This is a genomic window from Alteromonas sp. ABM1_013 (assembly GCF_056160505.1).
The window spans coordinates 1-57671 of the sequence record NZ_JBSWXH010000006.1 but is presented as its reverse complement, the minus strand read 5'-3'; the positions used below and the strand labels follow the sequence as shown (position 1 = coordinate 57671).

Below are 57671 nucleotides of genomic sequence, written 5' to 3'. Positions count from 1 at the left end.
CGACGTGGAAACCGCCGCGCCCACATAGCCCAGGGTAGCTAGTATTAGACCACCAGCTATAAGCGATGGGCCAGTTAACCCTTTGGCTTTTTTAAATGCGATAGACCCTAGCGCAACACCGATATTCGCAGCGGCACCAATCCCCCCAATGACACCTGGTGACACCTCGGCTGATAGCGCTAATATCTCTCCTAATTTAACGATGATGGTATAGAAGATTACACCAACAAATAACGTTGTTATAAGTATCGGAAGAATGTCGCGCCACGGCGTTCTCACGCCGGATGCGGTATTTTTAGAAGACGCGGAAGGTTCAAACAAAACCCGGTGGACTAAGAGGGCTATGGGTAGAGCGAGAAAATACAATAAGAAAGGGCCTCTTGAGCCTAACAGCTCTCCCAAAATACCGCCAAAGGCAATAAGTACTATTGCACTAATACTGACACTGGCAATTTGTATTGTTACCCATCGCTGACGTGCTTTACCCGTGTAGTAATCTGCAATGAGTGCTGTTGCGACCGTCATAATGGCAGCCTCTGCCATACCTAACACCACGCGAGATAAAATGATATGGAACAAATTAGTGAGGAAGAAGGGTGCAAGTCCAATGAATGCATAGATGATTAGCGCGGTAAGCAACACTGGCTTTCGGCCAACTCTATCGGATAGCCATCCGGCTATGGGAGAGAACAGTGCTACACAAAGCGCGGGGATCGTCATTGCCATTGGTACTAAAAATTCAGCGCCTTCTATGTAGGCAAATTCTTTCATAAATAGCGGCAAAACCGGTACTAAAGAAATGATTGCCATAGTGGGCATAATGGCTGCTAAAACTAAAATCACACCATGTTTAGACGCCGCTACGCCTTGTTTATCTAAAGCAGTCATACAAGTACCCCTTCTGGTTTTTATTGTCTCTACCGCTTATCTCACTTGATAGTAATTTGCATAGGATTCGAAGGATAATTGTTCGCCTCGATATACAGGTATTGGCAATGGCGATACTTACCGTATGCGCTCATAAAAGGCCCTTGTGACATATTCATGAGTGAGCTTTTCACTGATGCGTGCTGGTCTAAGCTATGCGTTCTCTCTCCGACCCGCCGCTAGCTAGATTTACTTTTTATCGCAAGGCAAATGTTTTAAGGAATAAGAGGTAGCAAATAGTTAGGTATTGAAAGATTACAAAAATAGCTACAGCCGGATTAGAAGGCTGTAGCAGATTTTTTTACAGAGAGATCCCTTTGAATGCGCTGGCGCTGCCTTGCAGAGCCAGCCTAGTGGTGGCTAGTACATTAATGTGATAACTTCACTTTCTGCCCAGCCATAGCGTACCGCTTTGATGAAAAGCTTATTGTGCGCACTATCTGGTACAAAGCTTTTATCATAAACTTGCCATACTTTGTTGTCATAGCTATAGCCTATGGATGCACCTTCTGTTCTAGGGGCTATGAAAACTTTACCTGTGATCTCATCAATCTCGGCAACGGCAGGAAGGGTTGTTTGCTGCGCGTCATGACGATTTCCGCTATCTTGAATTAATACGCTCTCTTCAATTAAGTTGTAGTCACTACCAAGATTACGCCAGTTATCCAACTGCTCTCTGAAACGCGACAGGACATGGGCGTAATCAGGATTGCTCGCTAAGTTAACAAGCTGCTCGGCATCTTTTGATAAATCATAAAGCTCCTCTGGCACCTTGCTGTCGAACCATTTTTTCTGCTGGGCTGTAAGCGTGTTGCTCGCTTTAGCATTGTTCAACGCTTTAACTGATGAGAGTACGTTTCTGAATTTAATTTCAGCGCCATTTGGTTGGGTAGCGTAGTTGCGTACGTACTGATATTTTTCGTCTAACACATAGTAAGAGCGAAGATCGACAGCGTCCATTCTGGCACGATCAGCAAAAATATAGTGCCGTTTGACCGGTGCGTCATCAGACAAATCAACCCCCTGCATATAGGGTAACCTTTCGATGCCTGCAAAACCCAACAGGGTTGGCGCTATGTCTTCAAAAGACACTAACCTGTCTATTGTTTGGCCACTTCCTGGCATCCAATCAGGTTTATATTTTTCAGGAATGTGCATAATCATTGGCACTTTGATACCTGATACTAACCCTTCGCGCTTACTGCGAGGCAACGCATCACCATGGTCGGTGGTAAATATAAAGATGGTGTTGTCCCACAGTTTATCTTTCTTCAAATTCTCGATGACAGCCCCAACTTGTTGGTCCATCACCTCGATATTCTCATAAAACCTCGCGATTTCCTGCCGCGTTTCTTTTGTATCGACTAAATAAGGAGGCACCGTAATTTTATCTAAGTCGGGTGTACTGAATTGGTAGTTTGCGCGGATCCCTTCACTGATTTGGTTCATTTGCTGTAAATGAGGTGGCGTATTTTCTGGTATGAACAGCGCTGACTCGTGTGTAATAAAAGGGTTTAAGTTTAGGAAAAACGGTTTACCCTGCAGGTCATGTGTTCTCCATGCCGAAGGCACTAACGAGTCTTCAGGGTTGCGAACATTTCCGTTAGCACTCCAAATAGTAAAAGGCCCCACGCCAACGGCACCTTTGGCAAATTGGTAGTCGGTCTTGATATCGTTGTAAGTAAAGTAGCCATTTTTACGAAGAATTTCAGGATAGGCTTTGACCTGTGCAGGCGGAACACCAAAATACTCTCTGTCTGCAGTACGCATATGCTGTAGGCCTACTCTGTGTGGCGGAGCACCAGTGATGAGCCCCGCTCTAGATGGTGCGCAAACACCAGCCATGGTATACACATTGTTGAACATTACGCCTTCGTTAGCCAAGCTGTCTAAGTTTGGCGTACGTGCAACGTCGTCACCATAGGCACCAATACGCGCGCTTAAATCTTCTGCCACAACAAGAACGATATTCGGCTTTTCGCTGTCTCGTTGCTTATCAAATTCAGCGCTCATTACCTGTGACGTATTCGCCGCTAATAATGCTATCGCTATAATTTTTCTTAACATCGCAATCTCCTTTAAAGCGGCTGGTAGATGGGGCTTTCCAACTCAAGGGGCTGGGTTGAAAAAATGTTTTTAGATGAAGAAGCAAGATGCACGTCATACAACCCGGCCTCGGCGTACCAAGCGTTTTTTTCTGTATTAAACGACATGAGATCTTCTGCGGTTAAGGTAAACACTACATCTTCTGACGCCTTGGGCGCTAACAGCGTTGTTTTAGCGAAATGCTTCAACTGCTTTTTAATTAAGGATTGTGGGCCTTGTGGTGCACCAATATAAAGCTGAACGACGTCTTTGGCTGGCACCTCCCCGGTATTAGTAACCGTTACCTTAACTTTCACCTCATCTGAAAAAGATGTACTGCTTAAAGACACGTTTTGATAGCTAAAGTTAGCGTATGACAGGCCAAAGCCAAAAGGAAATGCTACCGCTTCGTTCGCCGCATCAAAGTATCTGTAGCCTACTCGTGTCCCCTCTTGATAAACAACTTTAGATGGTTGAGAGCCGGTTATGCCATTTGGTTCTGCTTCTTTATCGGTGACAAAACCAGGAAAGCCTTTATCTGATGGGTAATCTTCAAGCTTAAGTGGCCATGTTGATGCAAGCTTGCCTGACGGGCTTACTTCACCAGTAAGTATATCAGCCACTGCATTACCCGCTTCTTGTCCAGGTAGATGAGTAAGCAATATGGCGTCAGCTTTTTCTTTCCAGCTCTGCGTCTCGATTACACCGCCAACATTTAAAAGAACGATAAAAGGTTTGTTTTTGGCCGAGAAAGCCCGTGATAGCTTAGTCAAAAGAGCCTGTTCATGTTCTGTAAGATAAAAGTCTTCACGCTCTCTATCTACGAACTCTCCTGAATTGCGACCTAAAGTAAAGATGGCAACATCGTGGGTTTGTGCAAGCGCTTCAGCTAGTGTTGTTGATATGTCTAATTCACCTAATGCAGGGCTTGGCATCATGTCCGCTAAAGGATGGTGGGATACAGGCAAATTGGCAGTTTCAGTTGCGATGTGTTTATCGTAACGTAATGATAATTCCTCGCTTAAATGTATTCCTGCGTTCTTAAGCCCTTGCGCTATTGAAATACTGTAAGCTTCATGAACATCGCCACTGCCAGTGCCGCCAATCGCTGTTTGATACGAACTATTTCCAAGCAACGCAACTGAAGCACCAGCCTGTAAAGGTAGTGCCTGGTGTTCATTTTTAAGCAGTACCATCCCTTCTGTAGCGATTTCGCGAGCGAGTTTGGCATGTTCTTGAAGGGGTGGTTTGTTGGTGACCGTGCTTTTCTTAAACGAGTGGGTTTTGACAATTAGATTCAAAATATTGCTAACGTTACGATCTAAAACAGACTCTTCTAGTGCACCGTTCTCAACGGCACCTTTGATGATAGCATTTTGATGATCCATACCTGGCATCAGTAAATCGTTGCCCGCCGACATTTGCTTTACGGGATTATCGCCACCAAACCAATCCGTCATCACAACGCCGTCGAACCCCCACTGGTGACGAAGGGTGTCCGTTAAAATAGCACTGCTTTCGGATGTATATTCGCCATTAACTTTGTTGTACGAAGACATTAACGCCCATGGTGCGCTCTCTTTCACGGCAATTTCAAACCCTTTTAAATAGATTTCCCTAAACGTTTTTTCATCTACTTCTACATCAATTTGATCACGATTCCATTCGTGGTTGTTAGCAACAAAGTGCTTTAGCGTTGCACCTACCCCTTGGTCTTGCAGGCCTTCAACATAAGCAGCAGACATCATTCCACTTACAACGGGATCTTCAGAAAAATACTCAAAGTTCCGCCCTCCCATTGCATGCCGGTGTATATTCAATGCAGGCGCTAGCATCACATCAATGCCGTACGCTTTGGCCTCATTACCTACCGCTTGCCCAAATTTTTGAACAAGAGGAAGGTTCCAGCTTGAACCGATTAAGGTGGCGATAGGAAAAGCAGTGGCGTAAAAGGTTGCTTCATGGTCATCTCTAGTGGGCGAGATACGCAAACCTGCAGGTCCGTCGGCAAAAACGATAGAAGGAATACCTAGTCGCTCTATCGCATAAGTTGTTCCTGCGGCGCCAGGCACTTTATCTTTAGTTACACCGACTTGTGGCCCACCGGTTTCCATGGCCATGCCGGTTCCTCGAACAAGCATTACCTTTTCATCTAGCGTCATTGCTTTAACAATGTCTTCCACTGGCGCGTGGCCAAGTTTAAGCTCGTCTGACGTATTAGCTGAAGAAAAAGTGGGTACGGAAAGAAAAACCATCAAAACAGAGCATCTTTTTATAAACTTCATATGAATTTTTTCCATGCAGTATGCGCGCTTTTGCCCTGTTTGCCAGGCCACGTAAATCGCAACATCGTCGAAAAATTTTAAAACAAAATTAACAAATTATGCTAAAAGAATCACAAAGTGAGAAATAGTTGATAATTTGGATATATAACTATCGTTAAAAACGATAGTTACAGGATATCGAATTTTTTGGGTCTTTAATGAGTGAAAAGTGCGCTAGGCGCAGGCCTAGCGCTTTATATTATTAGAACTCTTGAGATACTCTTATACCAATGGTACGCATTGAGTTAAGTCCCCATGTCTGTACAGTTGAGGCTAACCCTTCATTGTTTTCACCTGCATCGAAGCCGATAGAAACAGGATACTTTTCATCAGTACAGTTGTTGCAGAAAACAGAGACGTTTAAACCATCGTAGGTAGAGATACCGGCACTCAAATTTAAAGTTGTTATTGCATCAAGCTCCCTCTGAGGCGAACCAATTCCATAAGACGTTTCCGAGCGGTAGTATACGTTTGCATTCACAAAACCATACATGTTGTCGGTCAACTCTTGTTCATAGTTTGCTTGCAGCGTTGAAGTAATATCAGGTGCCATTGGAAGCGTGTAACCCGAGGCATCAAAGAACGCATCGTCAGGACCACAAACTTCAGAATCCGGCGTACACGATGCACCTTCAAAGTTATCAAACGTTGCGTCTAGTAATGACGTGTCCCATTGGAGCGTGAGGTTTTCAGTTGCCATGGCCTTTAATGAAATTTCAGCACCTCGGGACGTTACGCTTGCCGCATTTTGAATAATGAACGCTTGAGCGTCTAGATTAAACGACTGCGCTTGGTAGTTATCAAAATCAGTATTAAACACAGACACGTTCAAGATAACCTTGTTATCTAGCAGTCTGCTCTTTACACCGGCCTCGAACGTGGTCGATATTTCATCTTCAACTGCAAATGGAATATCAGGGTTACCTTGGTTATCTGTATTAAATCCAGGTGCTTTATAGCCTTGCCCAATCGATGCGTACAGCATGACCTTATTGGTGTACTCATAGTTAGCGCCCAGCTTCCAACTGACGTTGGTATTATCAACTGATTCTTGGAATCGACCACGCGGGCCACCTATCCCTACAAAGTAATTACGCTGCATTTGTAAAACGTCTGTTGAAATGTCGTCTTGCGTAACGCGAGCACCTGCGACAGCCGTAAATTTATCGGTCAAGTAAAAGTCGAACTGGCCAAAAACAGCATAGCTTTCCTGTTTTAGCTCAGTATCGCTGTCGTTCCCTAAGAAAACGTCATTGCTATACGGGCATTCTGGCGGCGGTCCAGAAATCTCTGCGCCAACGCAAAATGGGAACCCAACTGCAACAAATGGAGGAGGGCCTTCAACGTCTAAGCTGTTGGTCATATCAGAGGTAGAATTAAAGTAGAAAAGTCCAACCTGCCCTGAATAATCGTCATTTTTTGGGAATACGAGTCGCACTTCGTTTGAATATTGCTCGTAGTCGTTGGTATTTGGGTTATCAACAATGTCTCTTCTAGATGCAAAGTCATTGTGCAAATTAGTATCGCTTTCGAAGTAACGCCACGCAGCAATATTAATGAGCTCTATACCGCTATCAAACTCATACGCCAACTCAACTTGCGCTCCACCTGTCTCTACGTCGCTAAACATTGCACCATCTGAATTGTTGGTCATATTTTCAGGGCCTGGAACAATATTGTCTGGCTCAAAAAAGTCCAATAACTCACTGTTTGGATCTACGGTTCGATAGGTTCGGCTGTAGCGCTCAGCCGTGCCTTCGTTTTCGTTGTAATCGGCAATCGCGTATAAAGAAAAGGGGCCATCTTCATAAAGGTACTTAACTTTAATCCCCGATTTATCCTGACCTAAGTCTGTTCTTACATCGTCATTAGGAAACACGTTTTCGATAAGCGGATCTTGAGACGATTTGAGCAGATTTACACGAAGCGCTGAATTATCTGAAACAGGAACATTTACCGTCCCTCTGATAATGTGCCCTTTGGCATCTGTGGGCGTGGTATCTCTGTAGTTATATTCTAATGAGACATTACCTGAGAATTCATCAAACTCAGGCCTTCTTGTTGTAATGTTTACCAAACCTGCGGATGCGTTTTTACCAAATAACAAGCCTTGAGGACCGTTAAGCACTTCAACAGAGGCAATGTCGTTGAATGGTTGGCCAGCAAGCGCATTTCGCCCTAAGCTTACGCCGTCAATTGCCAACGCCACACTCGGGTCAATGGTTTCTGCAAACACTTGAGTGCCAATACCGCGAATGGCAAAGGTGTTGTCTTGCCCTAGTTGTAATGTAGGCGCCAGCGTTGAAAGTTGAGTGATTTCATTGATGCTTTGTTTTTGTAAATCGTCAGAAGATAATGTTTGTACACTTACCGGTACTTTTTGAATATCTTGCGAAGTACGCTGTGCTTTAACCATAATAACTTCAAAGCCTTCAGAATCCTTGGCTTCGGTTTCAGCGTTCTGCGCAACGGCTGATTGAGCAAAAACAGCTGCTATAAGGGTTACCAGCGCTGACTGTTTAAATTTTGATGTGCTTTTCATGTGTCCCTCTTCTCAGTAGTCATTCGAGAGTGTTATTTGTGCCGCGTTATTAAAGTGCGTTATGTGCTAGCTAGTTTCACAAAGCGGTCTTTGAATCTAGCCACCCAACGGTTTACAAGAATTTAACCAAATAGAAACGTTTGAACACTCCGATTTCGTGATACCCACCTATCGCAAACTATGATACTTAGCAAAACGTTTAACACCTGAGCTCTAAACGCAGCTAAACCCGTGGACTTCGTTCCTTTATTGAGCCGAGTAAACATCGAAAAAAATAGCGGCAACAACGTCTATCGAGTATAGAGATATTTAGTATCTGTAATTTCGATTTTTACCTTACCGCGGCTTTTTCTAGGATTGGTGGTTACTGAAATGTTAAAAGTAATTTGTTTCATGACCAGCGATGAAATACACGCCGTAGGTTAAATTCGCTGCAGGTAGCTCAGCGCTTGATTGGGACACGCATTACTTTTCCATATCTTACTTCACCTCGACATGATCACATTACATCTCGCTTGAACCATCAGACGACTGTGAAGTTTCGCAATAGTGTGAGCCGCTAAGGCGGCGCACTTTTTTTGGAGAGCATAAATTGAAGCGCACATTGAAGGTTTTTATCACGGTTTGCAGTGTACTTACTCTTTTTGTCCAGGCCTTGGCAACTGAAAGCGAGCATGGCCAGAAGCGAAACATTGTATTTGTATTAGTTGATGATCTTCGATATGACGGAATGGGCTTCATTCAGCCTACGCTCCAAACCCCCAATATTGATGATTTGGCATCAACCGGCGTGCACTTCACAAATGCATTGGTGACTTCGTCTTTGTGCTCACCTAGCCGTGCATCAATTTTGACAGGCATGTCTACTCGCAATCATAAGATCGTTGATAATAATAATTCTAGCGAAGAGGGGTTAACCTTTTTCCCTCAGTATTTACAAGACGCGGGCTACCAAACGGGCTTTTTTGGGAAATGGCATATGGGGTCTCACTCAGATATGCCCCGTAAAGGCTTCGATAAATGGGTAAGTTTCACCGGTCAGGGCACCTATTATCCGCAAGACCGGGTACCTCCACCATTACGCAACAAAGGGATTGTAAACCAGCTAAATGTGGATGGTGTTCACGTTGATCAAAAAGGCTATATCACAGATGAGTTAACCGACTATGCACTTGAGTGGCTAGATAACGATATCGACCAAACACAGCCATTTTTACTTTATCTAAGCCATAAAGCAGTGCATTCAGATGCAACGCCTGCCGCTCGCCACAAGGACCAGTACAAGGATGTCGAATTTACATTGCCTGAAAGCGCAAAGGTGACAAAAGAAGATGCTAAAAACAAGCCTATGTGGGTTCATAATCAAAGAAATAGCTGGCATGGCGCCGAATTTTTCTATGCCAGTGACAGAAAAATGCGTGACTACTTAAAAAATTATTACGCAACGTTGTCAGCGGTAGACGATGGTTTAGGCGAAATTATTAGCTATCTGAAAAAGAAAAATCTCTTTGATAATACTATGGTCGTTTTCTACAGCGATAACGGCTTTATGATTGGGGAACACGGCCTAATTGATAAAAGAAATGCTTATGAAAGCTCTATAAAGGTACCGCTTGTTATAAGTGCTCCCGGTCTACTTCCTGAAGGAGAGAGCAACCATACATTAGTACGAAACCTTGATTTAGCCCCAACATTTCTAGACCTTGCTGGTATAGCGGCACCAAGTCACTTCGAAGGGAAAAGCTTCTTACCCGTTGCCACTGGTGCGGTAAAGGAAGAGGAGTGGGATGCCCCTGACTTTGTGTACGAGTATTACTGGGAATATTCATTTCCTATGACCCCAACCACATTCTCAATACGACGAGGCGACCTCAAATACATTCAGTACCACGGCGTTTGGGACATAGAAGAACTGTATGATTTAAGTACTGACCCCGATGAGCGGAAAAACTTAATTCGCCATCCTGATTACGCAGAAAAGCTGCTTCCTCTTCGCAAAGCGCTTTATCAATCTTTATTTCCAGCAACAGGGGCAAAGCCTTCTGTTCCTTTTAACGCTCGCCTTTCAGAGGGGTTGAACTTACGTAAAAAAGAGGGTTTAGAAGCAGCTCCCTTTCCCGATTGGTGGAAAGTAGAACCTAATAGATTTGATAAATACAACGGCTTATTCCCTGATACTCCTTTGAAGATAGAAAAGGAAAGAAAAGGTGAGCTTTACTTTCCCTTCATGGAAAGTCTGAATAAAAACAACTAGGAGAAAGTTTGTGCAACAAGCAAACACTAACGAAAACCGATTCACTATTATTCTGGTCAGCTTGGTAGCGACTATTGGCGGTTTTTTATTTGGTTTCGACAGTGGCGTGATTAATGGGACCATCGACGGACTGCAATCTGCGTTTAATGCCGATGATGTAGGCACAGGTTTTAACGTTGCATCAATGCTATTAGGTTGTGCCATTGGCGCTTTTTTTGCGGGGAAATTAGCAGATATTTTTGGTAGGAAAAGCCTGCTGATTGTCGCAGCAGTTTTTTTTATTATCTCAGCGTTAGGCTCGGGGCTCGCTAGTAGCTCGATTGAATTTGTTATATACCGCGTACTTGGAGGGATAGCTGTAGGGGCAGCTTCCGTCATGTCACCGGCTTATATTGCAGAAATTGCACCAGCTAGATACAGGGGCGCTTTGGCGACTATTCAACAAGTTGCCATTATTACTGGTCTCTTCTCGGCATTTGTTAGCAACTATGCATTGGCGCTATCGGCAGGCAAATCAACTGGCATATTGTGGGCAGAATTTGAAGCCTGGCGTTGGATGTTTTGGGTAGAACTTGCCCCAGCAAGCTTGTTTTTTTTCGCACTGTTCTTTATACCAGAAAGCCCAAGATATTTAGTTTTCTCTGGAAAAGAAGAAAAAGCCAAAAGCGTGTTAAGTGCGCTTTTTGGAGAACAGCAGGCCAATCTTATATACCACGAGATATCTGACTCGCTGCAAGCTGATCATAAGCCTTCAATGCGAGACATTTTCGACACATCAACGAACAAAGTTAGGCCTGTTGTATGGGTAGGTATTGGTCTAGCCGTTTTACAACAGCTTGTTGGTATAAATGTGGTGTTTTATTACGGTGCCGTATTGTGGCAAGCCGTTGGGTTTACAGAGTCAGATGCATTACTAATAAATATACTCAGTGCAGGGCTGAGTATCTTTGCTTGTATTATTACCATTACCTTGATCGATAAATGGGGCCGAAAGCCCATACTCACTGTCGGCTCTGTCGGTATGGCAACAGCACTAGCGTTAATGGTTATCGCATTTCAAAGCGGACAATTTATAGAAGGACAGCTTCAGCTGCCGGATCATATGGGAACACTCGCTCTAGTGGCGGCTAATGTTTACGTTTTCTTCTTTAACTTATCGTGGGGGCCCGTGATGTGGGTAATGTTAGGTGAAATGTTTCCTAATCAAGTAAGAGGGTCTGGTTTAGCTATAAGTGGCCTTGCACAGTGGAGCGCCAACTTCCTCATTACAATAACCTTCCCAATATTGCTTTTAGCAATTGGTTTGGTTGGTGCTTATAGTCTTTACGCACTTGCTGCATTTTTATCTGTTTTCTTTGTCGTGAAGTTCGTGAAAGAGACGAAAGGCAAATCACTTGAAGCAATGTAACAGCAACACCAAAAGTGACGCTATTGTCATCAACTCTCGTCAAGCAGGAAAATGGTTCACGATGGAGGTCAAAATTGACCGCTAAAAATCTCGAGCTCTATGTAGAAAATAGCTTTGACGAGTTCGAAGCTTTCTTTCATGGCGAAGCACTGACCGTTCGTAGTCAGCTACACGGGTGGAAGGTACTACCTCATCGTCACAAGGCGCTTTGCCAAATTTTTGTTATCACGACCGGCGGTTGCAGAGTTCAACTCGATGACAGAAATACGATAGTGACCGCTCCCTGCGCGCTTTTTATACCTGAAAATGTTGTTCATGGGTTTGATTGGGACGTGGGGTCGAAAGGGCATGTGTTATCTGTTGTTTCACCCGTGGTAAAACAAATAGCACAGAATGTAGATTCCTTGGGTTTCATTGACGATGCATTGATAGGGAGGTTAGACGGAAAGTACATTCATGATATCGTCTATTTGTGCCAAAAGCTGGAAGACGAAGCCCGTAACGTCTTCGCTTGTAGCGGGGCTATGACAATAGCGTTACTTCAACAACTTTTAATTATTCTCGGTAGGGTTGAGCCATCAACAAGTCAACCTGTGATTAAGCCGTCTAGATCTGAACACAAGGTCCGCTTTTACGAGATGCTGATTAAGAAGTATGGTTGCGAACAACACCAAGTAAAATGGTACGCGAATAAGATAGGAGTAAGTAGCGCTCATCTTAATGTAATTTGCAGGCAGTATTCTCAATCAAGCGCTTCAGAATTGATTTACAGATATTTATTGGATGAGGCGAAAAGGCTTTTGATTTTTTCGAATATCAACATCTCTACCGTAGCAGAGCGGCTGGGTTTTCAAGACCAAGCACATTTCACTAAATTCTTTAAGAAAGCGACTCACTATACACCTTCTAGTTTCCGCAAAAACCACAAATAAAATGGCCCGCCCTAGAGGATTCGAACCTCTGACCTCGGCCTCCAAGGAGGCGACCTTACGAAATTAAACAGACCTATTGATTGGTTCTCTTAGTAAGTACGGCCTGATGAAGTATACTCAAATCCACATTTTCCGATCGTATAAAACATTATATTTTATGATTAAAGACATAAAACATCATATATGACTATTTAATTGACACATTTTATTAAGTAGCCATACTTAAATAATTACGTCACTAATGGCTATATTTGGTGTTTTATGGGCAAAGTTGAATACACGAAAAAACTGCTTGGTAACCTCGTAAAGCAAGCGAGAGCCGCTTCTATGGATCAAGAAGAGTTAGCGCTTAGAACCGGTACTAGCAAAAATACTGTTAGCAGGTTAGAGCGAGGAAAAGGCATAAATTCGGATACGTTGCTTAAAATATTAAATCAACTCGAAGTGCTTGACCCACTTATTGAAACCATAGAAAAGGAATACGAGTTAGTAAGCAATAATCCTTTGAGAAAAAGCTCTCTCGTAGAAAAGGAACTGCCTAATGACTTCTAGAGCTTATGTCTTTATTGATGGACTCGAAAATAGTCCGGTTATATGTGGCGTTGTTGAGTTAGACCCAAAGACTAATATCGGGAAGTTTCGATATGGACAAAGCTACCTCCAAAGGGATGATGCATTCCCTCTAGATCCAATCCACCTTCCCCTACTTAGCGAACAGTTTATTACTAGAGTAAATAAGGGGATGTTTGGCGCTATCTTAGATGCTGGAGCAGATAGCTGGGGTAAAAAGCTTATTTTGTCGCTGCACTCAACTAAGCCTAACAATGACCTAGAACTCGTTCTGGCTGGTTCTGGGATGGGTGTTGGCGCACTTACTTTTAGCTTATCTAGAAGTGCAAGTAAGCCAAAGAAGAATAAGAATACGCTTGGCGATATCCCCATGCTTTTGCAAGGAAAGAGGGCAATTCTTAAAAATGAAGACATTCCTCAGGAAGTCAAAAAAGCGTTTGAATACGGCTCCAGTATGGGTGGTGCCCGCCCCAAAACACTGATTGAAGACAAGGGGATAAATTACTTAGCGAAATTCAATCGCCCAGATGATTTATACAACGTATGTTTAGTAGAACATGCAACAATGACGATGCTAAAAGAGCTAAACGTTAGAGTTGCAGACACGTCTATAGTTAATAGCCAACAAGAAGACATACTATTAGTAGAGCGATTCGACTGTAACGCTGATAGACCAACACACCATTTCTTAAGTGCTAACTCCCTAATTAACCAAGAAAAGTTGACGAATCAGACACTAGCTGAGAATTATAGTTATGGTGCTTTGGCAGAGTTTATAATGAAGCATGGAGCAGAGCCGAGAGATGCCCATGAACTGTACACACGCATGGTTTTTAATATCCTAATGGGTAACACTGATGACCACTCCAGAAATCATGCTTTTTTATATTCTTTCTCAGATAGAAACTGGCGCTTATCTCCAGCCTACGACGTATTACCGATAAACAATTCTCGCCAACATGGAATTGGAATAGGGGTTAACGGCAGAGAAGGAACGCTTGAAAATGCACTGTCTCAATCTAAAAGGTTTGGACTTACTCAAGCAAAAGCCAAAACAATCATTGCTAGTGTGCGAGCGTTAACTGATGAATGGATATCTTATTTTACCATGGCTGGTGTATCCGATTCTGATATAGAAATGCTTAAGGGGATCATTCCTTCATAGGTCATCAGAAAATAAAATGGCCCGCCCTAGAGGATTCGAACCTCTGACCTCGGCCTCCGGAGGGCCGCGCTCTATCCAGCTGAGCTAAGGGCGGTTTGTAGAACCAGTGAGATAATCACTGAGCGTTTACAACAATGAACTACATCACTACACGTATGCTGCAAACGGGGCGTAATAATACTGAGGCCACGGGCTGGCTTCAACTCATTTATTAAAATCTCTTTAGATGGCTTGGCAGAAGTGTTAAAAATCCTTACTTTTTATGGGTAATTGGCCTCAAATAGTTGTTCAGCCCCAATTAACCGTTATAATCTGGCCAGTTATATTTTAAACAAATTCATCATTGCCTGGAGACAGATGTGAAATTAAAGACTTGGTTAACTGTTGCTGCTACTGCGCTAACTGTTTTTGCAGCACAAGCACAAGAAATGAGTAACGATGAAATTGCCGATCGCATTAAGCCGGTAGGTCAGGTACATGTTGCAGGTGCAGCGGCAGAAGGTAGCGCTGGCGCAGCTGGCGGTGCAAAGTCTGGCGAAGACGTTTACAACTCTGCGTGTGTTGCTTGCCACTCTGCAGGTGTTCTGGGCGCTCCTAAAGTTCACGTTGCAGCAGACTGGCAGCCTCGTTTGGACGAGCGCGGTCTTGATGGTGTATGGCAAAACGCTTTGAACGGTATCAACGCTATGCCTCCTCGCGGTACTTGTGGCAACTGTTCTGATGACGAAATTAAAGCCGCTATTGAGTACATGATTGAAGGTATCTAATACCTGCACGATCACAACAACTTGATGGAAAAAGTAGCGTTTTACCCTCTAATCGGGTAAGTTAACCGGTTGGGAAACGTTACTTTTTTTACTGGCGAGCGGAATGTCACAAGATTCGACGCAACACGAGTTGACGGAAGAAGAACTGCGCGAACTTATACCGCAGCTCCAACAACTCACCGACAAATATAAGCGCGCTGAACGTGTTCAGAAGGCGCTTTTTGATATTTCCGAACTTGCCAGCTCTGTAAGTCATCTAAACCGCCTTTACTCCGCTATTCACGAAATCATTGCCGATTTCATGAACGCCGACAATTTCTTTGTTGCCTTTTACGAACCTGAAAGCAACGTTGTCGACTTTGCCTATTTTATTGATGAATTCGACGAACAAACCGTTCCTCAGCTTCCTGCCGAGTCTTTAATGGACGGTATGACCGGCTATATTCTTAGAACTGGCAACTACTTATTTTATAAACGCGATGAAGAAGAAACCTTTGCCTCTGAGCACGACATTAAGCTGGTAGGTTCACAGCCCTATGAGCTACTGGGCGTTCCTCTTAAACGCGGTAGCCAAGTGATTGGGGCAATGGTAGTGCAAACTTATGATGAGGGCGTGCACTACACTCAGGAAGATTTAGAGGTTCTGCTTTTTGTTTCCCAGCATATTGTTACTACCGTAGATAGAGTAAAAAACAGAGAGCTTACCGAACGCACTATTCGCGAGCGTACCCGCCAGCTTCGAAAAACGAACGACGATCTTCAAGAAGAAATTTTAGAACGCCAAAAAGTAGAGTCGCTGCAGCAAGCGCTGTTTGAAATTTCTGAACTGGCGGCCAACCTTGAAGGCGATATGGATGCCTTCTACTCCAGCCTTCACGATATTCTTGCGCGGCTTATTAGCGCGCCGAACTGTTACATAGCTATTCTCGACAAAGAGAAAGATATGTTGGAGTTTCCGTACTTCAGCGATACAAAAAACAAAGAGATTAGTGCCAGGCCGCTCGGCTTAGGGCTTACCGAATATGTGTTACGTACAGGCCAAGCTGAGCTAGTAAACCCGCCGAAGGTGTTAGAGCTAGCTGAGTCGGGAGACCTCGATGTTTCTGTTGCTCAGACCATGCTAAATAGCGCTAACTCGTGGCTTGGTTCACCGCTTGTCGTTGAAGGCGAAATTGCCGGGGTTATTGCAGTTCAAACCTACGGTAAACTGGCAAAATACAATGCCCGCGACCAAGAGCTTCTTCGCTTTGTATCGCACCACATTGCGGTAGCCATTGAGCGCAAGCGTAACACCGAGTCGATGCAGCGCTATAACATTGAGCTTGAAGAGCGCGTGAAAGAGCGCACTGCAGAACTTAACCGCGCGAACAAGTTTTTAAAGCAGCAAATTGAAGAGCGCAAAGAGATTGAGCTTAAGCTTATCCACGACGCCCACCACGACTCGTTAACGGATTTACCTAACCGCGCTATGTTTACGAGTCGGTTAGAGCTAGCCGTAGCCAGCAAGCAACGTTACAGCGACAACCTATTCGCGGTGTTATTTATCGATTTAGATCGCTTCAAAGTTATTAACGACACGCTAGGTCACCACGCGGGCGACGAGTTCTTAATTGAGGTCGCAAGACGCATTGCGCTGTGTATTCGCGGTCACGACTTATTAGCCCGCTTAGGAGGTGATGAGTTTGTTGTACTGCTAGATAACTTCGAAGATGAAGCCGATGTAGAAGAAGTAGCTAGTCGCATCATTTCTTCAATTTCAGAGCCATTCTTACTGGATGGTCGCGAAATGTATTCCGGCGCCAGCGTGGGTATTGCCCACTTAGAAACCTATTATCGCAGCGCCGACGAAGTATTACGTGATGCCGACGCAGCCATGTACCAAGCGAAGACGCTGGGGCGTGGCCGTTACGTAATGTTTGATAAGAGCATGCGCGAAAGGCTGATAGAAGAGCTGGAGCTTGAAAATGAATTCAGGCGCGCCCTGCGTGAAGAAGAGTTTGATTACTTTTTGCAGCCAGTGATTGACTTAAATGACAAGAGCACGCTGTATAAAGAAATGTATATTCGCTGGTCTCACCCTGCCTACGGCAAAATAGCCCGTGAGCAGTTTAGGGAAGTGGCTGAGCACAGCGGCCTAACGCTAGACCTTGATTTATTTCAGCTTAACAAAGCATGCGAGTTACTAAACCACTACAAGAATACCGATGAGCCTATTAACAAAATAGCGGTGAATGTGTCGATTAACCACTTATTACAGGCTTCTATGGTTAATCAAATGATAGACGTAATTGCGGCATCTGACATTACGCCAAGCCAGCTTGTGTTTGAGTTTGATGAAAATGACTTAAATCGACGTTCGCAGTTTATCTTACCGGCAATTAAAAAGCTCAAACGCGCTGGCGTAACCCTTGTTCTTGATAACTTTGGAAGTGGATTAGCTTCGCTAAGTTACCTGTTTGCTTACCCCTTCGACTTCATCAAGATTGACCACCGATTTGTAAAATCACTCCCGCGTTCTCAGCGTAACTTAAAGCTTATTCAATCGGTGATGCTTATTTCTGAACACCTTAAGTTTAAGGTGATCGCAGAGGGAGTAGATTCTCAAGCCCAGCTTGACGCCCTAAATGAAATTGAGTGTTCGTACGGTCAGGGCAAGATATTAAAGCACGCCAAAGTGCTTGATATGGCACTGCTAGCCAGCTAAAAGTGAGCGCTCACTTACAATAAAAGGCCTTACACTAAAAAATAAATAGGTGGTGTAAGATTCGAGTCGCGCCATCTGTAACTTTTGTTGGCTAACTACCCGCTTTCAGCTGATGCTTGCTCACCAAGGTATGCCCAAAACATATGACCAAGAAATTTCTCACTCTGGTTATTCCTACCAATCTGCATTGATAAAGCTATCTGAGTTAGATACTTACCGACTACTTTTTACCTAAGATACCCCTTAGGTTAGCAATACCCACCTGTGCTTTTTGCTGGCGCTCTTCTTTCGTTGCCTTTGGCTTTTGGTTTTCCCACTGAACGTCATCGGGCGGCAGTTCGAATAAAAAGCGGCTTGGCTCGGGGTTAATCACTTCACCAAACTGTCGACGCTCTTTGGCAAGGCTAAAAATCAGCTCGCGCTGGGCACGGGTAATACCTACGTAGGCAAGTCGGCGCTCTTCTTCTACGTTATCTTCGTCAATACTGCTTTGGTGCGGCAATAAGCCCTCTTCCATACCCACTAGGAACACAATAGGGAATTCCAAACCTTTTGAAGCATGCAGCGTCATTAACTGAACCTGGTCCCCTTCCCCATCGTCTTCACCTCGCTCCATCATGTCGCGCAGAATTAAGCGGTTCACTACCTCAGTTAAAGTCATGGGTTGGTCTAGGTCGTTGCCTTCCAGCATATCGTTAACCCAACCAAATAGCGTACTCACATTGGCCATGGCCATTTCTGCGGCCTTGGGGCTGGCGCTGGTTTCATACAGCCATTCTTCATAACCCATGGTGCGGATCATGGTGCGCACTGCATCTGCAGTGTTGCCACGTTCAGCGTTGTCCGACAGCTCAACTACCCAGCGGGCAAAGGTCGATACCGAATGAAAGGCTTTATCAGGCAGCACGCTGTTTAAGTTAGGATGGGTCGCGGCTTCAAACATAGACACACCCAAGCTATTGGCAAAGTTACCCAGTTTTTCTAGCGTAGCACGGCCTATACCACGCCCGGGCGTATTTATTATACGCAGCAAAGCGTTATCGTCGTCCTGATTCACCAATAGCCGTAAATAGGCCATGATGTCTTTCACTTCAGCTCGACCAAAGAACGACATGCCACCGCTTATTTTGTAAGGAATGCGGTTGCTCATTAGCAGCTTTTCGAAAATACGGCTTTGGTGATTCCCGCGATACAAAATGGCGTAGTCTTTAAACTGGGTGCGGTTCATGAACTTGTGCGCCAGCAGTTCTGCCACCACCCGCTCACCTTCATGTTCCTCGTTCTTTGCCTCTATCACTTTAAGCGGTTCGCCGTACTGCAACTCTGAAAATAGTGTTTTATCGAACAGGTGCGGGTTGTTCTGAATAAGAATATTCGCGCAATGCAGAATACGACCTGACGAGCGGTAATTTTGCTGCAGCTTAATCACGTTTAGTCGAGGGAAATCTTCTTGCAGCAAATGTAGGTTTTGCGGCTTCGCGCCACGCCAGGAGTAAATAGACTGGTCGTCGTCGCCAACCACGGTAAACCGTGCGCGCTCGCCTACTAGTAACTTTACTAACTCGTACTGACTGGTGTTGGTATCTTGGTATTCATCCACCAGCAGATAACGAATTTTGCTTTGCCATTTGGCTCTTATCGTTTCGCTGCTTTTTAAAAGCAGCGTGGGCAGCAGGATAAGGTCATCAAAATCTAGCGCGTTATAGGCTTTTAGGTTGTCTTGGTAACGCTTGTAGGCTTCTGCAAATTCGCGTTCGCCCGTGCTGGTTGCTGACTTCAATAAGGCGTCAGGCAATATAAGGTCGTTCTTCCAGTTCGATATGCAGCTTTGCAGAAGCTGAAGCTGGTCTTTATCGCCATCGAGGGTGTCGGACGTTAGGTCGTTAAGCAGGGCAAACGAGTCTTTATCATCGAACAGCGAGAACCCCGGTTTTAGGCCTAAGTCTTTTACATGGGCTTTAATGATAGTTAAGCCCATGGTGTGAAAGGTCGATACCTTTAGCCCTCGGGCTTCTGGCTTACCCAAGGTTTGCGCTACACGTTCTTTCATTTCACGTGCGGCTTTGTTGGTGAAAGTAACCGCTGCAATATAGCGCGCTGGCATATCGCAGTTTCTAACTAAATGAGCAATCTTGTTGGTAATTACACGGGTTTTACCACTACCCGCCCCTGCCAGCACCAAACATGGGCCAGACACATAGGTTACGGCAGATTCTTGAGCTTCATTTAGTTTCATTTAATTCCTAAAACAACGTACGTTTGGGCGTAACACGGTTTTCATTGCATGTCACGACGATACCGATAGAATAGCTTTCATATTTTGAGCTGCGCATTATAAGGGAATTCCATGTTGGATCCGAAGAAACTCGAAGATTTAGCGAAACAAATTGCTGATGCCGTACCACCAGGCGTTAAAAACATGGCTGAAGAAGCAGAAGGCCGAGTGAAAACAGTATTGCAGTCGCAGCTGTCGAAACTTGATTTAGTGACTCGCGAAGAGTTCGATATTCAAAGCCAAGTGCTTATTCGCACTCGCGAAAAGTTAGACGCTATGGAAAGTCGCATAGCCGAGCTAGAAGCAAAGCTAGCAGAAAAGTAGACATTGGTACTTCTAGAAACCTGAAAGCGCCTTTATGGCGCTTTTTTGTTAAAACCGATGAGATAAAGAATGCTTTTCTGTCTTTGCAAAAGCGCAGAACAAAAGAAACGTTACATCAAGATCTCTAGACCTTTCTGCTCAACAAGGCTCAGAAGCTTTAAAGAAGTACCTCGAGGCTTTTTGCTCCCCTGCTCCCACTGCTTGATTGTAGATGGCGTGATATTTAAATAGGCAGCAAAAACAGCTTGGCTTACTCTTGCTTTTTCACGTATTGCTTTTATCCGCTGTCCATCATATTGCTTGAGTTTGGGTAAACATAATGCATCAAACTTATGCATAGTCTGCTTATCCATTACTCCGGCTTCGCTCAAATCTTTTGCTGTACTATGGACTACATCTAAAATGCTTTCTTTCATGTTATCTCACCTCTTCAATACTACCTGAATCAATAGCTTTCTTAAGCTTTTCCTCGCTGTAGTTCAGTAGCTCTTTAGCTAAGAGTTTTAAAGACTTCATCTCTTTAACACTAATGTTAGAGCGGGTGCTTTTGGAAAAACCGTAAATAAAAAAGGCTTTATTATCCACTTGAAAAGCTATGAGAGTTCTTAAGCTTCCACTTTTGCCTTGCCCCAAAAGAGGTACTCGCTTTTTATACACGTTTGCACCTAAATCGGCGTCAACTAATCCCTGTTGCATTTCTGCAATTGCTAATTTTAGCACGCTGTCTGATAAACCTTCCTTACTCGCCCACCTCTTGAACCACTTCAATTTATATATGCGTATAGATTCCATTCGACACCTGAAGCATAACACTTAGTAGCACAATTTGTGTACAGCTTTAAAAACATTTAGTGATTGAAGCGCGTTCCTGTATAAGCTAGTGAATACTTTAGACTGGCTATAAATAAGTTATAAGGGGACGTTGGTACAGGTTGAAGTTTGCTGTTGGTAAGTTTTACCTTACCAAACAAAAATGCAGCGCCGTACCAAGCGTAATGGCTAAACCAATGTAGTGGTTTTCAATAAACGCAGTGAAACAGCCTTCACGTTGGCGGCGTTTAATAAGTTGATATTGGCGCACGCATAACAAAGCAGAAAACAGCACGGCCGTGTAGTAAGGCCATGTCGCATTGATTGTTACGCCTATACTCCACAGAATTGCTAGCGCGCAGGCTTGCAACAACATCACAATTAGCACGTCGTTTTTACCGAACAATATAGCGGTAGATTTAACGCCTATTTGCAAATCGTCGTCGCGGTCTACCATGGCGTACATGGTGTCGTACGCTACTGTCCATAGTAAGTTAGCAATAAATAACCACCAAGCGTACGTTGGTACAGTTTCTAGCACGGCCATGAAAGCCATAGGTATAGCCCAGCCAAATGCCGCACCTAATACCACCTGCGGCAAGTGGGTATAACGCTTCATGAAGGGATAACTTGCAGCGAGCAAAAGCGCTACGACAGATAACGCGATAGTTTGCCAGTTAAGAAAAAGCACTAACACAAATGCAAAGGCGATAAGTGCGCTGAATAACTGCAGCGCTTGTTTAGGCTTAATTTCGCCAGTTGCCAAGGGGCGCTGGGTTGTGCGCTTTACGCGTCCGTCGACCTTTCTGTCAGCATAGTCATTGATAACGCAGCCCGCTGAACGCATTACAATTACACCAGCCACAAAGATAAGCGTAATGCCTAAAGACGGTAAACCTTGTGCCGCTATTAACAGTGCCCACAATGTAGGCCACAACAATAAATAAATACCTACGGGTTTATCTAGGCGCATAAGTCGCGCATATGCATTCCAATTGTGTTTCATAATTGTTGTTCGCTTTCCTTTTCGCTTGTCGCTGACTGACCGTAAGCCGGAGAATGTGGAAGAAAAACTTCTGCCACTATCATGCTGTAGTTATCTAACGTAAACAACGAGCGTCTTCCCCACAAGGTTTGGTTACTATTGATGCCAAACTGGGCGGCTTGGGCAGTACACAATTGGAACTGTGAACGGGTGAACCGCGCGTCGTTAAATAAGCGTTTTCCCAGTGGCTCGCGACCTAAGTCAGAAAGCTCACTGTCTACAAATGCTTGGGGGATAATAGAGCGTGCAAACACCCAGGGTTGGTGATCGCCACATAATAGAATTTCACGGGCTTGATAGCTGGTGTTACCGTTATTCTGTAGTAACGACAGCTCGTTGTCGTGAGGTATTTGCGTGCGCTGACCAATAAGCTCCAGCGAAAAATGATCGCTTAGTGATTGCACCCGCTCGGTCAACGACCCTGTGTCTAAAAGCCAATTTTTTAGCTGCGCATTTGGAATTGTGATGCCAGAAGGTGCTTGCCAGTCAACCGCCAAACCCACTGGAAAAGTGGCATTAAAACTCACACGAAAAGCCCGAATAATGAATCTGTTAGTATGATAACACGTCATGTGAGAATATTTTCACTTGGTTAAACTTTTGCAGTAGTGTGTTTGATCAGAGATTTGCTACACTACCAAGTGAATTTATTATTTTGGTGTTTCAGGCTTCACTATGTTTAAGTCACTAATTTTACGTATATTAGCGGTTAGCTTTTTTGTTCTTGGTTGCAGCTCAGCATTGGCACAAGATAAAGCCAACTATGCTTATTTGGGCTTAGAGCCAGAAATTGTTACCAACTATATTAGCGACAGCGCACAGAAGCTGGGTTACGTTCGCGTGTCGGTAGAGTTGATGATTAACGATGTGAATCAACTGGAAATTGCTGAACACCATATGCCACTACTACGCGCTACCGCTATTGAGATTTTCGGACAGCAGCCCGCAGAAAAAGTAAAGTCGCTAACCGGTCGTGAAGATATTCGCCGCGCTATATTGAAAGCTCTTCAAGAGCATATGCAGCAAGAAACCGGTGGTGAAGTGATTAAGAACGTCATCTTTACTAAGTACTTATATCAGGGTGCTTAAGCAGAATAACTGCAGCCTAACCTAATGAAAAAGCGAGCTTCAATACTGAGCTCGCTTTTTTGTTTCTATAGCAGTTTTACCGGTATTTTTCTTAGCGTGTAATACGCCAAATATCTAAGTAAGTGCGGCTAACTGTTCCCTATCTTTTCGTTGTGATACCTGCACGTGCTAGCACTTATACAAACTAAGGCCTGCACTGACTAACTACTAACGCTTAGCAGAACCTAAGCTTAGTATGGCGGCAAGTAAGCAACCTGAAATAAGCCCTGCGGTATGTGCAGCATTTGCCATGCTCACCCACAGTATATCGGCATAGCCAATGACCAACCAAACCAGCATAAAGCCTACAATAGAGTTTGGTAACGACAGCCCCCAGCTTGGGCGCAGCCAGCCCAGCCACCACACAAAACCCATCACGGCATATACCACACCAGATAAGCCGCCAAATAAGAATAGGTTGCCTTGTACAGGGTCGCTAAATAGCGCCTGTGCGGCATTTGAAATTGTGGCTGATACTAAAAATACAATAAGCAGCATGCTGATACCTAAAGTACGTTCAATTTTGGCCCCCAGCATGCCCCACCACAGTAAATTAAATATGATATGAAGTGCCGAGAAATGAATGAACGCCGGGCCCAGCAGCCGCCACCACTCGTGATTTTGTGCCAAGACAGAAAACGGCTGCATCAATAAGTGCTGTGCAATGGGGGCAAATAACCCAAATAAAGACAATAGGTAAACTGCAGCACACAGCACAAATACCACAGAAGTAAACGGCGCTTTAACGGCATCAGAGATTATTTTGCTTAACGAAAAGCCGCTACCTGATGGGGCTAGCTGTACGTTCTTACCACTGTCCCATGCCGCTTGCTGATATTTAGGGTTGGTTGGATTTGCTATAAAGTCTTCTGCGATAACTTTTGCGCGGTCAACATGCTCATTGTTATCCAGCACAACCACAAACTCTTTTTCGTGCTGTACTACGTTGGCGTTGATATGCTGACTGGTTAAGTAGTTGGCAAGAAGGTGCGCTGGACTTTGCTGATTAAACGCAATTAAAGGATGACCCATAAGCTAGTTGTTACCCCAAAAGCAAAAAAGAGTGTGAAGCGATAAAGATGTGCAAGAGCGCGGAATCCTAGCTCTCGTCATTGACTCTTTATACTGAAATAGTGAAAGACCTGCAAAACATAAAATAAAGGTGCACATTGTGCACCTTTATAAAATCGCTATTCGGTTACTACCGGGTTCGCCTGTCGCCACGCTTCAAAGCCCCCGTCCATACTATAAACGGTCTCAAAGCCTTGCTGAGCAATCACTTGCGCAGCCTGCTGGCTGCTTACGCCGTGGTAACACACCACAACAACTGGAATATCTTTGGGTGTTTGGTCAATAAACGCCCCAAAGTTGTCGTTGTTAAGCGGTGCCGCATTGGGCATATGGCCATTAGCAAACGATTGAGGATCGCGAATATCCACAATAGTTACGTCGCCTTGGAAGTTAGCCACGTCGTTTACGCTAATGTGTGAGAATGTTGTCATTATTGCCAGTCCAAAATAACTTTACCTGAGTGTCCTGACCCCATGGTATCAAACCCTTTCTGAAAGTCATCAACGGAAAAGGTATGAGTGATGATGGGTGAAAGGTCTAGGCCGCTTTGTAGTAAGCTCGCCATTTTGTACCAGGTCTCGAACATTTCTCGGCCATAGATACCTTTTATGATCAGACCTTTAAAAATGACCTGGTTCCAGTCGACAGCAACATCTTGCGGAGGGATACCCAGCATGGCCACTTTGCCGCCGTGATTCATCTTGTCGAGCATGTCTCTGAAGGCTACTGGCACACCAGACATCTCAAGGCCCACATCGAACCCCTCTGACATGCCCAGTTCGTCCATAACGTCTTGTAAGTTTTCTTTACTTACATCAACAGCACGGGTTGCACCCATTTTTTTAGCCAGTTCAAGACGGTAAGGATTAATGTCGGTAACAACAACGTGTCGCGCACCTACATGTTTTGCGACCGCCGCCGCCATAATACCTATAGGACCAGCACCTGTAATAAGCACATCTTCGCCTACTAAGTCGAAACTTAGCGCGGTGTGAACGGCATTACCAAACGGGTCGAAAATAGACGCGAGGTCGTCGCTGATATTGTCTGGAATTTTAAACGCGTTGAATGCTGGAATTACCAAGTACTCTGCGAAAGCACCAGGGCGGTTTACACCCACACCCTCAGTGTTACGGCACAAGTGTACGCGACCAGCGCGACAGTTGCGGCAGTGACCACAGGTGATATGACCTTCACCAGAAACACGGTCACCAACTTCGAAGCCTTTTACTTCTTGCCCCATACCCACTACTTCGCCAACGTATTCGTGACCAACCACCATAGGTACGGGAATCGTGTTCTGCGACCACTCATCCCAGTTGTAGATATGCATATCAGTACCGCAAATCGCGGTTTTGCGAATTTTAATCAGTAGGTCGTTGTGCCCTACTTCAGGCTTTGGCGTGTCTTGTAGCCAAATGCCTTTTTCCGCTTTTGCTTTTACCAGCGACTTCATGAAATCACTCCCATTTCACGGCCTACTTCGATAAACGCATCGATGGCTTTATCTACATGTTCAAGGCTGTGACCTGCTGACATTTGCGTACGAATTCGGGCTTGCCCTTTTGGTACAACAGGGTAAGAGAAGCCAATAACGTAAATGCCTTTTTCTAGCAGTTTATCAGCCATTTCACTGGCTAAGCGGGCATCGCCAAGCATTACCGGAATAATAGCGTGATCTTTACCAGCAAGGGTAAAACCCGCGTCTTCCATGCGCTTACGGAAGTGGTTGGCATTTCGCCATAGATTAGCGCGTAATTCATCGCCTTCTTTCATCATTTCAAACACTTTTAATGATGCTGAAACAATAGGTGGCGCGACTGAGTTAGAAAATAGGTAAGGACGTGAGCGCTGACGTAGCCATTCAACCACTTCTTTTTTGCCTGACGTGTAACCGCCTGACGCGCCGCCAAGGGCTTTGCCTAAAGTACCTGTAATGATATCTACACGACCCATTACACCGCAGTATTCATGGCTACCTTTACCATTTTCACCTAAGAAACCCGTTGCGTGGCAGTCATCAACCATTACCATGGCACCGTATTTGTCGGCCAGGTCGCAGATTGAAGCAAGGTCGGCAATAACGCCGTCCATGGAAAATACGCCATCGGTAGCAATGATTTTAAAGCGCGCGCCGTCGGCATCAGCTTGCTTTAATTGCTCTTCTAGCGCTGCCATGTCGTTATTGGCATAGCGGTAACGTTTGGCTTTACACAAGCGCACGCCGTCAATGATACTCGCATGGTTTAATGCATCAGAAATAATGGCATCTTCTGGTCCAAGAAGGGTTTCAAACAGTCCGCCATTGGCATCGAAACAAGACGGATAAAGAATGGTATCTTCTGTACCTAAAAAGTCGCTGATAGAGGCTTCTAGTTGCTTGTGAATGTCTTGCGTTCCGCAAATGAATCGCACAGATGCTACGCCGAAGCCATGACTATCTAAGCCTTCTTTCGCCGCTTCGATTAAGCTTTCATTATTTGCTAGGCCAAGGTAGTTGTTAGCACAAAAATTAATAACGTGCTCGCCACCAGCAACGCCAATATCCGCTTGTTGTTGGGACGTGATTACACGCTCTTTTTTGTACAAACCATCTTCTTTCGTGGCTTCAATTTGCGATTGCAAATGAGAAATAAATGCCGCAGACATGCCATTCTCCAAGTGTGGGTATATGAAAACCGCTAGTGTAATGAAAGCGCATGAAAGGGTACACACCCTTGCGCTGTATTTAATGGGTTTGTCGACTAAGTTTGTAAATTATTCAGCACACTCACAAAAAATGCTTAAATCACGCTAATTTGTTTTAAGTGCTAGGGCCTGTTGACCTTTGTTGTACATTTTTGCAGCGGTCTGTGTGCCATCTAGACAAGGCGAATGTTTGACGGTTTAGTGGTTCTAAATCGAGAACATTCAACGCAGTATAGATGGCACAAAGGCGCTGCCCGTAGGGGTCGTTATGGAAGCCTTTTACTCTTTGTCACAGTCCTTTAACTTAGCCCGCTAGGCTTGCAGGACTGTTTCGCGATTAAAAGGCTTCCATTTAGACCAAAATTCGTACACCAAAGGTCAACAGGCCCTAGGCAAAGTCTTTCCAAAAACCGTTTTCTACTTTGTCCCTTAATGTGTCCCAAAGGTTTACTTCAGGTATAGGACGGCTAATAAGATAGCCCTGGCCCTGATGGCAGTCGAAATGACAAAGCAATTCGTATTGCTCATTGGTTTCAATGCCTTCAGCTACCACCTGCATGCCCATATTACGCACCATGGATATGGTGGAATGCACGATGTTTCTGTCATCTGCACTGCTGGCGATGTTGGCAACGAAAGAGCGATCTATTTTTATAAAGTCGGCTGGTAATGATTTTAAGTAACTTAAAGATGAATAGCCGGTTCCAAAGTCATCAATCGCTAACATGCACCCCATGTCACGTATAGTTTGCATTACACCCGTGGCCCGTTTGATATCAGAGACCAACACGGTTTCAGTGAGCTCTAAGCAAACTTGATCAGGAGCGATATCGTTTTTAATAATTTGATGCTGTAAAAACTCAGGCAAACTGGGGTCGAGGAACTGCCCGGCCGATAAGTTAATTGCCACTTTGATGTCTGGGTAGCCGCTGGTTTTGAGCTCGTTAACTAAGTGAGTGGAACGCGTAATCACCCAGTAATCTAGCTCGAGCATAAATGACGTGTTTTCAAGTAGAGGAATAAAGTCGCCTGGCGATATATGCCCTTTTTTAGGGTGATACCAGCGTAATAGTGCTTCAAAGCCCATGAGCTTACCGCTGTGCATGTCTATTTGGGGTTGCAAGGCAAGGCTAAACTGATTGCCTCTTAGCGCTTCGCGGGCTTCAGACTCCAATTCAACCTTTTGCATTACCTTAAGGTTCATAGTGGCGTCATATACCCTAAACTCAGCACCTTTTTTCGCCTTAGCTTCGTACATCGCTATATCGGCATGGCGCAGCAGCTCTACCGGCGTAGCGCGTGAGTGGTTAGTAATGGCAATACCAATGCTGATTGAAACATAAAAAGTAACGCCGTCGACAATAATGGGCTCTTGAAACTCGTCGATAATTTTTTGCGCGACCGTGTCGACATGTTTTTTGCTCTCTATATTCGACAGTAAGATAACAAACTCATCGCCCCCAAACCGCGATGCAATATCAGACTCCCGAATAGGACGGGAAATTCTCATTGCCGCAGCTTTAAGCAGCTTGTCGCCGACATCGTGCCCATGGCTATCGTTAACTTTTTTAAAGTCATCTAAATCCATAAACATGAGCGCTACTAGCCTGTCATCTCGAATTGAGCTGGCCAGTTGTTTTTCAATCTGAAAGGTCAACATGTTGCGGTTGGGTAGGCCTGTCAGCACGTCGAACATGGCCATTTTTTCTAACTTAGCGGTGTTAATTGCCATTTGTCCGTCAAAGCTTTCTAGCTGGCGCGCTAAATCGTTCGCCGCTTCCTCAACCACATCGAGTTCGTCGGTTAGCTTAAATACCGGCTGCTTTCGACGCTTAGCTGCGACCGTATAGAATTCGCTAAACTTATGTTCAGCCAACATCGGCAGACGCTCGCTTATGTCTAAAAGCCTTGTGCGATATTGATTTAAGAAAAGATAGAGCAACGAAGAAAAAAGAAGAAATAATGCGATAGCGCTTGAAATAACCACGTACTGATATTGCTCGTTCTGACGTATCATTGCTGAGACATCTTGAACGATAAGCAAATAAGGATGATCGCCTGCCGCATGGTCAAAAGGCAAAAGGCTAACCAGAAGCTGCTGGTTTTCTAACTCTACGTTTACCCCTTTTATTACGAGGTCGTCAACACGCCAGTTTTCAGGCAATGCCTTAATAAGCGAATTTAAAAATTGTTTGTTCGCAGCGGAAACCTGACTTGCTACCTTTAACGCAAGTTTTTCAACCTGTGATTCATCTACCTGAACAACCGCGACTTTATATACATCGGTGGCGCGGCTAAATAAATACAGTAACTCTCGCATGGAAGTCGACACGACAATAACCGGCACTTTTTCGCTTGATGCCATTATAGGTATAGAAATGTAATGAGTGCATACGCTTTCGCAGACCAGTAACGAACGACTTTCAAATGAGGCCCGGGTAGAATCTACAAGTCGCTTGATGGTGCTGTTAACGGGGTAAGTAGGCTTTCCAACAACGCCGTTTTCATCGAATAAGTAAAGGGTTTCTACCTGAAAATTGAGCGTTAGGTATTCGCTTAGGTCATCTAGCGTATTATGTAAATTATCAAGGTTATTGGAATACGCGCCATTTTTACGGCTTATGATATCAATGAGGGTGATCATACGGCTATGGAGTATGTCTTCGAATAGCTGAACCCTACGCTGGTTGCTAATTTGGCTTTCCCGCTGCTGCATCACAACCTGTGCTTCAGACTCTTGAATTAGCACGGTGGATATAACGATAGTAACGGTTAAAACCATTGCCAGTAAAATAGCGATGGTTTTCGTGGTAAAAGATACCTGAACCTTCATCTTTTACCCTTAAAACCAATACATCAATTGTATTGACCACATTTCCCAATGCTTATCGGCGTGGGATGCCACATCACGGTTTAATAAGCTGACCACACGCGTTGCACCTTCAACCCAGTGATATTCGCCCTGTAATCGCCATTTGGGCGCGATGTCCCAACGTAACCCCACCGTATAAGTATCTTGATACCCGAAGTAGGCAGGGATAAGCCCTCCAGTACTTGCCTCTAGTTTTTTACCGTCACTGTCGGAGGTATCGTTGATGTAGGTATCGTAGCCAATAAGACCGCTGATTTCGTTGTTAAACAAATATCTAAATTGAACGAAACCACCTTCACCGGTGCGTTTTTCGGCAAAGTCAGGGGAAAATAACCCTTGGCTGTCTTGTTTTTCACGAAGTATCTCTGCAGTGACTTCCCACTTCTCAGCAAAATATTGGGCGGACAGCATAAAGCGCTCAACATTAGCTCCACCTGACAAACGGTTATCGTCTTGTGATGGTGTGTACCTGAAATCGGAATTAAGCCAACTCGCGCCTACCTTCCACGTCATTGATGAGGGCTGCAAAAATACGCTAGCTTGATGCACGAAATCTTGTTTGATTTTGCCCTCAGCTGCATCGCCTAAGAGAAAATCGCGCTGAGAGTCATTAATGTTCGAGCGGCCATAGCTCCAGTTAAGCTCCCACGTAAATTCTTTACCATAGCGAGAGAAACTGGTTAGTATTCCGTTACTGCCCAAAGCAACATCGCGGAATCCGTCAAAATATACCGACTGAGGCAGTACTGACGTATATCGCGTTTGAGGGACATCTCTGGTTGATGAATAAAGCCAGTGGATGTTTTTAAAGCGTCCTGCGTGAATTTGGCCCTGCCACCCGCCAGGTAAGTCAGGTAGTTTCCAGTCAACAAATAAATAATCGAGGCGAGCACCTTGCTCGAAGCGATTCCCACCCTCTAGATAGTTTATTTGGCCTGCTATGGATATGTTTTCAGCAAGCTGATAATAACCGTTTAAACCGATTTCGGTGAGTTCACCCGTCACGTTATTATCGTCAGTAATAAAACTACTGTCTTTCGACTGGGTCAAGCCCTGTGAAACATAACCATGCCATGTAAAATCTGATTGGGCGCTAATAACATGCGAGCTAAATAGCCCAAGCGCTAAAGCGATGTATATTTTCATTTTAAATCTACCTCAACGCGTCTAAGCTTGACGATATCGGTCCGCTCAACATAACCGATAGAACCTACCGTGTTTTCCAATGCATCCACTAGCGCTTGATAAGAGGTTACTCTGATAGGGGTGATACCTTGGCCAGAATAGGTAATTTGATCCCAAAGACGAGACAGCTGATAAGGGAACATTTGAAGAATATCGCGGCAAAATTGACGGTGTAGCTCGTCGCTGTCTTGCAGTACGAAAACGGTAATTTTAGTGCCATTTTCCCAATACTGGCGCTGCCCTGTAAAGATCTGACGAAGTTCGGAGCGACTAAGTTCTTCAACCATTACACTTTCGTTCACCATGACGTTAAGTTCCGATGCATTTACTTTAGGCAAGCACATGAATAGCACTGCTAGTGTTAGCAGTACTTTTCTAAATGCAGCAAAAGAATGAATCTCGGACAGCCATCGCAAAGCGGGCTTTTTCATTAAGTAACGACTCCCTGTTCAACAGAAGTACACAGCACAACGCTAAGTGTAGATAATAGTTGGTAGTTTTACCTTACGATAAAAAAAATTAAACGAGGAACGGCGCAACTTTTTGCTTAACCATGTCTACGGTAATTTTTTCCATTAACTGGCTCCCTTTGGCTCGCGTTCCCCACGGTAAGGCGCTCCAAGGTTTACCCTTTTGCTCTTCTATGCATTCATCATAAACCGACACCAATCTTTCAAGATTGTTGTAAGGCCCTGTTCTACGTGGATTAGAATGTGCGTATAGCCCAATAACAGGCGTGCCCACGGTCGTTGCCATGTGAGCAGGCCCAGTATCTGGTGCAATAACTAGGTGAGCATGCTTTAGTAACATAAGCAGCTGATGCAATGTTGTTTGCCCAGTAAAGTCTTTAAGCGGATATTTCACACTCGCTTTAATTGCATCAGCAGTTTTGCGGTCTAAATCTCCTGGACCGCCACATAATATCACGGTGACACCGGCCTCTTGGATATAGTCAGCAATACTTGCGTATCGTTGCGGCAACCAATTTCTTTCAGCCTTACTTGCCGCTGGTGAAATAACGACATATTTACCCAAGGTTTTAGCTTGTTCTTCTCCCCACTTTTCATCTTCTGATGCAACAGGAATACTCCAAGAAACAGCTTTTGGCTCAGGTACGCCCAATGCATCGGCAAAATCCATAAAACCTTTAAGCACATGAGCGTGCTTTGTGGCAGCCACCCTTTTATTGGCAAACAACCAGTGCAGCTCCTTACTTCGCGCCCAGTCAAAACCTATGCGCTGTTTTGCTTTAATCACTCGCGAAGCTAAGTTTGCCCGTAATGCCACCTGCATCATTAATAAAGCATCAAAGGTTTCACCGGCCACTTCCGCTTTTAGCGACTCCACTGCAGCTTTCCCTTTTGATTTATCAAAAATAATGAACCGTACGTTTGGCATCAGCTTCACAAGCTGATACTCCACTTTCCCTATTACCCACGTAATTTCAGCATCGTTCCACTGTGATTGAATTCGAGTAACCATAGCAACGGCATGACACACATCCCCAATGGCCGATAAGCGCATTAAACAAATCTTTTTTCCCACAGAAGCTCTCTCGTTGCTGAAAAACCAAAATAAATCATTAGAATATGAAATTTACCATAAGTTGTGGGCAACATGGCGACAATGCGACGAGACATAGGTGCTGGGCACCACTTTATTTTCGACAACACCTTAGTCAGTCAGCCTAATACAGAAATGTTTAGCCCTGAGTTTTGGCAGCTACAAAACAAGATAACAGGCCAAGCCAAGGGGCGTGGTACAACGATCTTCATTGAGCATGAAGGTCAACACTGGGTTTTACGGCGCTTTATGCGTGGCGGACTGGTAGGCAAGGTACTTAGTGACCAATACTTTTTTAATGGTATTGAACGTTCTAGACCTTTCGAAGAATTCGCATTGCTCGAATACATGCGAGGTGAAGGTCTTTTGGTACCTATTCCTGTCGCTGCACGTATCCACCGCAGAGGCTTGATTTATCGCGGCGATATTATCACCCTTAACATTCCTAATAGCCAAGACCTGCACCACGTTTTGTGCCAGCAGCCACTATCAAAAAACGAGTGGCAGGAAGTGGGGCGAGCGCTGGCTCGAATGCACAATTGCCAGGTTTATCATCACGATGCGAATGTTCGAAATATTATGATTGATAGCGATAAGCAAATTTGGCTAATCGACTTTGACCGCTGCTCGAAACGTAAAGGGGATAGCTGGAAACAAAGTAACCTAGATCGTCTATTGCGCTCTTTGCATAAAGAGCAAGGCAAAAACCCGATATTTCACTGGAAAGAAGACGATTGGACGGCGTGCTTAGATGGCTATAACGAATTGGTGAAGCGTTAAAAACCGCAAATAATAAACATAATCGCAGCAGTACTTAGCATTACTCGTTAATGTGGTACAGTAGCCCAGTTGAACCTATAAACCCTATACGACAATAAGATTCAATTTATGCACACTAGAGCACTTTACCCAGGTACTTTCGACCCAATTACTAACGGTCATGCAGACCTTATTGAGCGAGCATCTCAGCTATTCTCTCACGTTATCGTGGCTATCGCGTCTAACCCCAGTAAAAAGCCGCTTTTTACATTAGAGGAACGGGTAGAAATGATAAAGAAAGTTACTGCCGATCTGCCTAATGTTGAAGTAGTAGGATTTACTGGTCTACTAGCGGACTTTGCGGATGAACAAAACGCGACTATTTTGATTCGGGGTTTACGCGCGGTATCGGATTTCGAATACGAATTCCAGCTGGCCAATATGAATCGACGCCTAAACCCGAAGCTTGAAAGCGTATTTCTAACTCCAGCTGAAGAGAACTCGTTTATTTCTTCTACTCTAGTGAAAGAAGTAGCCTTGCATCGCGGGGCCGTAGGTGGTTTTTGCCACCCCGTAGTAGAGCAAGCGTTAAGAGACAGGCTAGGTAAAAAGAGCTAGGTAAACCGGCGTTGTTCAGTACAGCCTGTTTACAGTATTGTGTTGCTTTAAGCTATCCTTCTAGCTGTAAACCTTTCTAGTTGTGACTCTTTTTTGGCTATGACTCTTTTTTAGCTATTAGCGTTGGCAGCGTGTACAGAAAAAGGTGTTTCGCTGTCCTATTACCTTGCTTTCAATGGCTTTGCCACACACTTCGCAAGGCTCACCTTTTCTTCCATACACATTTAAATGCTGTGCAAAGTAGCCTGGCGTACCATCGGTTTGTGCAAAGTCTTTGAGCGTAGTGCCGCCCTGCTCGATAGCTTTAGCGAGCACTTGCTTTATTGTTGCAGTAAGTGACTTGTAACGAGCGGCGCTAATATTGCCCGCGGCTCTTCTCGGGTCGATGCCTGCTAGAAACAAGGCTTCGTTTGCATAGATATTGCCTACACCCACAACGATAGCGTTATCCATTATGAAGTTCTTTACCGGACCTTTGCGGTTGCGCGATAAACTGAACAAACGTTTATCGTCAAAGTCGTCTGTAAGAGGTTCAGGGCCCAAGTTGTCGAACATTGATTGTTGTGTATTGGGCGCCTGAAATAAAACCGCCCCAAAGCGTCTAGGGTCGTTTAAACGCAAACACTTACCAGTATTTAAAACAATGTCCACGTGGTCGTGTTTCACAACGGGTGTACTTGCGTCAATAACCCGCAGTTTACCTGACATACCTAGATGTAAAACCAGTGTACCTGTAGCAGTTTCAATTAGCAGATATTTCGCCCTACGCTTTACCGCTATTACCTTTTGTCCCTCAACCAGTGAGACTTCCTCTGGTATGGGCCAGCGCATTCTACGTTCTCTTACCACCACTTGAGTAATGGTATTGCCGATTAGATGAGGTGATACGCCCAACCGGCTTACTTCAACTTCTGGTAATTCAGGCATTTATAGTGTCCAGGGTAATAATTTATCAAGGTCGGTATTGGTTAATGTGTACCAGTTATTTTCGAATTTGATCACTACCGGTGATGTATTAGGATAAATAGCGTAAACCTTGCCGTCGCTATTACCCGCCAGCCACACCACTACAATAAACGGCTGCGTATTCAAGACCGATTCAGGCACTTCAGTTGCTGGATTCAACATAGCTCTTTGCCAATGTGAAAACTGCTCATCAGGTTTTACTGCGAGGCTGGTGTTAAGACCTTTTTGACGCCATTGTTGCCCAACACGTTCCAGGCTGTTGTTATCATGCTCAATCTTTAGCACGTAAGCATCTTCAGGTAACAAACTAAGTGTTTGTATCGTATTTTTCTTCGGTAGCAAACTGTCTAAGTTAAACAGTGCAATCATAATAAGCATCGCAATGATAACGACGTTGTTCATTGCCCGCTGAGAAATTCTTGCCACGCGTTGTTCCTGTAAAGTGGTCGACTATAAATACCGGAATATAGTAATACCTCACTCTCTTATAAGCTAACTCAATATTTTTAGATGGCTTTGAAAATGTATGGGCGTTTGTTTACATAAACCATGAGCTGCTTAGCGTTTGGTGCTGAGCTTTATGTGTCTTGAACTTTTAGAAGCAAACTTTTTTCAGGCTGATGGCAACGTCTGATCTGATATAGACAAGGCCATTATTGACCTATGAATTATTTGGGATCATTTGTGCGCTACGTTGCGATCTCGCTGAGATCTGAGGGATATACGAACAATTGCTAGAGTTAAAAAAGCAAAAAACCCAGCAAAGGCTGGGTTTTCGTGGAGACAAAAGCAAGCTAATTACTTGATTTTGGCCTCTTTGAACATAACGTGCTTACGCACAACGGGATCATACTTTTTGATCTCCATTTTGCCAGGCATGTTACGCTTGTTTTTATCAGTGGTGTAGAAGAAACCTGTACCTGCTGAAGAAACTAGTTTAATTTTATCACGCATTGTCGGCTTCCTTAGATTTTCTCACCACGGGCACGGATGTCAGTTAGTACTGAATCAATACCTTTCTTATCGATGATACGCATGCCTTTAGCAGACAAACGTAGTTTTACAAAACGGCTTTCGCTCTCAACCCAAAAACGGTGTGTTTGAAGGTTTGGTAAAAAGCGACGACGAGTCGCATTTCGTGCGTGTGAACGGTTATTACCAACCGTTGGACGCTTACCTGTTACTTGGCATACTCTTGACATTGTATTTGTCTCCAGAACAACGATAACTGTCGCGTCAGTTAATCCCAAGCGCTCAAACAGTGGTTGGGTCAAATGACGTATTACTATAAATTAGAGGGCGCATTTTATACAGCAAAGGCAGGATCATTTCAATAAGAAAGTACAAAAAGGTTACTTTTACGTACTATTTTTGCACAAAATACCACCAGCACTCATTTTTCACGGCCTGTATTGTACTTTTCTCTTCGCAGTTAAGCTACGAATAAATACCCAATCTACGCTTTAATTTCATAGTTAAATTGAAATATCTACGGGCAAAAAAAACGCCACATTCACGTGGCGCTTTTCTATTTAGTCAAAAAAAGGCGACCTAACTTCAGTTAAATCTATCAATCTTGAAGGTCGGCGTAACATTTGCCCACCGTCACGAGAGATTGGTACCCAAGGGAATAATCCTCGCCCTTTCGACGGCTCTAGCAAGAACAAATCGGTAGGAATGGAAATATAGAAGCCTTTAGTAAAACTTCCCTCTCCATATTCTTCTGACGATACATCAGTAAAGGCAGCGTAAGCACCTACTATAATGCCGCTATCAAAGCGCTTGGCGTAATCAATATTCACGCCTTTATCTTTCGCCAAGAATTGACCCGCACTAACAGTAATTTGTGTATCATCTAGGAATTCAGGCTGCCAATAGACACTTGCATGGCCGGTTATCGTATCGTAATCCTCTAAGCCTGTTTGGCTGTAAGGATCACGCTGCTTAACGTAGTTGATATCGATGCCGTAGGCGACATTACTATCGACAGGGCGATAAAGAATTTCACCACCTACACCAGCAAACATGGTTTCTAGATAACCTGCGTATGCTTGAGCATAAAGGTCGTCAGCGATATCGTCTTTGTAATGTAAAAACGCGGTATCTAACCATACATCATTTTCAGACACATATTCACGTACCCGGGTACGTACGCGAGGTAAAGACACGTCTTCACCATCTACGAGGTAATTAAACTTGTCGAAGTTATCAAGAAGCGTCACTCGTGCACTACTCACCACCGAGAAGTTTTCATTAAACGCATAGCCACCGTTGAGTAATAGCCCAGTTTGATAAAGGTAGAAGTCTTCTGGGTTACCAAATGACTGGGTGAAAAAGAAGTCAGCACTGTAGAAGAAACCAGAGGTATTTTCAGGGTGGTATGCTTCTTTTATTTCTTCAGAAGGCGATGTTCTCACGTAAGTTTCCGTTATATCGGCATCGACCGATTCGTATCGCGCTGCTGAGATAAAGGCTTCGGCGTCTATTTGAGTATCGACCAGTGGAAGGCCACCGCGATTATCTACCATATGATAGGTTTTAACGCTATCTGGAAGCTCTGAAGCCGCAACACGACCTACCCGCTCGATAGCTTCATCTTGGTCGCGGTATTTGACCTGCGTTCCGTAGAAGGTCGCGCTATCTTCTTTAATTTCAGCATCGGATAAGAGGAAACCACCTGAGTTATAAAGATCGTTATAAAGACGTGATTTATTTACATCTTTAATATTGGATGGCGCATTTCTTCCCATTAAGTTTCGCGGCGCATCGTCAAATTTGATCTGTGATGCTGTGTTCATGTTGAAGCGATATGTCACGCCAAAACCAATGGTATTTCCACGTTGGTAATTTAACGAGAAATCAAAGTCTTTGTAGCGATATACCGCGCCTACATTCCAGCGAGAATCTTGCTCTAACTGACCGGCTCTGTCACGTGAGTAATCGTTCCCTTCAAACTCTAGCTTTAGCGTTAAAGGTTCCCACGGCGTTTGGTACTCTACGCCACCAAAGAAGGCAGTGGTACCTTTAAAAAATTGATCGTAATCGACCTTACCACCACGGCCTGAGAACCCGCCAGGGCGTTCACAAAAGCTGTCTCTAACCTCACAAAATGGGTTAGTGATATCGTCAGCTGTTCCTAAATATCCCCAGCCTAAGCCTAAATGGAAATCAAACGGCCCCACCGATTTACTGGCGTTTACGTATTCGCTTTCGAAGAAGCCTGTGCCACCGAAGTCTCTAAAACCAACGCTAATATCTGGTAGGTAATAACTTTCTTTCCATAGCCTGAATTTAACGTCTAGGCCCTTATCTTTTAAGGTTTGGTCGCCACTGAATGATTCAACTTGGCTATATAAACGTGTACGTACATCGGTATAGCGAGCGGTCGCTTCCATCCAATCATAAAGCTGGATATTAACTGACCAAAAACGATATTCACCATTATCGGTATAGTTAATGGCCATTCCGCCTTCGTCGCGCATACGCGCGGTTGGCGTTTGGATCAGCCCGTTACCACCTTGAACCATCTGCGAAGGCGTAACCCGAAGTTGAGTATCAGCAAGCGTGGCAGAAGACAATGCGCTGCCAATTACCAGCGCGAGTGTTTTTTTCTTAGATACTTTTTTCTTAAATATTGGCGCACTCATTGAGGTAAGACCCTATGTACAGCTAACGCGGCAACCCGCTCATTTAATTGCTTAAGCTTATTGCTGAAAAGCTCTGAAGAAATAGGCACGTAAACCTGGCTACCCGGCATAAGCTGAGCAAAATCTAAATTCCAGTAAGCAATACCCTTCTCTTCTATATTGCCCACGGGGTCAATGACGTAAACAACGCTTCTGTCGGCGTCTACCGCCTTTTTAACCGTATGAGCCGCCGTATAAATTGAGGTATCGCTTTGATGTTGATAAGCGCCTGGCTTTATTACCGCGCCCGAGAAATGCACTACGTTAGGGCGCCCATTCAAACGGATCCAATATTTACCCGGCTGGAACATAGGGTTGTCTTCGAAGAACAACCTAGCTCGGTTGTAAGAGATAGGCATATTAATGCGCGTTGACACTGTCCATGATGACACTTGTTCAAACAAATTCTGTAGCGCTTTGTGAGTGTCTGAGTCTTTATCAAAGCTAGCCAGCAGTTCTCTTATTTGAGACAGCGCTATTTCTTTTTCTCTTTCAGCTGTTGGATTGGTTAAATCAAATGCAGAAGCTGTAGGCCAATACCAATCGCCATTATCAGCCACTATAGACAACACACTTGATAACCTGATTGGTCGGTCGAACTGATAAGTTTGCTTGTTCACCATAACGCTTACAAGCCCGTCATTGGCATATAAACTAGTAGATGTAATAAGACCTAAGGCAATAAAAAGCGTAGAAATAAACTTCATTATTGCGTTACTCCTTGTTTGTTCATCTCACGTACTACACGGCTTAGATAAACCATGTCGTACACGTCTCCCTTAGGGCTGAACTGTTGCTTTGTGGCCATCAGTTCTTTCGTATGTTTGTGCAAGAAGTAGGTATTTTCCCACGACAGACCCACGTCAATAAACGGGGTATATTCTGAAAAGTCTACGGTTTCTACGACTTTAATAAGGGGCACAGTAAAGCCTAGGTATTCGTGGGTTTCCTCGCCCACAATTCGCCATGAAGAGTCTACTGGAACACCATAGCCAATTGCGTCGATATCCACTTTACGCTTCCAGCTAAAAGGCAAAACATCGTTGGTGGCTAACGGATTATGCTGCAAATTTCCTGTATAAAAGAGGTCGTTATCTAAACCTTCAGTTTTAACAATTATGCCGTGATGCATGGTGAAGATGACTCTATCACCCGACACCCATTTATACTTATCACCGTCAATATAGGCTAATGCAAGAGAGGCTGCGTCTCGCTCCCCCGCTTTAATTTGCATAATATCCGCCTTACTCGCTGCAATTTCTTCAACGGTGTAAGTTACCGTGCGGTCTTTAAAAGCAAGTTTAAGCGTATTGTAATAAGCGAGTGTTGTTGTGGAACAACCCGAAAGAGAAAGGCAAAGAAAGCCGATAAGGGCCGATAGAATATGTAGTTTCATTAAAGTACGCCGACAAACACTAAGAATGATGAAATTTTGCTGTATAAATAAAAAAAGCCGCTAAAAGAAGCGGCTTTTTCGAATACTCTTAAATTTACTGTACGGTCGGCGCGTAAGTAAATGTAACAGGCACAGTAATTGTCTTAGTTACAGTGCTTGTACCAGAAGTAGTAACAGTAACGGTGTTAGTTGTACCAACACATACGCCGTCTACTAGTGGATCGTCACCTTCACAAGTAGGATCAGTTGGAGTAGTGCCACCATTTCCTGGCGCGTCTGCAGAGTTGTTGTTTGCAACACCAGCAATGATACCAGCAGCAACAACACCAGTAGCGATCATGCCACCACTTACGCCACCAATACCTGAAGTTCCACCTTCGTTATCTTGTGCGTTAACACCAGCTACCATAGTAGCAGCTGCAAACAATGCAATAATTGACTTCTTCATAACAGTCCTTTAATAAAATTACCCACTAAGTCCTATGCTAAATCATTTTCAACCATTTGACTAGATTATAATCGACAAATGACTTAGAAATCTTATGTTAGCAAGCCACGCTGCGCAAATGAAATAGTTTCTTTATCTCCAACCACAAAATGATCAAGCACAGGCACGTCGATCGATGCCATGGCATTTTTGATCTCGGCTGTTAACCGAATGTCTGCATGGCTAGGTTCTGCTACGCCTGAAGGGTGATTATGGACCAAAATGATCGCCGCCGCATTGTCGATCATAACCTGCTTGATCAATTCTCTCGGATACACTGCAGCGCTATTGATCGTTCCGTTAAACATGGTACGAAAAGCGATAAGTTGATGTTGGCTATCAAGCATCAAAAGCGCAAACTTTTCCCTTTCGCAGTCTCTTAATTTGGCCTGCAAGTAACGCTTAGTGTCATCTACGTTGTTAAATACATCTTGGCGTTTAAGTTTTATTTCTAAATTACGCTTAAAAATTTCAAACCCTGCTTGGAACTGGGCATACTTACACGGCCCGATGCCAGACACCTTTGCATAGCTTTCTTTTGTCGCAGTTACCACACCTCGCAAACCCCCTAATTCATTTAGCAATTCGTGCGCTACAGATAAGGCGCTCTTTCCTTTAACACCTTTACCCAGCAACACTGCGATAAGCTCAGCGTCACTTAAGCTTTCTGCACCTTGCTGTAGTAGCTTTTCTCTTGGCCTTTCACTTATCGGCCATACTTTTATCGACATGTACTTGGTCCGTTAACTCAATAAAACAGTGGTTATAGTTGAATTGGAAGAGATTAACGACTGTATAAAAGGCGGGTTTCTTGTTTTGAAGTTGAGCAGATAAAAGACAAACAGTATCTAAACGCCAAGATCGACTTTTGTTCAGCTATCCGATTTTTTGTCACCATGGTAGGCTAATATTAATATTTAGATTTAGTGTTCTTTTATGTCTATTGCTAATAAAAACATTTTGCTGGGCGTGACGGGCGGTATTGCCGCTTACAAAGCCCCAGATTTAGTGCGAAAGCTCACCGCATTAGGTGCAAACGTACGTGTTGTTGTTACCGACTCTGCTGCAGAGTTCGTGAGCACTTTATCGCTTCAAGCTGTGTCAGGAAACCCGGTGCATCAGCATCTTTTAGACCCTGCGGCTGAAGCCGCGATGGGACATATCGAATTAGCAAAATGGGCCGACATCCTACTTATCGCGCCAGCCACAGCAAACACTATCGCTAAACTTGCTCACGGCATGGCAGACGATTTACTAACCACGCTCTATTTGGCCACAACCGCTACGCTTTTTGTTGCCCCAGCAATGAACCAGCAAATGTGGAAAGCGTCGGCGACACAGCGCAATATTGCTACACTTCAAGAAGACGGTGTAACCTTTATTGGCCCAGCAAGTGGTGAGCAAGCTTGTGGTGATGTAGGCTCAGGCCGCATGGTTGAACCTGTAGATATCGCCAATGCATTAAATGACAATGAAGATAAGTCTTCAGAGTTGGCATTAGCATTAACAAACCTAGCGGGAAAACAAATCACGATTACCGCAGGGCCAACCAGAGAGCCGTTAGACCCGGTACGCTATATCTCTAATCACAGCTCTGGAAAGATGGGGTTTGCTATTGCGCAAGCTGCGGCTGAAGCGGGCGCGAACGTAACGCTAGTTGCAGGGCCAGTAACGCTTTCTACGCCTACCCTTTGTAACCGTATCGATGTCACCACCGCAGATGAAATGCTTAAGGCCTGCGAAGAACTTGTGCCTTCAACAGATATTTTTATTAGCACTGCAGCGGTTGCCGACTATAAGGCATGCTCAGTGGCGGACAATAAAATAAAGAAAACAGGAGATGAGTTAACACTTACTTTTGTTAAAAACCCTGATATTCTAGCAACTGTATCTAACAGACAAGACCGCCCATTTTGCGTGGGCTTCGCAGCTGAAAGCCAAAATGTGGAAGATTATGCCCGCGGTAAGCTTACTAAAAAGAAGCTAGATATGATTGCGGCAAATGATATAACGGCTGAAGGTCTGGGGTTTAATAGCGATAAAAACGCGCTGCATGTAATATGGCAAGACGGTGATAAGCAATTGCCTGCCACCAGCAAAAATGCGTTAGCCGAGCAGCTGCTAGCGCTTATTGCAGAACGTTTTGCTTTCAACAATAAAAACTAACAGATACTTATTAAGTGTCGATAATAAAAACGATAAATATAAACGCTTTGGCGTAAGCCAACTTAACATGGAGCCCGGGTTGCTATAACTCGGTAGCGGAGGAACCACTTTCGTCATGCCTGCTGTCAAAAAAACAAATCGCAGAGCCCAAATTCTGCAAGCACTTGCTGGAATGTTAGAAACCAGCCCAGGTCAACGTATCACTACTGCTAAGTTAGCGGAAAAAGTCGGGGTGTCTGAAGCGGCACTGTATCGTCATTTTCCCAGTAAAGCGCGAATGTTTGAAGGGCTTATTGAATTTATTGAAGAAACGCTTTTTACGCGTATCAACAAAATTGTTAATGAAGAAAAAGACTCGCTCACGCGCTGTCAGCTAATTCTTCACCTTATTTTAGGCTTTGCAGAGAAGAACCCAGGCATTACCCGTATTTTAAACGGCGATGCGTTAATGGGTGAACAAGACCGACTACGTGCGCGTATCGCCAAGCTTTTTGAACGTTTAGAAACCCAGCTTAAACAAGTGCTAAGAGAGCGCAAGCTGCGTGAAGGGAAAACCCTTTCCGCCGATGAAGCGATCATCGCCAATATGATGATTTGCTATACCGATGGACGTATCAACGGCTTTATTCGCAGCGGCTTTACCCGTAAGCCTACCGAGCAATTCAATGAACAATGGGCCGCGTTTAAACAAATGTTTGTGTAAGGCGCTAGGTTTAAACTAAGCATCAGTTTTTTGCATATTACTGATGCTTTGTTCTGGCTCATTTCAACACTACTATCCGCAGTTAGTTTTTCTCAATATAATCAACTATGCGTAGCGAGCTTTTACCATCAGTAGGACCTACGTGATCTTCGGTATATGCCTCACGCTCTTCTTTATATAAATCTCTATTTTCTAATTGCTTTTCTATCGCGCCTCGTAGTTCTTTATAGCTGTTTATATGAAGCCCTATATTCTGATAAATCACGTTATCTTTACCAAAGCGCTTCTTAAAGCGGTATTTGAAAATACCCCGATATGACCACTTCAACTTAAAGAAGTTACATACGATTACAGGTTTAGTTAACGCGACAAACTCAAAGAGTGTGCTCGATGCTTCACTGACTAAAATATCTGCTTCTTTCATAAAAGGAAGTAAAGATATGTCTGTTTCGGTTGCTACATAGGTGTTACTAAACTCTCCCCACTTTTTCAATTTTTTCCGCTGATTTTTGTAAGCTTCACGGGAGTAGGTGAAAGTGTGCGGCTTGATAAGAATATTGAAATCAGGAAAGTGGCTTGGCCAATTATCAGGAAAACATTCAAGTGAACTTGGGTTAAAAGTGGGGGCAAACAATAGGGTCGGCTTATTCTCATCCAAACCTAGTTCAGCGTACTTTAAACCTGTTTCTGTATTGTTAAATAAGGGGTCGAGCTTGGAAAAGCCAACCTGAACAAACTCGTCATTCGGATATAGCTCTCTAATCTTAGCTAAGCGTAATTTACCCTCTATAAACCTAACCGTCATAGGCGTAGCGGATTTGTGATAGTAGCTAGGTTTAGGCCCAATACCATGACCAAGTTGTGCGGTTTTACTGGCTTTGTGAATATCATCTAAGTAAGGAAAGCCATTGCCAAAGAAAATCCAGTCAGGGGACTCTTTCAAATAAAAGTCTCTGGCGGCTTTATCATCATCTACCCAGCAAAACTCATAGCCTAGCGACAATAAAACTTGTTCGAATTTCTGAACGTTGTTTTTATTGCTATAGCAAACGAGTTTAACTTTATGACCGCGCTTAGCAAGTTCTTCACATATAGGAATAAATTGAGGTAAGTAATACACATTGACAGTGTCAAAAGCTATCTTCATAAAATTTCTTATAATTATTTATTGTTAGTATCAAAAAAATAAGCGACTGGGCGTAATACTTAATTTGTATTACAGTGTGTAACAGTATCATTTATAGAATAAAATTTATGCTTAACACTACCCTATCTAAATTCGGTTATCCTGATAATCTTATAAAAACATACGATTATTGGCATGTTTTACTCAGACCTGGACAGGTAACCCTTGGTTCATTAGTTCTTATATGTAAAGAAAATGTCTTTAACTATTCTGATATTTCAGAAGAGGCGGCTAGAGAACAAAAGATCGTTGTTGCGGATATAGAAAAAGTGCTCAAAAAACGCTTTAACTTCTGCAAAATAAACTATTTAATGTTAATGATGGTGGATCCTGCTGTCCATTTCCACGTTATTCCTCGTTATGAACATCCCGTGATTTTTTGCGAAGAATCTTTTGAAGACAAGCACTGGCCTAAGCCACCTGTCTTAAGCGAAAAGCTTGAATTAGATGATGATTATTTTGCTGAATTAAGAGCAACGTTACGCGCTGACTTTGCATTACTTTCATCTACGAACGCATCCGAGACAGGTAAAAAATATCAAAGAATGTATACGTCAGGCTGCTTTGACATTTTCCACCAAGGTCATCTAAATATACTGAAGAAGACAAAAGCGCTTTGTGATTATTTGATTGTAGGTGTCTCTACCGACGATCTCATCGAGAAGTCTAAAGGACGCCCACCGCTTATCCCGTTTGAGGAACGAATTTCCATCCTCGAGTCCAACCGATATGTGGATGAAGTTATCCCTCAGGTGGATAAAAATAAACAAAGAGTGGTAGATGAATACAATATTGATGCGATTTCAGTGGGTTCTGATTGGAAGGGAAAATATCCTAGCGTAACCTGTGATATGGTTTATTTTGACTATACACCCAACGTTAGCTCTACCGTCCTTAAAAGAAAGCTATAACAGCGTTATGAGCTAGCAGTGACCTGCTAGCTCATGCATAGCCGTTTACTTACTAAACGTGTTACCAAAGAAGTCGCCATCGTTCCACTTAGGCTTATTCTTTTGGTTTGCTAACGTCCAACCGATTTGTGCGTTGACCTTAGTGAACGTCTCTGCAGCATTCCAGTTAAATGGCTGACTAATATCATCGCTAGGCTTGTGATAGTGCGTAGATAAGAACTTACCAAATACCTTGCTGCCATCTACGTTAGGATCTTTTGATTTAAGACCAGGCACCATAAATACTGAAGGTACACCTTGTTTTACAAACGCATAGTGATCTGAGCGAGTAAACAGCGCCTGCTCGGGCCATGGGTCTGGGCTTAGCTCGATATCGGCATTAGCTGCAGCTTTTTCCACTGATTCTTGCAAATCACTATGGTTAGCACCAAAGGCTATAACATCAGCAAACTCGTAGGTCAGAATTGGCATATCTAGGTTTACGTTTGCCACCATTGATGTAACAGGTACGGTCGGGTTACGGGCAAAATAGTCTGCACCTAACAGGCCTTTCTCTTCACCGGTTACCGACACGAACAGAATTGAGCGCTTTGGCTTTTCTTTCATTTCGCTAAACAGGCGTGCAGTTTCTAACATCACTGATGTGCCCGACGCATTGTCCATAGCACCATTGTTAATGTTGTCTTTCTTCACTGTTTTGGCAAAACCAATGTGATCAGAGTGAGCAGAGAAAACCACGTACTCGTTTTTAAGCTCAGGATCTGAGCCTTCTAATATACCTACAACATTTGGGCTTGTAATGGTGTCGTGCACGCTCTTCTTGCTGATATCTACCACACCGTTTAGCGCAAAACCTTGCGGTACTTTATCTGCTTCAAGCTGTGCATAAACGTCATCAAGGCTCTTTTCTGCGCCTTCAAATAACTTACGCGCAGCCCCTTCACTCATGTAAGCTCCGCCTTTAAGCTGAGAAAAGCTATTTGCAGGCTGACCACTGTCGTCTAACCAGGCCATACGCGGTGTATGAATATAGTTCAAGCGGCTTTGATAAGGGCGCACTTTTTCATTTTTGGGCGTAGTAATAGTGATCATGCCAATAGCACCATTGTCTACCGCATACTTTTGCTTTTGATAGCCAGATGCAAAGTGAGCGCCCTCTTCTGATGGAAAGTCGCTTGGCTTACCAGCAAGGGCCACAACAATCTTACCTTCTACATCTAGGTCTTTGTAATCGTTGTGAGATAGCTCGTCAGCTACAATACCGTAGCCGACAAATACCATTTCGCCTTTTACATTGCCCTCAGTGCTGAGCAAACTCGGGCTAGCTAAGTACTCTTTTGGATAATCAAAATCAATGGTCTCGCCGTTTTGGGTGAAGGTAAACTTAGGAGACTCTTGAACCAGATTAGCTTTACGAAACGATACGTTTTGTACGTAACCGTCTGTACCTGCCGGCTTCAAACCATATTTGGCAAATTCGGTAGCAATATAAAGCGCCGCAATTTCATGACCGCGAGAGCCAGTATCACGACCTTCAAGTAAGTCATCTGCTAAGAAAAACAGGTGTGATTTAATTCGCTGTGTATCAGGGTTAAAAGCATTGTCTGTCGATGCGTGGTTGTGAGCAGTAGCAGCAAAGGTCATTGCTGTCATTGCACTACCTATTAGTAGTTTTTTTATCATTGTAATTTCACCGTATAACTAAGTGTGCGTCATGGTAACGCAGTTAATAGGCGAAATACCATTAAACTGCTTACGTTTACCATGTGTTTCCTACCGTTGCTCGCATTTTAGGAGCAAGGTAAAATTGTTAGTCAAACGCCGGAGCAGATTCCGGGAGTATTTATATTTTTTAGTGAAGAGCAGCATCCATGTCGAAAGACGATATTCTTTACCGCGTTCAATTCATCAGCAATGGAGAACGTTACGAACTTTACGTTAGAGCCCTTACTCAGGGCGCTTTGTTTGGCTTCATCGAGATAGGTGACTTTGTGTGGGATACCCATACGAGCGTTGTTGTTGACCCTAGTCATGAAAGGTTAAAAGCTGAATTTTCAGAAGTAACAAAAACTTATATTCCTATGCACAACGTTTTACGCATTGACGCCGTAAATAAAAAAGGAACCGCCAAAATTACTAAATTAGAAAATAAATCTGATAAAGTAACTGCTTTCCCTAGCCCAATATATACACCAACGAAAGAGTAGCCACCGGCGTCAAACCGGTGAAGGTTACCGGAGACCCTTATGTATCGCTATCTGTTAGCAGCATTACTATTTATTTGCAGCGTTAGTTCACCTGCAAAAAGCCTTGATGATGAAAGCTTATACCAACTACTTGATGACATTTGGCAGTATGAGCTTTCGGTTTCCCCGCTTTTAGCCTCTCGCCAAGGCGATAGTTCCTTGGCCCATGTGCTACCTGATATTTCGCCCGAAGCACTTAAAGCACAAAATGAACAATGGCGTGCGTTTCAAAAAGCCTTAAATCAGTACAAAAAAGACAATATCTCTACTGACGCTTTTATTGCTTTGCTAATGCAGCAATACCGTTTAGCCAACTATGTGGATGAGTATACCTATCGCGCGCACTTAGTGCCCATCAATTCAGAATATGGCTTTCATGGTGCCATGGCCTCGCTTCCCAATTTATCAACCTTTAAGCGCGTAGAAGACTATCAAGCATACATTAGCCGCTTAAACGCACTTAAGCCTTATTTTAACCAGCAAATTACTTACATGAAGCAGGCGCTAAAAGAAGGCTACACGCAGCCTAAAGTCGTGCTGAAAGGGTTTGAAGATTCGGTGGCGTCTTACATTGTTGAAAATGCAGTGGACAGTGGTTTTTATTCTCCGTTTGCTCGTTTTCCTGAGTACTTTACTGCCGAGCAAAAGGCAGCGCTTGCAAAGAAAGGCAAAGCAGCAATAAACAACAGTGTGCTGCCTGCGTATCAAATGTTTTACGACTTTATGGTAGAGGAATACATTCCTAATGCCCGTGAAGATATTGCCGCAAACAATTGGCCTGACGGTGTGGCGTATTACGCTAATAGAGCCAAGCATTACACCACCACGGATATGACCCCTCAGGAAATCCATGATTTGGGTTTGTCTGAAGTAAAACGCATTCGCGCGCAAATGCAGCAAATTGTAGATGAGCTTGGCTTTGATGGCGACATTAACGACTTCATTAGGTTTTTACGCGAAGACCCGCAATTCTATGCCACCAGCGCTGAAGATTTGCTAAAAGAGGCGTCGTTTATTGCAAAGAAAATGGACGCAAAGCTTCCTTCGCTCTTTGAGTATTTGCCAAGAACGCCCTACGGTGTAGCGCCTGTACCAGACGCTATCGCGCCTAAGTATACAACGGGTCGTTACATCCACCCTAGCCGCGATGATCAGCCAGGATATTACTGGGTAAATACTTATGCCCTTGATAAGCGCCCTTTGTATGCACTGCCTGCTTTGACATTACACGAAGCGGTGCCAGGCCATCACCTTCAAATATCGCTGGCAGCAGAGCTTGAAGACTTACCTATGGTACGCCGTAACACCTATATTTCAGCGTTTGGTGAAGGCTGGGGACTGTACTCTGAGTTTTTAGGTATTGAAGCAGGTATTTACGAAACGCCATACGACAACTTTGGTCGTTTAAGCTACGAAATGTGGCGTGCGTGTCGTTTGGTTGTGGATACCGGTATGCACACGATGGGCTGGAGCCGTCAACAAGCGGTGGACTATATGATGGAAAACACCGCGCTTTCAGAACACAACGTTAATACGGAAATAGACCGCTATATCTCTTGGCCAGCGCAAGCGCTGTCATACAAAATTGGTGAAATCAAAATAAAAAGCCTTCGCGAAAAAGCAGAGACTGCTTTAGGTGAGCGTTTTGACGTGCGCAAATTCCACCGCGCGGTGTTAGAAAATGGCTCAGTTCCACTTTTCATATTGGAACAAAATATCAACACGTTTATAGAAGAACAAAAGGCACAATAAACATGATCGTTGCATTTGGTGTTATTGGATTACTTATCCTGTTTTTAATTTACTTTGTGCTGCGAGCGCAGAACTTACAGAAAGAGCTGGCGCTGTTGCGCCACTCGAATAAGCAGACTAGTAACAAGGTTACGTATGCTTATCGCAATCTTGTTCTTGTTACAGATGCGTTGGAAAAAAACCTTACCGCGCGTATTGAAAGTGCCTATAAAAGCCGCCTTATCGACCAAACTCAATATAATGCGCTGCACCCGCTTATGCGCAACTTTTCAACCATTATTATGGCTTGTTGTGAAAAAGGCATGTCTCTTGAAGAGTCTTTAAATAAAGCATTGCAGAATGAAGAAGTGACGCTTGAGGAAATTCGTGAGGTGGTGAAAGCACTTCCTAGCAACGTGCGTATGGTGTGGTCAAAAAATACCGCTGATGGTTTTATTGCTTTTTGCCAAACCGTTACAGCAACCGTAAGCGGTACTGCAGCAAAATCACAAAAAGAACCTTCATCACAAGAGTAGCCTCTTACTCTTATCCCCATGTTAGCGTCGATAAAGTGCTAATTACGCGTTAGGGTCGCCCGCTTTACTGTGTTGTTAGGATTGGCGGCCCTCGTCTATATCACTACTCTTTTAAAAGTTTAATCTTTTTACCTTTCCAAACTAATCAGTAAGTTAGCGCTTAAAACAACAAGTCAAAAACCTTTTGTCTTGAAAAGGGTTATTGCTGCACTATAATACTGTATAAAAATACAGTTTATTTTGAGTGCCATGAACAAATCGTTATCCGTGCTTAACAACCATCCGCATATTTGGCGGGCCAGAGATAAGAAGCAAAGTGAAGCAAAGCTTTCGCTGGGTTTTCCGCGTCTGGATAAAGCGCTTAACGGTGGCGTTGCCTCTACGGGGCTTGTACGTATTGCCTCACTAACCGGCGTGGGAGAGCTTTCGCTCTTTAAACAGGTTATTTGCCAGCATCGCACGCATAAACTGGTGGTATTTATTAACCCTCCTGGGCTACTACAGTCGCCGTGGTTAGAAAATCTGGGGCTTAAAGCGCAGCAAGTGCTGGTAGTAAAAACAAGTGCAGAACAAGAATCATTATGGGCAGCAGAACAGTGCTTAAAAAGTACGGCTTGCCATTGCGTGGTGCTGTGGAGTAATGCTGTAAACCCAAAAGAAGCACGGCGCCTACAGGTAGCAGCAACGCATAACGATGCGCTGTGCTTGCTGTATACTCCACCGCAACAGCAGGCCTTACAGTTAGGCTCCCAAAAAGCCGACATTGGGAGCGATTCACAAGCCACCCTTTCGAATCAAAGCGACAGTGCATTACCCATTACTTTAGATATTGCATTAAAAGGTAACCCCCATGCTTTGGCAGTGAGCATACGCAAGCAGCGTCATGGGTGGCCCAAAGATAACATTGTTATTTCTCATCAGTGGACCCCTGACAATCAGGCCATTAAATGGGCCATGGCACACAACACGCTTTCCGACAAGGCGCTACACTCTGTGAGCTAATAATGTTGTGGGCTTATATTTACTGCTATCAACTTACTTTAGACAGCCACATAAAAGCGGCTAAAACTAAGCGTGCGCCCAGGCAAGGGTCTAGAGACGAATCTAACGGAAGTTCTTCTTCATTACCGTCAAATACACCTATTGCTGTGTATTGCAGTAAAACCAACAAAATTACGCAGTGTAATGATATTGCGAAAAAAGAAGGCATTGAAATTGGTCATGGACTTGCCCAAGCCGCGGCGCTGTGCCCCTACGTGCATATTCTGCCTTTCAGTGAAGAAGCCGAAAAGCATATGCTGACGCAGCTAGCCCATAGGCTGTATCCTCTTGCTTCTGACATCGTACTAGACAGCCACATTCATTCGAATGGCGTAAATGGTCTGGCAGTAAGGCTAGATAACCTAATCCATTACTATGGCGGGCATAAGCCGCTGTGGAAAACCCTAACTCAAGCACTCGCAGAGGCAAATATTCGCTATCATTTTGCTAGTGCATGGACGATTGAGGCCGCAAAGGTATTAGCCCTTCATAAACATAACACCTATATGCATGCGACAGATGATATAAAAAAAGCGCTAAGTACATGCCCGCTTTCTATTACTGCTTTGTCATCTAAAGTCATTGAGGCCTTGGCAAGGGTAGGTGTTACCCGTGTACAGCAACTGTTGGCCATGCCGGTACAAGAGTTGGGGCGGCGCTTCGACAATAACACCATTATGTATCTTACTGCGCTCAGAGGAGAAACTTTTCCCCGCGTTACGCTATTTAGGCCTTTAGAGCATTTTGATAACTTTACTTTATTGCCTTTTGATATTGAAAACACGCAGCACCTAACACCTTTTGTCACACAGCAGTTTGAGCATTTGTCTCACTATTTACGGGCCAGGAACTTATATACATCAAGCATAAGCGTGCATATTCATTTCAGAGAAGCTCCTGTATTGGATATTAATATTCGCTCTGCAATGCCTCAGTCTTCGGTGCATAGTTGGCTACCACTGTTTAGCCTTAAAACTGAAAGCTTGGAGTTACCTGAGCCTGCCACAGCGATTGCGCTTACCTGTCAGCAGTTTGAAGAAATGGATACGCAGAATGGCGATTTTTTTAGCGACAGATTTAACGATATCGCACAGAAGCAATTGATTGGCCGCTTAAACGCCAAGCTAGGCGATAACAGTACGTTTCAACCTCGCGCTGCCGACAGCCATCAGTTTGAATATATGACGGTGACAGAGTCGAGCGCCGGTGACGGCACCGGTAATTATGCTTATAGCAGTGACATTACGCCCACCTTTACCTTTGATACACCTAAGCCGCTTATTCAGACGACCCAGATTTGCTTTGGCCCTGTGCGATTACACCGCGAGTGGTGGCATGACAGCCCAACAAAGCGAGATTATTTCATCGCCCAGACTGAGCAATGTGTAAGGCTTTTAGTATTTAAAGATGAAGAGAGCCGCTGGTGGGTACAGGGCCTTTTTTGTTAGCCACATGCGGTTAAAGAAGAGGGAAAGGCGAAACCATGAAATACAGCGAACTCTTTTGCCAAAGTAACTATAGCTTTCTTTGCGGAGCCTCCTCTCCTGCAGAGCTTGTGACCACGGCTTCTTTTCTTGGCTATGACGCGCTTGCTATTACAGATGAGTGCTCAGTAGCGGGGGTTGTACGGGCTTTCGATGAAATTAAGCATCAGGGTCTGCCTATTAAGCTTATTGTTGGCAGTTACTTTGTATTCGATGACACTTTATCTTTTGTACTGCTGTGCCCGAACAAACCAGCCTACAGTGAACTGTGCCGAATTATAACTAACGCGAGACGTCGCTCTGAAAAAGGAGAATATCAACTGGCCGAGTGGGACTTACGTACCATTCGTCACTGCAAATTCATTTGGCTACCTAGCGGAAAAGAAGCCCACGACAAACATTGGGCTGAGTGGCTGCAAAAACACCCTAGCATTGATGCCTATATCGGTGCTCAGCGTCTATTAGACGGGCAGGATCATCAGAGGTTTGCGCACTACAACCATTTACAGTCTGCCTACCCCTTTCCTGTTATCGCCTGTACCGGTGTACTTATGCATCACGCTGACAGGCTGCCGCTTCAACATGTTCTGCATGCCACACAACAGCATACCAGTGTAGATAAAATAGGTCGGGAAGCATTGAGTAACGCAGAACGTAGTCTGCGCACCATACAAAAAATAAAGAAGCTCTACCCTGAGAAGTGGATAGCCAATACCAATGCCCTAGCCCAGGTATTCACGTTTTCTTTAGAAGAGTTGCGCTATCACTATCCTTCGGAACTGGTGCCAGAAGGGTATACGCCTACATCGTATTTACGGGAGCGCGTAGAAGCCGGTATTAAAGTGCGCTTTCCAGAAGGTATAACCTCTGAAATCCGCCAAATTATAGAAAAAGAACTGACACTTATTGCCGAACAAGAATACGAGTATTTCTTTTTAACCATTTACGATATTGTTCAGTTTGCCAAGCGACAGCGCATTTTGTATCAAGGGCGAGGCTCTGCAGCTAACTCTGTGGTGTGCTATTGCTTGGAAATAACCGCGGTAGATCCAAGGCAAATAAGCGTACTATTCGAGCGTTTCATATCTAAAGAACGTAACGAGCCGCCCGATATTGATGTGGATTTCGAGCATCAGCGCCGTGAAGAGATCATTCAATACATTTATCAAAAATACGGCAGAGAAAGGACCGCTATCGCGGCTACCGTTATTTGCTACCGCTTTAAATCAGCGTTTAAAGATGTGGGTAAAGCGCTTGGCTTTAGCGAGTCACAACTTGATTTTGTAGTTAAACAAATCAATCGTCGAGACAGCGTTATTCCGTGGAAATCTCAGCTAGCGGGGCTTGGGTTAAACCCTGAGGAGCCTAGAGTACAGCAGTTAATTACCCTTACCGAAGCTTTACTAGGCACGCCCCGACATCTGTCGCAGCATGTAGGCGGTTTTGTTATTAGCGCAGGACCGCTTTACGACCTTGTACCCGTTGAGAACGCCGCAATGGAAGACCGTACCATCATTCAATGGGATAAGGATGACATTGAAACCTTGGGCTTGCTAAAAGTAGATGTGCTGGCGCTAGGGATGCTAAGCGCTATTCGTCGTGCATTCTCTCTTATCAATAAACAATACTCTGTTGAAACCAGTATTCCATTTATCACTAAGCTCGGAGATGACAAACAGGTATTCGATATGATCTGTCGTGCCGATACCGTAGGCGTTTTTCAAATAGAATCACGGGCTCAGATGTCTATGCTGCCAAGGTTAAAGCCCCGCCGCTATTACGATTTGGTCGTACAAATAGCCATTGTACGGCCAGGCCCGATTCAGGGCGATATGGTCCACCCTTATTTGATACGTCGCCACGGAAACGAAACCATTAGCTACCCATCTAAAGATGTGAAAAAGGTGCTCTCTCGCACTATGGGTGTGCCTATCTTTCAAGAACAAGTGATTCAGCTTGCTATGGTTGCCGCTGGCTTCAGTGGCGGAGAAGCCGATCAGTTGCGACGCGCTATGGCTAGCTGGAAAAAAGACGGCAGAATTTTTGAGTTCAGAGATAAGCTCATTAAGGGTATGACGGATAAAGGTTATGAAAGTACGTTCGCTCATAACTTATTTGAACAAATCAAAGGCTTTGCAGGGTACGGTTTTCCCGAGTCTCACTCAGCGTCTTTTGCGGTATTGGCTTATGTGTCTTGCTGGTTGAAATTTTACTTCCCCGTAGAGTTTTACGTGGCGCTATTAAATAGCTGGCCCATGGGGTTTTATTCTCCTTCTCAGTTAGTTCAAGACGCTAAGCGCCATCATATACGGGTGGAGGCGCCCTGCGTGAACCAGTCAAACACAGAGCACACTTTAATTGTAAAAGGCCAAGAAAAGTACATACAACTTGGTCTTAAGCTTATTAAAGGTTTAAGTGAAGCGTCGTCCCAGATTATTGTGGAAAACCGTACAGCAAAAGGCTACAACAACGTTGAACAGTTACAGCAGCTTTCGCTTAAAAGTAATGAGCTAGAGGCACTTGCCAGCGCCGATGCGCTTCGTACTATTTCAGGGAACCGGTACGAAACTCGCTGGCGAATTATGGATACACAAACGCGTTTACCGCTATTTGATACCGATGATTTTTATGCAGATAAAAGTGCCGCCCCCCTTGGCGCTAAACCTTCTGAAGCAGAAAACTTACTTGAAGATTATGCCTCGACAGGCTTGTCTGTAAATAACCATCCTATTTCATTGCTTAGGCAACAACATGAGCTTAAAGACATAAGCTGGTCAAATTCACTTAAAGACAAAAAAAATAAGTCTGTAATTAAAGTACTTGGGGCAGTAACTGGTCGACAGGCCCCAGGTACTGCCGCAGGCGTTACCTTTCTAACTTTAGAAGATGATATAGGCAATATGAATGTTGTGGTATGGCAAGCTACGGCGCGAGCTCAGCAACAAACTTTCTTGAAAGCTAAGCTTCTTCAAGTTAACGGCATTATTGAACGCTCTAAAGAGGGGGTTATTCACATTATAGCGGGTAAGCTTATCGACCGTACACCTTGGCTTGAAAAGCTGACATTAAACTCTAGAGATTTTCACTGAATTTTTTACAGCGGCAAAGTAATAGATTATGGTGTGCTATACCGTTATTGTTTGATTAATAACTTTCTTCTTTGTGAAGTAACATACAAATAATTCCGCTATACCTGTAGTGAACAGTTGTCATTTTTGGAGTATAAAATGATGCGATGGATAGCGCTTTGTATTATCTGCTTAATCAGTCTTAGCAGCTACGCAGATAAATATATAGTTGGCGCACAAAATTTAGCATACTTCCCTCACTATGATTTTTCTTCGCCAGTAGATAAAGGTGTGGCGTGGTCAATTCTAGAAGCGTTTTCTGAAGCTTCTGGGCACGAATTTATTTATTTGAGTTTGCCTATAAGACGGCTTCAACTCGAGCTAGTTAAAGGTAATGTTGATTTTGTATACCCTGATAACAGAGGCTGGTATAACAGCATCACCACATCAAGCGATAAGCATTTTTCACTGCCCTTAACCAATGCAATAACAGGAACTATCGTTAAACAAGAAAATGTTGGACAAGGTATTGATGAGATAAAGCATCTAGCCATGCCACTAGGTTTCACACCAGTAAACTGGCAACAAAGAATAGACAGTAAACGTACAAAAATTACTTGGGTTACGAATATACAGCAGGGCTTAGCCCTTCTATACCAAGAGCGCGTCGACGGGTTAGATTTGGAATACTTTGTCAGTCAAAGCTCTGCACCGCTAGCGTATGAGAAAGGCGCGTTTACTTTAGATTTAACGCTCCCACATAACGAAATCCCTTTTTCTTTGTCTACCCTTTATCATAAAGACATTATTAGTGAACTGAATGATTTCATATCCTCAAACCCCGAATTAATTGATAGTATAAAAGCGAAATACGGAATAACCCCGTTTGAGCAATTGTCTCAGCAGCTTCTTAACGAACAAGGATTGGAAATTGAAGAGGTTTGGAATTAATAAAAACGCGCTATGGAAACCCTTGTAAAAACTTCAATAATGTCAGTAAAGTAGAGTTTCTAAAACTAAAGCCCCACTAATTCTAGAGCCCTATCCGACTGAAATAGCGGCTTTTTTTTGATTGGATAATTTTTTGCTTGTTGATCATCAGATCAAGGAGCAATCATGAAACACTTATCACTACTTTTATTTTCTTTTTTAATCATTTTTACCGCTAATAGCGCGCAGGCAAGGCAAACTGTCAGTGTCGACTATATGCACGGATTTGATGATATCGACGGTATGCGCTTCGCATATAGACCTCTTGAACAAACATTAGCGACAGATTGGTTTGGCGACATAAAGCTTTACTGGGAAGTGAGCGCGGTTGTTTGGGAATATGGCGAGAACGATACGCACAGTACAAGTTATGGCGCATCACTGACTCCTGTTTTTATGAAACAGGTAACCACACTATATGACAAGTATCCTGTATATATAGAAGCAGGTATTGGCGCAAGCTACATTGGCGATCAAAAAGTGGCTGGTAAAGATATTGGGTCTAACTACCAATTTGAAGACAGATTAGGTGTGTTTGTAGAAATCGATAAGAAGCAACATGTTGCTCTGCGTTACATGCACTTTTCAAACGGTGGCTTTAACAACGACAACCCAGGACTAGACTTCCTTAACTTATCATACGCCTACCATTTCTAAAGAAATGGGGTCAGTGTAGTGACTCTGACCCCACTATTTTCTTTCGTCTAAACGCAAAAAACCCGCCGTTAGGCGGGTTTTTCTTAATGGGACCTGGCAGTGTCCTACTCTCACATGGGGAAACCCCACACTACCATTGGCGCTAATACGTTTCACTTCTGAGTTCGAAATGGTTTCAGGTGGTACCGTATCGCTATGGCTGCCAGGAAAAACTGGTTTGCAGTAGCGTTTACTGCGTAAAGCTGATGCTCTATCAACTTCACTAAATTCTGTTAGCTTACATACATGGATGCTATAGCTTCTATATAAAGCAAAAAACCCGCCGTTAGGCGGGTTTTTCTTAATGGGACCTGGCAGTGTCCTACTCTCACATGGGGAAGCCCCACACTACCATCGGCGCT

Annotated in this window: 50 protein-coding genes, 1 tRNA gene and 1 rRNA gene (1 of these 52 running past the window's edge); 22 read left to right on the top strand and 30 right to left on the bottom strand. The window is 44.0% G+C overall.

Translation table 11 applies throughout. The annotated features are described in order from the left end of the window. The 4 genes from ACXAGK_RS17450 to ACXAGK_RS17435 all read right to left on the bottom strand — a co-directional run. On the bottom strand, positions 1–888 hold the 5' portion of the coding sequence (locus ACXAGK_RS17450) for an MFS transporter (protein ID WP_474857211.1). 297 nt of this gene lie to the left of the window's left edge; 888 of the gene's 1185 nt are visible here — the first part of the coding sequence; it begins with the start codon at positions 886–888; the stop codon falls past the left edge of the window. A 399-nt stretch (positions 889–1287) separates the two neighbouring features. Next, a complete protein-coding gene (locus ACXAGK_RS17445; protein WP_474857210.1) occupies positions 1288–2994 on the bottom strand; it encodes a sulfatase family protein in 1707 nt (568 codons plus the stop codon). Positions 2995–3005: 11 nt separating this feature from the next. Continuing rightward, positions 3006–5297 (bottom strand): beta-glucosidase, encoded by a 2292-nt coding sequence (locus ACXAGK_RS17440; RefSeq protein WP_474857209.1) that lies wholly within the window; start codon positions 5295–5297, stop codon positions 3006–3008. Between the two features lie 241 nt (positions 5298–5538). Next, positions 5539–7878 carry a TonB-dependent receptor gene (locus ACXAGK_RS17435; RefSeq protein WP_474805503.1) on the bottom strand — a complete coding sequence of 780 codons (2340 nt, stop codon included), beginning with the start codon at positions 7876–7878 and terminating at the stop codon, positions 5539–5541. A gap of 592 nt (positions 7879–8470) precedes the next feature. On the opposite strand from ACXAGK_RS17435, the gene ACXAGK_RS17430 reads away from it, so the two are divergent. The 5 genes from ACXAGK_RS17430 (at position 8471) to ACXAGK_RS17410 (ending at position 14207) form a co-directional block, all read left to right on the top strand. Beyond that, entirely contained in the window at positions 8471–10132 is a 1662-nt protein-coding gene (locus ACXAGK_RS17430) for a sulfatase family protein (protein WP_474857208.1), read from the top strand. Positions 10133–10142: 10 nt separating this feature from the next. Beyond that, the gene (locus ACXAGK_RS17425) at positions 10143–11540 is read left to right on the top strand and encodes a sugar porter family MFS transporter (RefSeq protein ID WP_474857207.1); all 1398 of its coding nucleotides are present in this window, start codon (positions 10143–10145) and stop codon (positions 11538–11540) included. Between the two features lie 74 nt (positions 11541–11614). Continuing rightward, the gene (locus ACXAGK_RS17420; RefSeq protein WP_474857206.1) at positions 11615–12472 is read left to right on the top strand and encodes a helix-turn-helix domain-containing protein; all 858 of its coding nucleotides are present in this window, start codon (positions 11615–11617) and stop codon (positions 12470–12472) included. 261 nt (positions 12473–12733) lie between these two features. After that, entirely contained in the window at positions 12734–13024 is a 291-nt protein-coding gene (locus tag ACXAGK_RS17415) for a helix-turn-helix domain-containing protein (protein WP_474857205.1), read from the top strand. Next, positions 13014–14207, top strand: a complete 1194-nt coding sequence (locus ACXAGK_RS17410) for a type II toxin-antitoxin system HipA family toxin (RefSeq protein ID WP_474857204.1) — start codon at positions 13014–13016, stop codon at positions 14205–14207. Before ACXAGK_RS17415 ends, ACXAGK_RS17410 begins: the two co-directional genes overlap by 11 nt. Before the next feature lie 17 nt (positions 14208–14224). Here the strand turns inward: ACXAGK_RS17410 and ACXAGK_RS17405 are convergent. Further along, positions 14225–14301, bottom strand: a tRNA-Arg gene (locus ACXAGK_RS17405). A 265-nt stretch (positions 14302–14566) separates the two neighbouring features. Here ACXAGK_RS17405 and ACXAGK_RS17400 point away from each other — a divergent pair. Next, positions 14567–14974: a c-type cytochrome gene (locus ACXAGK_RS17400; RefSeq protein WP_014947775.1), complete on the top strand. Its 408-nt coding sequence runs from the start codon at positions 14567–14569 to the stop codon at positions 14972–14974. A 103-nt stretch (positions 14975–15077) separates the two neighbouring features. After that, the gene (locus ACXAGK_RS17395) at positions 15078–17678 is read left to right on the top strand and encodes a sensor domain-containing phosphodiesterase (protein WP_474857203.1); all 2601 of its coding nucleotides are present in this window, start codon (positions 15078–15080) and stop codon (positions 17676–17678) included. Between the two features lie 220 nt (positions 17679–17898). Here ACXAGK_RS17395 and rep read toward each other — a convergent pair whose 3' ends face one another. Next, positions 17899–19914 (bottom strand): DNA helicase Rep, encoded by a 2016-nt coding sequence (rep, locus tag ACXAGK_RS17390; RefSeq protein ID WP_269917521.1) that lies wholly within the window; start codon positions 19912–19914, stop codon positions 17899–17901. Positions 19915–20025: 111 nt separating this feature from the next. Between rep and ubiK the strand changes: the two genes are divergently transcribed. Next, on the top strand, positions 20026–20277 hold the full coding sequence (gene ubiK, locus ACXAGK_RS17385) for a ubiquinone biosynthesis accessory factor UbiK (protein ID WP_012516595.1): 252 nt from the start codon (positions 20026–20028) through the stop codon (positions 20275–20277). A gap of 110 nt (positions 20278–20387) precedes the next feature. On the opposite strand, the gene ACXAGK_RS17380 is transcribed toward ubiK, so the two are convergent. The 4 genes from ACXAGK_RS17380 to ACXAGK_RS17365 form a co-directional block, all read right to left on the bottom strand. Next, on the bottom strand, positions 20388–20693 hold the full coding sequence (locus ACXAGK_RS17380) for a helix-turn-helix domain-containing protein (protein WP_069943488.1): 306 nt from the start codon (positions 20691–20693) through the stop codon (positions 20388–20390). A 1-nt stretch (position 20694) separates the two neighbouring features. After that, a complete protein-coding gene (locus tag ACXAGK_RS17375) occupies positions 20695–21069 on the bottom strand; it encodes a type II toxin-antitoxin system RelE/ParE family toxin (RefSeq protein WP_474857202.1) in 375 nt (124 codons plus the stop codon). Positions 21070–21232: 163 nt separating this feature from the next. Then, positions 21233–22093 carry a 4-hydroxybenzoate octaprenyltransferase gene (ubiA, locus tag ACXAGK_RS17370; protein ID WP_474857201.1) on the bottom strand — a complete coding sequence of 287 codons (861 nt, stop codon included), beginning with the start codon at positions 22091–22093 and terminating at the stop codon, positions 21233–21235. Further along, complete coding sequence (locus ACXAGK_RS17365; RefSeq protein WP_474857200.1) at positions 22090–22659, bottom strand: chorismate--pyruvate lyase family protein; 570 nt, start codon at positions 22657–22659, stop codon at positions 22090–22092. The genes ubiA and ACXAGK_RS17365 overlap by 4 nt, the downstream gene beginning before the upstream one ends. Before the next feature lie 148 nt (positions 22660–22807). Here ACXAGK_RS17365 and ACXAGK_RS17360 point away from each other — a divergent pair, with 148 nt between their 5' ends. After that, positions 22808–23221, top strand: coding sequence for a flagellar basal body-associated protein FliL (locus ACXAGK_RS17360; RefSeq protein ID WP_474857199.1), 414 nt, complete (start codon positions 22808–22810; stop codon positions 23219–23221). Positions 23222–23428: 207 nt separating this feature from the next. Here ACXAGK_RS17360 and glpG read toward each other — a convergent pair whose 3' ends face one another. The 8 genes from glpG to ACXAGK_RS17320 all read right to left on the bottom strand — a co-directional run bounded on the left by glpG (position 23429) and on the right by ACXAGK_RS17320 (position 32621). Beyond that, positions 23429–24292 (bottom strand): rhomboid family intramembrane serine protease GlpG, encoded by an 864-nt coding sequence (gene glpG, locus ACXAGK_RS17355; protein ID WP_474803176.1) that lies wholly within the window; start codon positions 24290–24292, stop codon positions 23429–23431. 158 nt (positions 24293–24450) lie between these two features. Then, positions 24451–24762, bottom strand: coding sequence for a thiosulfate sulfurtransferase GlpE (gene glpE, locus ACXAGK_RS17350; RefSeq protein WP_118490912.1), 312 nt, complete (start codon positions 24760–24762; stop codon positions 24451–24453). After that, on the bottom strand, positions 24762–25787 hold the full coding sequence (tdh, locus tag ACXAGK_RS17345) for an L-threonine 3-dehydrogenase (RefSeq protein ID WP_474857198.1): 1026 nt from the start codon (positions 25785–25787) through the stop codon (positions 24762–24764). Before tdh ends, glpE begins: the two co-directional genes overlap by 1 nt. Then, positions 25784–26980: a glycine C-acetyltransferase gene (locus ACXAGK_RS17340; protein WP_474803182.1), complete on the bottom strand. Its 1197-nt coding sequence runs from the start codon at positions 26978–26980 to the stop codon at positions 25784–25786. The genes tdh and ACXAGK_RS17340 overlap by 4 nt, the downstream gene beginning before the upstream one ends. Positions 26981–27407: 427 nt before the next feature. After that, positions 27408–29852, bottom strand: coding sequence for a bifunctional diguanylate cyclase/phosphodiesterase (locus ACXAGK_RS17335; protein WP_474857197.1), 2445 nt, complete (start codon positions 29850–29852; stop codon positions 27408–27410). A gap of 9 nt (positions 29853–29861) precedes the next feature. Then, positions 29862–31037, bottom strand: a complete 1176-nt coding sequence (locus tag ACXAGK_RS17330) for a hypothetical protein (protein WP_474857196.1) — start codon at positions 31035–31037, stop codon at positions 29862–29864. Then, entirely contained in the window at positions 31034–31507 is a 474-nt protein-coding gene (locus ACXAGK_RS17325; protein ID WP_474803191.1) for a hypothetical protein, read from the bottom strand. Before ACXAGK_RS17325 ends, ACXAGK_RS17330 begins: the two co-directional genes overlap by 4 nt. 88 nt (positions 31508–31595) lie before the next feature. Then, entirely contained in the window at positions 31596–32621 is a 1026-nt protein-coding gene (locus ACXAGK_RS17320) for a glycosyltransferase family 9 protein (protein WP_474857195.1), read from the bottom strand. 72 nt (positions 32622–32693) lie between these two features. Here ACXAGK_RS17320 and ACXAGK_RS17315 point away from each other — a divergent pair, with 72 nt between their 5' ends. Next, the gene (locus ACXAGK_RS17315; protein ID WP_474857194.1) at positions 32694–33419 is read left to right on the top strand and encodes a 3-deoxy-D-manno-octulosonic acid kinase; all 726 of its coding nucleotides are present in this window, start codon (positions 32694–32696) and stop codon (positions 33417–33419) included. Between the two features lie 108 nt (positions 33420–33527). After that, the gene (gene coaD / locus ACXAGK_RS17310) at positions 33528–34016 is read left to right on the top strand and encodes a pantetheine-phosphate adenylyltransferase (RefSeq protein WP_039222500.1); all 489 of its coding nucleotides are present in this window, start codon (positions 33528–33530) and stop codon (positions 34014–34016) included. Between the two features lie 117 nt (positions 34017–34133). Here the strand turns inward: coaD and mutM are convergent, their stop codons facing one another. From mutM to radC, 9 genes are all read right to left on the bottom strand, one after another. Beyond that, positions 34134–34943 (bottom strand): bifunctional DNA-formamidopyrimidine glycosylase/DNA-(apurinic or apyrimidinic site) lyase, encoded by an 810-nt coding sequence (gene mutM, locus ACXAGK_RS17305; RefSeq protein WP_474857193.1) that lies wholly within the window; start codon positions 34941–34943, stop codon positions 34134–34136. Next, on the bottom strand, positions 34944–35408 hold the full coding sequence (locus ACXAGK_RS17300) for a hypothetical protein (RefSeq protein WP_474857192.1): 465 nt from the start codon (positions 35406–35408) through the stop codon (positions 34944–34946). 372 nt (positions 35409–35780) lie between these two features. Beyond that, the gene (gene rpmG / locus ACXAGK_RS17295; RefSeq protein WP_012516577.1) at positions 35781–35936 is read right to left on the bottom strand and encodes a 50S ribosomal protein L33; all 156 of its coding nucleotides are present in this window, start codon (positions 35934–35936) and stop codon (positions 35781–35783) included. Between the two features lie 11 nt (positions 35937–35947). Continuing rightward, positions 35948–36184, bottom strand: coding sequence for a 50S ribosomal protein L28 (gene rpmB / locus ACXAGK_RS17290; RefSeq protein ID WP_012516576.1), 237 nt, complete (start codon positions 36182–36184; stop codon positions 35948–35950). Between the two features lie 330 nt (positions 36185–36514). After that, positions 36515–38629 carry a YjbH domain-containing protein gene (locus ACXAGK_RS17285; protein WP_474857191.1) on the bottom strand — a complete coding sequence of 705 codons (2115 nt, stop codon included), beginning with the start codon at positions 38627–38629 and terminating at the stop codon, positions 36515–36517. Next, positions 38626–39375: a capsule biosynthesis GfcC family protein gene (locus ACXAGK_RS17280; RefSeq protein WP_474857190.1), complete on the bottom strand. Its 750-nt coding sequence runs from the start codon at positions 39373–39375 to the stop codon at positions 38626–38628. The genes ACXAGK_RS17285 and ACXAGK_RS17280 overlap by 4 nt, the downstream gene beginning before the upstream one ends. Further along, positions 39375–40064, bottom strand: coding sequence for a YjbF family lipoprotein (locus ACXAGK_RS17275; RefSeq protein ID WP_474857189.1), 690 nt, complete (start codon positions 40062–40064; stop codon positions 39375–39377). Before ACXAGK_RS17275 ends, ACXAGK_RS17280 begins: the two co-directional genes overlap by 1 nt. Positions 40065–40158: 94 nt before the next feature. Then, positions 40159–40512 (bottom strand): hypothetical protein, encoded by a 354-nt coding sequence (locus tag ACXAGK_RS17270; protein WP_474857188.1) that lies wholly within the window; start codon positions 40510–40512, stop codon positions 40159–40161. Between the two features lie 92 nt (positions 40513–40604). Continuing rightward, positions 40605–41282 (bottom strand): RadC family protein, encoded by a 678-nt coding sequence (radC, locus tag ACXAGK_RS17265; RefSeq protein WP_474857187.1) that lies wholly within the window; start codon positions 41280–41282, stop codon positions 40605–40607. Positions 41283–41487: 205 nt separating this feature from the next. Between radC and coaBC the strand changes: the two genes are divergently transcribed. Both coaBC and slmA read left to right on the top strand, forming a co-directional pair. Further along, positions 41488–42717 carry a bifunctional phosphopantothenoylcysteine decarboxylase/phosphopantothenate--cysteine ligase CoaBC gene (coaBC, locus tag ACXAGK_RS17260; protein ID WP_474857186.1) on the top strand — a complete coding sequence of 410 codons (1230 nt, stop codon included), beginning with the start codon at positions 41488–41490 and terminating at the stop codon, positions 42715–42717. A gap of 115 nt (positions 42718–42832) precedes the next feature. Further along, positions 42833–43420, top strand: coding sequence for a nucleoid occlusion factor SlmA (gene slmA, locus ACXAGK_RS17255; protein WP_012516568.1), 588 nt, complete (start codon positions 42833–42835; stop codon positions 43418–43420). Between the two features lie 82 nt (positions 43421–43502). Here the strand turns inward: slmA and ACXAGK_RS17250 are convergent, their stop codons facing one another. Next, positions 43503–44567, bottom strand: coding sequence for a CDP-glycerol glycerophosphotransferase family protein (locus ACXAGK_RS17250; protein WP_474857185.1), 1065 nt, complete (start codon positions 44565–44567; stop codon positions 43503–43505). A 107-nt stretch (positions 44568–44674) separates the two neighbouring features. On the opposite strand from ACXAGK_RS17250, the gene ACXAGK_RS17245 reads away from it, so the two are divergent. Then, positions 44675–45517: an adenylyltransferase/cytidyltransferase family protein gene (locus ACXAGK_RS17245; protein ID WP_474857184.1), complete on the top strand. Its 843-nt coding sequence runs from the start codon at positions 44675–44677 to the stop codon at positions 45515–45517. Between the two features lie 45 nt (positions 45518–45562). Here the strand turns inward: ACXAGK_RS17245 and ACXAGK_RS17240 are convergent, their stop codons facing one another. Beyond that, positions 45563–47200, bottom strand: coding sequence for a M28 family metallopeptidase (locus tag ACXAGK_RS17240; protein ID WP_474857183.1), 1638 nt, complete (start codon positions 47198–47200; stop codon positions 45563–45565). A gap of 188 nt (positions 47201–47388) precedes the next feature. On the opposite strand from ACXAGK_RS17240, the gene ACXAGK_RS17235 reads away from it, so the two are divergent. The 8 genes from ACXAGK_RS17235 (at position 47389) to ACXAGK_RS17200 (ending at position 57270) form a co-directional block, all read left to right on the top strand. Continuing rightward, entirely contained in the window at positions 47389–47724 is a 336-nt protein-coding gene (locus ACXAGK_RS17235) for a DUF1820 family protein (RefSeq protein WP_136783251.1), read from the top strand. A 39-nt stretch (positions 47725–47763) separates the two neighbouring features. Then, positions 47764–49515 carry a DUF885 domain-containing protein gene (locus tag ACXAGK_RS17230; RefSeq protein ID WP_474857182.1) on the top strand — a complete coding sequence of 584 codons (1752 nt, stop codon included), beginning with the start codon at positions 47764–47766 and terminating at the stop codon, positions 49513–49515. Between the two features lie 2 nt (positions 49516–49517). Further along, positions 49518–50030 carry a hypothetical protein gene (locus tag ACXAGK_RS17225; RefSeq protein ID WP_474857181.1) on the top strand — a complete coding sequence of 171 codons (513 nt, stop codon included), beginning with the start codon at positions 49518–49520 and terminating at the stop codon, positions 50028–50030. 249 nt (positions 50031–50279) lie between these two features. Next, positions 50280–51032, top strand: coding sequence for a recombinase RecA (locus tag ACXAGK_RS17220; RefSeq protein ID WP_474857180.1), 753 nt, complete (start codon positions 50280–50282; stop codon positions 51030–51032). After that, a complete protein-coding gene (locus ACXAGK_RS17215; protein ID WP_474857179.1) occupies positions 50978–52519 on the top strand; it encodes a Y-family DNA polymerase in 1542 nt (513 codons plus the stop codon). The genes ACXAGK_RS17220 and ACXAGK_RS17215 overlap by 55 nt, the downstream gene beginning before the upstream one ends. Before the next feature lie 35 nt (positions 52520–52554). After that, the gene (locus tag ACXAGK_RS17210; RefSeq protein WP_474857178.1) at positions 52555–55644 is read left to right on the top strand and encodes an error-prone DNA polymerase; all 3090 of its coding nucleotides are present in this window, start codon (positions 52555–52557) and stop codon (positions 55642–55644) included. Between the two features lie 138 nt (positions 55645–55782). Continuing rightward, positions 55783–56574 (top strand): hypothetical protein, encoded by a 792-nt coding sequence (locus tag ACXAGK_RS17205; protein WP_474857177.1) that lies wholly within the window; start codon positions 55783–55785, stop codon positions 56572–56574. Positions 56575–56739: 165 nt separating this feature from the next. After that, positions 56740–57270, top strand: coding sequence for an acyloxyacyl hydrolase (locus ACXAGK_RS17200; protein ID WP_474857176.1), 531 nt, complete (start codon positions 56740–56742; stop codon positions 57268–57270). 91 nt (positions 57271–57361) lie between these two features. Here ACXAGK_RS17200 and rrf read toward each other — a convergent pair. Beyond that, positions 57362–57477: ribosomal RNA gene (gene rrf, locus ACXAGK_RS17195) — 5S ribosomal RNA — on the bottom strand. Positions 57478–57671: the final 194 nt, after the last annotated feature.

Coding starts and splice junctions, on each gene's coding strand:
- ACXAGK_RS17445 (WP_474857210.1), bottom strand. CDS start 2,994: ATGTTAAGAAAAATTATAGCGATAGCATTATTAGCGGCGAATACGTCA.
- ACXAGK_RS17440 (WP_474857209.1), bottom strand. CDS start 5,297: ATGAAGTTTATAAAAAGATGCTCTGTTTTGATGGTTTTTCTTTCCGTA.
- ACXAGK_RS17435 (WP_474805503.1), bottom strand. CDS start 7,878: ATGAAAAGCACATCAAAATTTAAACAGTCAGCGCTGGTAACCCTTATA.
- ACXAGK_RS17415 (WP_474857205.1), top strand. CDS start 12,734: ATGGGCAAAGTTGAATACACGAAAAAACTGCTTGGTAACCTCGTAAAG.
- ACXAGK_RS17410 (WP_474857204.1), top strand. CDS start 13,014: ATGACTTCTAGAGCTTATGTCTTTATTGATGGACTCGAAAATAGTCCG.
- ACXAGK_RS17395 (WP_474857203.1), top strand. CDS start 15,078: ATGTCACAAGATTCGACGCAACACGAGTTGACGGAAGAAGAACTGCGC.
- rep (WP_269917521.1), bottom strand. CDS start 19,914: ATGAAACTAAATGAAGCTCAAGAATCTGCCGTAACCTATGTGTCTGGC.
- ubiK (WP_012516595.1), top strand. CDS start 20,026: ATGTTGGATCCGAAGAAACTCGAAGATTTAGCGAAACAAATTGCTGAT.
- ACXAGK_RS17380 (WP_069943488.1), bottom strand. CDS start 20,693: ATGAAAGAAAGCATTTTAGATGTAGTCCATAGTACAGCAAAAGATTTG.
- ACXAGK_RS17375 (WP_474857202.1), bottom strand. CDS start 21,069: ATGGAATCTATACGCATATATAAATTGAAGTGGTTCAAGAGGTGGGCG.
- ubiA (WP_474857201.1), bottom strand. CDS start 22,093: ATGAAACACAATTGGAATGCATATGCGCGACTTATGCGCCTAGATAAA.
- ACXAGK_RS17360 (WP_474857199.1), top strand. CDS start 22,808: ATGTTTAAGTCACTAATTTTACGTATATTAGCGGTTAGCTTTTTTGTT.
- glpG (WP_474803176.1), bottom strand. CDS start 24,292: ATGGGTCATCCTTTAATTGCGTTTAATCAGCAAAGTCCAGCGCACCTT.
- glpE (WP_118490912.1), bottom strand. CDS start 24,762: ATGACAACATTCTCACACATTAGCGTAAACGACGTGGCTAACTTCCAA.
- tdh (WP_474857198.1), bottom strand. CDS start 25,787: ATGAAGTCGCTGGTAAAAGCAAAAGCGGAAAAAGGCATTTGGCTACAA.
- ACXAGK_RS17340 (WP_474803182.1), bottom strand. CDS start 26,980: ATGTCTGCGGCATTTATTTCTCATTTGCAATCGCAAATTGAAGCCACG.
- ACXAGK_RS17335 (WP_474857197.1), bottom strand. CDS start 29,852: ATGAAGGTTCAGGTATCTTTTACCACGAAAACCATCGCTATTTTACTG.
- ACXAGK_RS17330 (WP_474857196.1), bottom strand. CDS start 31,037: ATGAAAATATACATCGCTTTAGCGCTTGGGCTATTTAGCTCGCATGTT.
- ACXAGK_RS17325 (WP_474803191.1), bottom strand. CDS start 31,507: ATGAAAAAGCCCGCTTTGCGATGGCTGTCCGAGATTCATTCTTTTGCT.
- ACXAGK_RS17315 (WP_474857194.1), top strand. CDS start 32,694: ATGGCGACAATGCGACGAGACATAGGTGCTGGGCACCACTTTATTTTC.
- coaD (WP_039222500.1), top strand. CDS start 33,528: ATGCACACTAGAGCACTTTACCCAGGTACTTTCGACCCAATTACTAAC.
- mutM (WP_474857193.1), bottom strand. CDS start 34,943: ATGCCTGAATTACCAGAAGTTGAAGTAAGCCGGTTGGGCGTATCACCT.
- rpmG (WP_012516577.1), bottom strand. CDS start 35,936: ATGCGTGATAAAATTAAACTAGTTTCTTCAGCAGGTACAGGTTTCTTC.
- rpmB (WP_012516576.1), bottom strand. CDS start 36,184: ATGTCAAGAGTATGCCAAGTAACAGGTAAGCGTCCAACGGTTGGTAAT.
- ACXAGK_RS17285 (WP_474857191.1), bottom strand. CDS start 38,629: ATGAGTGCGCCAATATTTAAGAAAAAAGTATCTAAGAAAAAAACACTC.
- ACXAGK_RS17280 (WP_474857190.1), bottom strand. CDS start 39,375: ATGAAGTTTATTTCTACGCTTTTTATTGCCTTAGGTCTTATTACATCT.
- ACXAGK_RS17275 (WP_474857189.1), bottom strand. CDS start 40,064: ATGAAACTACATATTCTATCGGCCCTTATCGGCTTTCTTTGCCTTTCT.
- ACXAGK_RS17270 (WP_474857188.1), bottom strand. CDS start 40,512: ATGAAGAAGTCAATTATTGCATTGTTTGCAGCTGCTACTATGGTAGCT.
- radC (WP_474857187.1), bottom strand. CDS start 41,282: ATGTCGATAAAAGTATGGCCGATAAGTGAAAGGCCAAGAGAAAAGCTA.
- coaBC (WP_474857186.1), top strand. CDS start 41,488: ATGTCTATTGCTAATAAAAACATTTTGCTGGGCGTGACGGGCGGTATT.
- slmA (WP_012516568.1), top strand. CDS start 42,833: ATGCCTGCTGTCAAAAAAACAAATCGCAGAGCCCAAATTCTGCAAGCA.
- ACXAGK_RS17250 (WP_474857185.1), bottom strand. CDS start 44,567: ATGAAGATAGCTTTTGACACTGTCAATGTGTATTACTTACCTCAATTT.
- ACXAGK_RS17245 (WP_474857184.1), top strand. CDS start 44,675: ATGCTTAACACTACCCTATCTAAATTCGGTTATCCTGATAATCTTATA.
- ACXAGK_RS17240 (WP_474857183.1), bottom strand. CDS start 47,200: ATGATAAAAAAACTACTAATAGGTAGTGCAATGACAGCAATGACCTTT.
- ACXAGK_RS17235 (WP_136783251.1), top strand. CDS start 47,389: ATGTCGAAAGACGATATTCTTTACCGCGTTCAATTCATCAGCAATGGA.
- ACXAGK_RS17230 (WP_474857182.1), top strand. CDS start 47,764: ATGTATCGCTATCTGTTAGCAGCATTACTATTTATTTGCAGCGTTAGT.
- ACXAGK_RS17225 (WP_474857181.1), top strand. CDS start 49,518: ATGATCGTTGCATTTGGTGTTATTGGATTACTTATCCTGTTTTTAATT.
- ACXAGK_RS17220 (WP_474857180.1), top strand. CDS start 50,280: ATGAACAAATCGTTATCCGTGCTTAACAACCATCCGCATATTTGGCGG.
- ACXAGK_RS17215 (WP_474857179.1), top strand. CDS start 50,978: ATGGGCCATGGCACACAACACGCTTTCCGACAAGGCGCTACACTCTGT.
- ACXAGK_RS17210 (WP_474857178.1), top strand. CDS start 52,555: ATGAAATACAGCGAACTCTTTTGCCAAAGTAACTATAGCTTTCTTTGC.
- ACXAGK_RS17205 (WP_474857177.1), top strand. CDS start 55,783: ATGATGCGATGGATAGCGCTTTGTATTATCTGCTTAATCAGTCTTAGC.
- ACXAGK_RS17200 (WP_474857176.1), top strand. CDS start 56,740: ATGAAACACTTATCACTACTTTTATTTTCTTTTTTAATCATTTTTACC.